General features: G+C 42.4%; 48 protein-coding genes (2 of these 48 cut by a window edge). 37 read left to right on the top strand and 11 right to left on the bottom strand.

The window, feature by feature from the left end:
• The 4 genes in view from NST85_RS26195 to pseC are tightly spaced (at most 27 nt apart) and all read left to right on the top strand, a layout consistent with a single transcriptional unit that may run on beyond the window.
• Positions 1-275, top strand: partial view of a DUF4910 domain-containing protein gene (locus NST85_RS26195; protein ID WP_211350218.1) — the end only. It extends 1,069 nt beyond the left edge of the window; 275 of the gene's 1,344 nt are visible here — the last part of the coding sequence; the start codon falls outside the window, past its left edge; it ends in the stop codon at positions 273-275.
• On the top strand, positions 272-1,069 hold the full coding sequence (locus NST85_RS26190) for a formyltransferase family protein (protein ID WP_127194058.1): 798 nt from the start codon (positions 272-274) through the stop codon (positions 1,067-1,069). The genes NST85_RS26195 and NST85_RS26190 overlap by 4 nt, the downstream gene beginning before the upstream one ends.
• Positions 1,070-1,083: 14 nt before the next feature.
• Complete coding sequence (locus NST85_RS26185) at positions 1,084-2,031, top strand: dTDP-glucose 4,6-dehydratase (protein WP_127194084.1); 948 nt, start codon at positions 1,084-1,086, stop codon at positions 2,029-2,031.
• Between the two features lie 27 nt (positions 2,032-2,058).
• A complete protein-coding gene (gene pseC / locus NST85_RS26180; RefSeq protein WP_127194059.1) occupies positions 2,059-3,252 on the top strand; it encodes a UDP-4-amino-4,6-dideoxy-N-acetyl-beta-L-altrosamine transaminase in 1,194 nt (397 codons plus the stop codon).
• 597 nt (positions 3,253-3,849) lie between these two features.
• Here pseC and NST85_RS26175 read toward each other — a convergent pair.
• On the bottom strand, positions 3,850-4,383 hold the full coding sequence (locus tag NST85_RS26175) for an RNA polymerase sigma factor (RefSeq protein ID WP_127194060.1): 534 nt from the start codon (positions 4,381-4,383) through the stop codon (positions 3,850-3,852).
• Between the two features lie 153 nt (positions 4,384-4,536).
• Here NST85_RS26175 and NST85_RS26170 point away from each other — a divergent pair, with 153 nt between their 5' ends.
• The 11 genes from NST85_RS26170 (at position 4,537) to NST85_RS26125 (ending at position 17,416) form a co-directional block, all read left to right on the top strand.
• Positions 4,537-6,252 carry an ABC transporter ATP-binding protein gene (locus NST85_RS26170; RefSeq protein WP_127194061.1) on the top strand — a complete coding sequence of 572 codons (1,716 nt, stop codon included), beginning with the start codon at positions 4,537-4,539 and terminating at the stop codon, positions 6,250-6,252.
• A 102-nt stretch (positions 6,253-6,354) separates the two neighbouring features.
• Positions 6,355-6,525 carry a CLI_3235 family bacteriocin precursor gene (locus NST85_RS29410; protein WP_127194062.1) on the top strand — a complete coding sequence of 57 codons (171 nt, stop codon included), beginning with the start codon at positions 6,355-6,357 and terminating at the stop codon, positions 6,523-6,525.
• A gap of 107 nt (positions 6,526-6,632) precedes the next feature.
• Positions 6,633-8,105 (top strand): Cys-rich peptide radical SAM maturase CcpM, encoded by a 1,473-nt coding sequence (ccpM, locus tag NST85_RS26165; RefSeq protein ID WP_211350225.1) that lies wholly within the window; start codon positions 6,633-6,635, stop codon positions 8,103-8,105.
• Complete coding sequence (locus tag NST85_RS26160; RefSeq protein ID WP_127194063.1) at positions 8,102-9,226, top strand: TIGR04066 family peptide maturation system protein; 1,125 nt, start codon at positions 8,102-8,104, stop codon at positions 9,224-9,226. Before ccpM ends, NST85_RS26160 begins: the two co-directional genes overlap by 4 nt.
• Before the next feature lie 14 nt (positions 9,227-9,240).
• Positions 9,241-9,513, top strand: coding sequence for a peptide maturation system acyl carrier-related protein (locus tag NST85_RS26155; protein ID WP_127194064.1), 273 nt, complete (start codon positions 9,241-9,243; stop codon positions 9,511-9,513).
• 3 nt (positions 9,514-9,516) lie between these two features.
• The gene (locus tag NST85_RS26150; RefSeq protein ID WP_341190817.1) at positions 9,517-11,163 is read left to right on the top strand and encodes a S8 family serine peptidase; all 1,647 of its coding nucleotides are present in this window, start codon (positions 9,517-9,519) and stop codon (positions 11,161-11,163) included.
• Positions 11,164-11,389: 226 nt separating this feature from the next.
• Positions 11,390-11,587, top strand: a complete 198-nt coding sequence (locus NST85_RS26145) for a cold shock domain-containing protein (RefSeq protein ID WP_127194066.1) — start codon at positions 11,390-11,392, stop codon at positions 11,585-11,587.
• 266 nt (positions 11,588-11,853) lie between these two features.
• Positions 11,854-12,414 (top strand): ribosome hibernation-promoting factor, HPF/YfiA family, encoded by a 561-nt coding sequence (gene hpf / locus NST85_RS26140; protein ID WP_127194067.1) that lies wholly within the window; start codon positions 11,854-11,856, stop codon positions 12,412-12,414.
• Positions 12,415-12,627: 213 nt separating this feature from the next.
• A complete protein-coding gene (secA, locus tag NST85_RS26135) occupies positions 12,628-15,135 on the top strand; it encodes a preprotein translocase subunit SecA (RefSeq protein ID WP_127194068.1) in 2,508 nt (835 codons plus the stop codon).
• Positions 15,136-15,181: 46 nt separating this feature from the next.
• Positions 15,182-16,295, top strand: a protein-coding gene (prfB, locus tag NST85_RS26130) for a peptide chain release factor 2 (RefSeq protein WP_127194069.1) whose coding sequence is annotated in 2 segments (ribosomal slippage) — positions 15,182-15,253 and positions 15,255-16,295 — 1,113 coding nt in all. Because the reading frame shifts where the segments join, the coding sequence is not laid out codon by codon here.
• Between the two features lie 236 nt (positions 16,296-16,531).
• Positions 16,532-17,416, top strand: a complete 885-nt coding sequence (locus NST85_RS26125) for a YitT family protein (RefSeq protein ID WP_127194070.1) — start codon at positions 16,532-16,534, stop codon at positions 17,414-17,416.
• Between the two features lie 93 nt (positions 17,417-17,509).
• Here the strand turns inward: NST85_RS26125 and NST85_RS26120 are convergent, their stop codons facing one another.
• Positions 17,510-18,991: a zinc ribbon domain-containing protein gene (locus tag NST85_RS26120; RefSeq protein ID WP_127194071.1), complete on the bottom strand. Its 1,482-nt coding sequence runs from the start codon at positions 18,989-18,991 to the stop codon at positions 17,510-17,512.
• A 17-nt stretch (positions 18,992-19,008) separates the two neighbouring features.
• Entirely contained in the window at positions 19,009-19,875 is an 867-nt protein-coding gene (locus tag NST85_RS26115; protein WP_127194072.1) for a zinc ribbon domain-containing protein, read from the bottom strand.
• Positions 19,876-20,102: 227 nt separating this feature from the next.
• On the opposite strand from NST85_RS26115, the gene argC reads away from it, so the two are divergent.
• From argC to argH, 7 genes are all read left to right on the top strand, one after another.
• The gene (gene argC / locus NST85_RS26110) at positions 20,103-21,158 is read left to right on the top strand and encodes an N-acetyl-gamma-glutamyl-phosphate reductase (RefSeq protein WP_127194073.1); all 1,056 of its coding nucleotides are present in this window, start codon (positions 20,103-20,105) and stop codon (positions 21,156-21,158) included.
• 17 nt (positions 21,159-21,175) lie between these two features.
• A complete protein-coding gene (gene argJ, locus NST85_RS26105; protein ID WP_127194074.1) occupies positions 21,176-22,411 on the top strand; it encodes a bifunctional glutamate N-acetyltransferase/amino-acid acetyltransferase ArgJ in 1,236 nt (411 codons plus the stop codon).
• A 39-nt stretch (positions 22,412-22,450) separates the two neighbouring features.
• Positions 22,451-23,290 (top strand): acetylglutamate kinase, encoded by an 840-nt coding sequence (argB, locus tag NST85_RS26100; RefSeq protein ID WP_127194086.1) that lies wholly within the window; start codon positions 22,451-22,453, stop codon positions 23,288-23,290.
• A gap of 76 nt (positions 23,291-23,366) precedes the next feature.
• A complete protein-coding gene (locus NST85_RS26095; protein WP_341190816.1) occupies positions 23,367-24,602 on the top strand; it encodes an acetylornithine transaminase in 1,236 nt (411 codons plus the stop codon).
• The gene (gene argF / locus NST85_RS26090; protein WP_307398674.1) at positions 24,599-25,558 is read left to right on the top strand and encodes an ornithine carbamoyltransferase; all 960 of its coding nucleotides are present in this window, start codon (positions 24,599-24,601) and stop codon (positions 25,556-25,558) included. The genes NST85_RS26095 and argF overlap by 4 nt, the downstream gene beginning before the upstream one ends.
• A 245-nt stretch (positions 25,559-25,803) precedes the next feature.
• Positions 25,804-27,039: an argininosuccinate synthase gene (locus NST85_RS26085; protein WP_341190815.1), complete on the top strand. Its 1,236-nt coding sequence runs from the start codon at positions 25,804-25,806 to the stop codon at positions 27,037-27,039.
• An 89-nt stretch (positions 27,040-27,128) separates the two neighbouring features.
• A complete protein-coding gene (argH, locus tag NST85_RS26080) occupies positions 27,129-28,544 on the top strand; it encodes an argininosuccinate lyase (protein ID WP_127194078.1) in 1,416 nt (471 codons plus the stop codon).
• 66 nt (positions 28,545-28,610) lie between these two features.
• Here argH and NST85_RS26075 read toward each other — a convergent pair whose 3' ends face one another.
• The 4 genes from NST85_RS26075 to NST85_RS26060 form a co-directional block, all read right to left on the bottom strand.
• On the bottom strand, positions 28,611-30,617 hold the full coding sequence (locus NST85_RS26075) for an ABC transporter permease (protein ID WP_341190814.1): 2,007 nt from the start codon (positions 30,615-30,617) through the stop codon (positions 28,611-28,613).
• Positions 30,614-31,372: an ABC transporter ATP-binding protein gene (locus NST85_RS26070; protein WP_341190813.1), complete on the bottom strand. Its 759-nt coding sequence runs from the start codon at positions 31,370-31,372 to the stop codon at positions 30,614-30,616. The genes NST85_RS26075 and NST85_RS26070 overlap by 4 nt, the downstream gene beginning before the upstream one ends.
• Positions 31,373-31,451: 79 nt before the next feature.
• Positions 31,452-32,438 (bottom strand): sensor histidine kinase, encoded by a 987-nt coding sequence (locus NST85_RS26065; RefSeq protein WP_341190812.1) that lies wholly within the window; start codon positions 32,436-32,438, stop codon positions 31,452-31,454.
• Positions 32,413-33,093: a response regulator transcription factor gene (locus tag NST85_RS26060; RefSeq protein WP_341190811.1), complete on the bottom strand. Its 681-nt coding sequence runs from the start codon at positions 33,091-33,093 to the stop codon at positions 32,413-32,415. Before NST85_RS26060 ends, NST85_RS26065 begins: the two co-directional genes overlap by 26 nt.
• Positions 33,094-33,667: 574 nt before the next feature.
• Between NST85_RS26060 and NST85_RS26055 the strand changes: the two genes are divergently transcribed.
• From NST85_RS26055 to NST85_RS26030, 6 genes are all read left to right on the top strand, one after another.
• On the top strand, positions 33,668-34,354 hold the full coding sequence (locus NST85_RS26055; RefSeq protein ID WP_341190810.1) for a DNA alkylation repair protein: 687 nt from the start codon (positions 33,668-33,670) through the stop codon (positions 34,352-34,354).
• A gap of 27 nt (positions 34,355-34,381) precedes the next feature.
• Positions 34,382-34,852 carry a RidA family protein gene (locus tag NST85_RS26050; RefSeq protein ID WP_341190809.1) on the top strand — a complete coding sequence of 157 codons (471 nt, stop codon included), beginning with the start codon at positions 34,382-34,384 and terminating at the stop codon, positions 34,850-34,852.
• A gap of 201 nt (positions 34,853-35,053) precedes the next feature.
• Positions 35,054-37,051 (top strand): methyl-accepting chemotaxis protein, encoded by a 1,998-nt coding sequence (locus NST85_RS26045; protein WP_341190808.1) that lies wholly within the window; start codon positions 35,054-35,056, stop codon positions 37,049-37,051.
• Positions 37,052-37,484: 433 nt separating this feature from the next.
• On the top strand, positions 37,485-38,120 hold the full coding sequence (locus tag NST85_RS26040) for a YhbD family protein (RefSeq protein ID WP_341190807.1): 636 nt from the start codon (positions 37,485-37,487) through the stop codon (positions 38,118-38,120).
• Between the two features lie 3 nt (positions 38,121-38,123).
• Positions 38,124-38,846 (top strand): polymer-forming cytoskeletal protein, encoded by a 723-nt coding sequence (locus tag NST85_RS26035; protein WP_127194154.1) that lies wholly within the window; start codon positions 38,124-38,126, stop codon positions 38,844-38,846.
• A 9-nt stretch (positions 38,847-38,855) separates the two neighbouring features.
• Positions 38,856-39,605: a hypothetical protein gene (locus NST85_RS26030; RefSeq protein WP_341190806.1), complete on the top strand. Its 750-nt coding sequence runs from the start codon at positions 38,856-38,858 to the stop codon at positions 39,603-39,605.
• A gap of 90 nt (positions 39,606-39,695) precedes the next feature.
• On the opposite strand, the gene NST85_RS26025 is transcribed toward NST85_RS26030, so the two are convergent.
• Together NST85_RS26025 and NST85_RS26020 are read right to left on the bottom strand one after the other, a co-directional pair.
• Positions 39,696-40,907, bottom strand: coding sequence for a CynX/NimT family MFS transporter (locus NST85_RS26025; protein ID WP_341190805.1), 1,212 nt, complete (start codon positions 40,905-40,907; stop codon positions 39,696-39,698).
• A gap of 169 nt (positions 40,908-41,076) precedes the next feature.
• Positions 41,077-42,513, bottom strand: coding sequence for a VanW family protein (locus tag NST85_RS26020; protein WP_341190804.1), 1,437 nt, complete (start codon positions 42,511-42,513; stop codon positions 41,077-41,079).
• A 213-nt stretch (positions 42,514-42,726) separates the two neighbouring features.
• On the opposite strand from NST85_RS26020, the gene ftsE reads away from it, so the two are divergent.
• The 6 genes from ftsE (at position 42,727) to NST85_RS25990 (ending at position 49,192) form a co-directional block, all read left to right on the top strand.
• Positions 42,727-43,413, top strand: coding sequence for a cell division ATP-binding protein FtsE (ftsE, locus tag NST85_RS26015; protein ID WP_127194159.1), 687 nt, complete (start codon positions 42,727-42,729; stop codon positions 43,411-43,413).
• Complete coding sequence (ftsX, locus tag NST85_RS26010) at positions 43,403-44,317, top strand: permease-like cell division protein FtsX (protein ID WP_127194160.1); 915 nt, start codon at positions 43,403-43,405, stop codon at positions 44,315-44,317. Before ftsE ends, ftsX begins: the two co-directional genes overlap by 11 nt.
• A 55-nt stretch (positions 44,318-44,372) precedes the next feature.
• Positions 44,373-45,614 (top strand): murein hydrolase activator EnvC family protein, encoded by a 1,242-nt coding sequence (locus NST85_RS26005; RefSeq protein ID WP_127194161.1) that lies wholly within the window; start codon positions 44,373-44,375, stop codon positions 45,612-45,614.
• Positions 45,615-45,793: 179 nt separating this feature from the next.
• Positions 45,794-47,260 carry a S41 family peptidase gene (locus NST85_RS26000; protein WP_341190803.1) on the top strand — a complete coding sequence of 489 codons (1,467 nt, stop codon included), beginning with the start codon at positions 45,794-45,796 and terminating at the stop codon, positions 47,258-47,260.
• A 126-nt stretch (positions 47,261-47,386) separates the two neighbouring features.
• Entirely contained in the window at positions 47,387-48,706 is a 1,320-nt protein-coding gene (locus NST85_RS25995; protein ID WP_341190802.1) for a PDZ domain-containing protein, read from the top strand.
• A 30-nt stretch (positions 48,707-48,736) separates the two neighbouring features.
• Positions 48,737-49,192, top strand: a complete 456-nt coding sequence (locus NST85_RS25990; protein WP_341190801.1) for a hypothetical protein — start codon at positions 48,737-48,739, stop codon at positions 49,190-49,192.
• Between the two features lie 60 nt (positions 49,193-49,252).
• Here NST85_RS25990 and NST85_RS25985 read toward each other — a convergent pair whose 3' ends face one another.
• Positions 49,253-50,071, bottom strand: a complete 819-nt coding sequence (locus NST85_RS25985) for a flagellar motor protein MotB (protein ID WP_341190800.1) — start codon at positions 50,069-50,071, stop codon at positions 49,253-49,255.
• A complete protein-coding gene (locus NST85_RS25980) occupies positions 50,068-50,850 on the bottom strand; it encodes a flagellar motor protein (RefSeq protein ID WP_341190799.1) in 783 nt (260 codons plus the stop codon). The genes NST85_RS25985 and NST85_RS25980 overlap by 4 nt, the downstream gene beginning before the upstream one ends.
• A 249-nt stretch (positions 50,851-51,099) precedes the next feature.
• On the opposite strand from NST85_RS25980, the gene uvrB reads away from it, so the two are divergent.
• From uvrB to NST85_RS25965, 3 genes are all read left to right on the top strand, one after another.
• Positions 51,100-53,094 (top strand): excinuclease ABC subunit UvrB, encoded by a 1,995-nt coding sequence (uvrB, locus tag NST85_RS25975; RefSeq protein ID WP_341190798.1) that lies wholly within the window; start codon positions 51,100-51,102, stop codon positions 53,092-53,094.
• A gap of 239 nt (positions 53,095-53,333) precedes the next feature.
• On the top strand, positions 53,334-56,192 hold the full coding sequence (gene uvrA, locus NST85_RS25970; RefSeq protein ID WP_341190797.1) for an excinuclease ABC subunit UvrA: 2,859 nt from the start codon (positions 53,334-53,336) through the stop codon (positions 56,190-56,192).
• Between the two features lie 265 nt (positions 56,193-56,457).
• Positions 56,458-57,671: the 5' portion of a spore germination protein gene (locus NST85_RS25965; protein WP_341190796.1), read on the top strand. 340 nt of this gene lie beyond the right edge of the window; the window shows 1,214 of its 1,554 coding nt (coding positions 1-1,214); the start codon lies at positions 56,458-56,460; its stop codon lies beyond the right edge, outside the window.

Here is a 57,671-nt window from a genome sequence, read left to right as displayed (position 1 = left end):
CTTATGGGGAAGTGAAGCTCGATAAGTATGGGCTCTATCCTGATATGAATGCTGCAGGAGTAACAAAGCAGTTATCTTCTAATAATTTGAATGATAATAGAATACAACTGTCACGTATACTAAATATTTTAAATTATTCGGATGGTGAACATACATTAAGAGAGATCGCCTCTAAATGCAATGCAAGTATCTTAGACCTTATTCCTATTGTCAAGTTGCTATTAGATAAAGAGTTAATTTCAGGTCCATATGATGAGAGGAGAGATATACTTTGAGGCTTTTGTTGATAACTGGGTCGCATCCCCGCCATTCTTACGTTGCGCAAATGTTGTATAACGCAGGGTTCCTTTCATCACTAATAGTGGAGAATCGGGAGGAATTCCTTCCTTCCCCTCCTGATAGTATTGTTGAAAGTGACAAGGAATTGTTTATTAGACATTTCAAGGAAAGAGAGCAGGCTGAACACCGTGCGTTCAAAGTTAATGAACTTAGTCATTGGAGTATTCCAATATTAAAAGTTGAAGCACCTGAGTTAAATAGCTCGAAGGTAAAAGATTGGGTCATTAATACTACTCCTGATGTTGTAATTAGTTATGGCGTTCATAAATTAGGTAACAACATTTTGAGTTTATTTCCTAAGTATTCTTGGAATATTCATGGTGGGTTATCTCCCTGGTATAGGGGCAATACGACATTATTCTGGCCCTTTTATTTTATGAAGCCGAACTGGTCAGGAATGACTATTCATCGTTTAACGGAAAAATTGGATGGGGGAAGCATTGTTCACCACTCAGTACCTGAACTTGATTATGGTGACGGCATTCATGATGTAGCTTGTAAGGCGGTAAAGCAGGTTTCTTTAGATTTAGTGGCAATTTTACAGAAAATTTCTTTAGGTGAGGAAATAGTAGAAACACTGCAAAAGAGTAGTGGTAAGCTATTTACATCTGCTGATTGGGAACCACATCATCTCAGGGTAATTTATGAATTATTCAACAATGACATCGTTGATCATTATTTAGATGGAAAACTGGGACATTCCCAGCCTCCATTAATAAGAGCGTTTTAAAAGGAGCATAAATGATGAGAATTTTACTCACCGGCGGAGCCGGTTTTATTGGCCGTTGGGTCGCCAAGAGATTACTAGACGAAGGTCATCAGTTGTGGATACTAGACGATTTGTCGAACGGTCGTGAAGCTAACGTAGAAGAGTTCCGGAACCATCAGGGTTTAAGGCAGTTTATTAAGGGTACTATTCTGGACGAGGCACTTATGATTAGTCTATTTGATGAGCATAAGTTTGAGATTTGCTACCATCTTGGTGCTTCAATTAATGTCCAAGATTCAATCGATGATCCTAAGACAACTTTCGACAATGATACAGTAGGCACATTTATTGTATTGGAGCAGTGCCGTAAGCATAACACAAAGGTTGTTTTCATGAGCACCTGTATGGTGTATGACCGTTGCAGCGATGAAGATGGTATAACGGAGTTACACCCTACAAAGCCGGCTTCTCCATACGCTGGAGCAAAGGTTGCTGCAGAGAACATGGTACTCTCTTATTATTATGCCTATGATTTACCGACAGTAGTTATCCGTCCATTTAATACATATGGACCCTTTCAAAAGACAGGTGGTGAAGGTGGCGTAGTAGCCATTTTCATTAATAATCACTTAAATGGTAAAGATCTTTGTATATATGGAGAGGGGACTCAGACCCGTGACCTTCTTTATGTTGAAGACTGCGCTAGATTTGTGGTTGCAGCAGGTTTTTCGAATACAGTTGATGGAGAGATTGTGAATGCGGGACTGGGTAAAGATATCTCTATCAATGAGTTAGCACTTCAAATTGCCGGCGATGCGTCGAGAATTAAGTATGTGGAGCACATCCATCCGCAGAGTGAAATACAAAAATTGCTCTGTAACTCTTCCAAAGCTAAGCATCTCCTTAAGTGGGAGCCAGAAGTTACTTTGGAAGAAGGAATTGCACGTACGACCGAGTGGATTAAATCTGGCGGTCTCGACTAATCGTCAATAACTAAGGAGGAGACAGTGATGAACGATATATCTGATCCATCGTCTTCCAACCCGGTTCGCTCTACACTATTGCCATATGGACAGCAGTGGATCGACGAGCAGGATATCGAAGCCGTTGTAAAAGTACTTAGGGGTGACTTCATTACTCAAGGTCCGGCTATCGAAGCATTTGAAACTAAGATTGCTAATTATGTTGGGGCTAAGTATGCAGTAGCATATACCAATGGAACGGCTTCGCTTCATGGAGCTTGTTTTGCAGCAGGCATCGGTCAAGGAGATGAAGTGATTACGACACCTATCACTTTCTTGGCCAGCAGTAACTGCGTTTTATACCAAGGGGGGACTCCAGTATTTGCGGATATTGACATAAACACATATAATATTGATCCTTTGGATATTGAGTCAAAAATTACGGAACGAACGAAAGCGATTATCGCAGTAGATTTTACAGGCCAGCCAGTGGAGATTGATCGAATTTCTATGCTTGCGCGTGACCGAAACCTTGTGCTTATCCAGGATGCAGCTCATTCACTCGGTGCCAGCTACGCAGGACGAAAAGTTGGCGCTTGGGCTGACATGACAATGTTCAGCTTTCATCCCGTTAAACATATAACCACTGGTGAAGGTGGTGTTATAACCACTGATAATGAGCATTATTATCGTAAGCTCTTGATGTTCCGTAGCCATGGAATGACAAGAAATCCGAAAGAACTCATTAGAAATGAAGGCCCGTGGTATTATGAAATGCAGGAACTGGGCTATAATTATAGAATGACAGATATGCAAGCCGCACTGGGTTTGAGTCAGATGGATAAGTTAGATGGTTTCGTAGCGAGAAGAAGAGAAATAGCTGCCCTTTATAATGAGTCGTTTTCTTCTTTACAGGGGTTGATTGTTCCTAAACAGCATTCTAATGCAGAATCATCTTGGCATTTGTATGTCCTTCGCTGGTTGCCTGAATACTTTGCAGAGAGTCGGGAGTCATTATTTTTAGCATTACGAAATGAAAACATTGGAGTTAACGTTCATTACATACCTGTATATCTCCAGCCCTTTTATAAGAAATTGGGGTATCAAACCGGCGTGTGTCCTAATGCTGAAACCTACTATGATACCGTAATCACTCTTCCGCTTTTTCCGAGAATGACAGAGTCAGATGTGGCGGATGTTATTACAGCTGTGAAAAAGGTATATGCTCGTTTTAAGAATTAATTTTTCTAGACCCTTGAGTTATCTGAGGATAAAAAGACTACTTTTTTCAAAAATAACAAAATAACCAAAGAAAAACAAGGCTCTAGAATTGAACTGTGACTCGTAAGATAGACACTTGAAAAAGTGACATCTTATGGGTCATTTATATGTTAATCAAATTAAATAGTAGGGTTTAAGAAGAGAGAGTGACACGATAAGGAAACTGACTTTTTAGAGCGAGAAATGGGACTGTTGAAGTCAGTTCTAAGACAATGGAAAAATATCACCTATGCACTAACATTTAAGTTAGCGGACATCCTTGATCCTGAGAGGTTATAGAATTGCTTTAATCGAATGTAATGTCACTCATGGAGGAAAAGGTTTGCAAGAGAACGACGTGGAAAAGAAGACACTAGCCAGTGCGAAAAGGATGACTATTAATGAATGATAAATGAATTCATTAATAGTCATCCTTTTGTGGTTTAAATAGGGAGAGTAATACTTTTGTTATAATCGTTAATCTATATAAGAGATTCGTATTTTGAAAATTGCAGAGTAGAGTGAACCAACTTGTACTGTCACTTGAAAGACTGACTTTGAAGATGTTAATTGTCCCAGTTAAATCGTCACGCGATTGGCGATTTCTTTAATATGCTTTTTTAATCTATAGATTCGAGTTGTAACTGCTGTTCTAGAGATGTCATAGATGGTGGATAGTTCATCGATAGATTTTTTATGTAAGTAATAATTACAGTAAAGCTCGTATTCCTGGGCATTAAGCTGCTTCAAGACTTCGACTTTCAATTGGTCAAAATCGATATTAATCTCTAATTCATTTTCAATTGAAGATATTGGATATTGTATTACTTCATTGGTAAGTAACTCATGTTTTTTTTTAGAGTAATAATATCGAAATGATCTATTTACTTTGTTCTTCGCTGTTTGAAATAACCAGCCTTTAATGTTTGGATGCTGAACTAGTTTTTCAATTTGCTGCTTTGCTTCTAAGAAGGTTTCTTGTGTGCTTTCTTCTGCGATATCCTGTAACCCTCGACTGTTATGTATAAGATAAATACAAAAATTGTAAACGCTTTCTAAATGTTCTTCGCAAACTTTATTTAAGAGGACTTCGTTTGGACTGGTTCCCTTCATTTAGATATACCTCCTATATATTAATTTATTTATCTATATACTACCAAACAGTAAGATATATGTTAGTGAATTATATTACATAAAGAAATATTGATGTGATAATAAGAGGAAAATGGAATTAGTATTACAAAGCAACGAAGGAGGGAGAAGTCAGTGAATGATAGAAAGACACTGAACAAAATAATAAATTTATTTATTCCATTTAAAAGAAAGATTTGTATTACTATGGTGCTATTATCTTTAGCTAGTCTAGTAAATTTATTTTTACCCTTAACAACTCGAAAAATTATTGATGAAGGATTTATCCAAAACAATATGCGAACTGTAATTTTTTTTTCATTAATATCTTTTGGATTAATTGTAGTAGGAAAGAGTATGGAGATTATGTGTGAGGAAATAAGAACTAATATTTATATTAAAATCAAGTTATCTTTGAATGAACATGCATTCCATCATCTATCAAGATTGAAAATTAAGTATTTTAAAGAGGCAAATACTACGGTGTTACTCAGTAATATTAAGTTAGATGTAGATAATATAACTAAAGTGGTAGATAGTAACTTTTTCTTCTTATTGACTCAGATTCTTAGTTTGTTAGGTGGGTTGGTAGGGTTGTTAATTATTGATTGGAGACTGACAATCTTAGTTATATGTTTCACTCCCGCAAAATATATATCAGCAAAATACTTTTCGAAAAAAAGAGAGAACCTTATCGAAAAATTTATTCAAAGTTCGAGTGATTACGCCAGTTGGTTTGGCGATACTATTGGAGGAATTAATGAAATCAGGTTATTTGGGCTCATAAAAAATAAGAAAGAAGAATTCACAAACAAGCAGCTTAGTATGATTGGTACGGAGAAAAGGATGGAAATGTTAAATGTATATAGTCTTGCTGTGGAGTCCATTTTGTTACAGTTATTGCTGGTGGGACTATATATTCTGGGAGCAAGTATGGTCTTCAATTATACTCTCACTGTGGGTAGCATATTTGCCTTCATCATGTATAGTTCTTATGTCACTAGTCCGATCGCATCCATATTGAATATTCGTTATTTTATGTCAAACGTACTTCCTTCGGCCAGACGCTATTTTAATTTTCTTGACTTAGAGGTAGAGGACTCCACCTCTAAGTTAGTTCCGAAAGCTTTAACTCAAATGATGAAAGGTAACATTGAGTACAGTAACGTGAACTTTTCTTATAGTGAAGAAATGGTACTGAAAAATATAAATTTCGTTATACATGCTAAAGAAAAGGTAGCAATCGTTGGGCATAATGGATCTGGAAAGTCTACACTTATTGAGCTGTTATTGAGATTTCATACTCCATCTAGTGGGACTATAAAGATGGACGGTGTTGATATTGAACAATATGATATCGATGAATATCGACAGCAAATATCCGTTGTAAGCCAGCATGTATATTTGTTTGATACCACCATTGAGAATAATATTAAGCTGTATTCAGAGCCAGAATACAATGAGATGCAGAAAGTATTAATTGATGCTCAATTGACTGAGTTTGCTCTTGGGGAATCAGAAGATAATGATGTAGGATGCAACGGTCTAAAAATGTCAGGTGGACAAAGACAAAAAATTGCGCTGGCTAGAGCTTTGATCCATGAAAAGGAACTATTTATATTTGACGAGGCTACTTCTAATTTGGATACGGAATCGGAAATTTACATTAACCATCTACTCAATAATAGGCTCAAAGATAAAACCGTTATCCTAGTTACCCATCAAATGGAGGTATTAAAGCATGTTGACCGAGTTATTGTGATACGAGATGGAGAATTGGAATATATAGGAGAGTATGATCAACTATTTACTAATAGTTCATATTTTAGAGATATGGTTTTGGTAAGATAATTTTACATAATTTATAGATAATGTGTGATCTAAACAAAAATATGGAATTAGAATAGTGTAAGAGATTATTTCATTCATCCATAAAGGAAAGGTGGTGAAAAAATGAAAAAATTGGGGAAAAAGCGGGCTATGACTTATGAGACTGTAGAAGCTTTTGCATGTATTTGTAATTGTTATTGTGGTGCTTGCTCTTGTAAACCTATCTTGGCTTCAAGTAATTCTTTCTCATTACAAAACAACAATAACACAAGCCGGACTTCATCTAGTTTTTAAAAATTGCTAATTCAACGTCTAAGGTTTTTATGTACTAAGGGTTGGAGTTTGTTTTAACTCTAGCCCTTAGCAATAATTTTGAATGAAATTAAGGGGGAAGGCCTACGATGATTCAAGAACATCCCTTTATCTTTTTATTTAGAACGCCGGGTTGTTATTATGTTTATGACGTCAATACTAATATAATAGTAATGATTGATAAAGAGACGTTTGAAGTATTGGAAGACGTATTAAACGATAAAATAGAGTCGGAAGAATATTTTAAAGAATATGATGGTATCGCTACTTTGATAAACAAAGGCTTTTTGTCTGCAAATAAAATTAAACAAATTGAGCATTCCGAAAGTAGAACTTTACTGTATACGCTGAATAACAAAGTATCAAAAATCACGCTTCAGGTCACTCAACAATGCAATTTAAGATGCAAGTATTGCGTATATTCCGGAAGTTATATGAATAGAGACCATTCCGCTCAAATTATGACTTTTGAGATGGCGTCAAAAGGAATAAATTTCTTGATAGATCATTCGATGGACTTATCTCAAATCAATATTGGATTTTACGGGGGGGAACCTTTATTAGAATTTCCACTCATTAAGGAGTGTATTGAATATGCGGAGACGAAGGCAGAAGGCAAACGGATTACTTTTAATATAACTACGAATGGAACCGTGCTTACGGATAAGATTATAGAATATTTAGAACTTCATAATGTCAGTCTTATGATTAGTCTTGATGGTCCCAGAGAAGTGCAGGATAAGAATAGAAGATTTGCCTCACGTGACGTGGGTACCTTTGACAAAATCATAAGCAATCTAGAAGCAGTTAAGTCTAAATATCCCGAATATTATAAAAAAATAAGCTTTAATGCGGTGATGGATCCCCAGAACGACTTCAATTGTTCAAGTGAATTCTTTTCCAGTGAAGAAGTACTTAAAGATTCCTTTATAAATGCATCGGCACTAAACACGGAGTACTCTGAGAATGAATTGGCTACCCCTGATAGTTTTATTGAAAAGTGGTCTTATGAGGTATTTAAGTTATTTTTATCTAAGTTGGGAAGATTGGATGAGAAGTGGGTATCAAAACTTGTTAATTCTCATTTTGACCGCATAAAAGTAAATATGCATGAGAAAAGAAAGCCAAGCAATTTTTTGCCGGAGACGGTGCATCATGGTGGGCCGTGCATTCCTGGAGCGCAAAGATTATTCATGAATGTTCATGGAAATTTTTACCCTTGTGAGAGAGTGAGTGAATTATCACAGGCCATGAATCTTGGAAATGTGGACGAGGGATTTGATATCGAAAATGCAAGAAAATTATTAAACATAGGCAACTTAACTGAAAATGAGTGTAAAAATTGCTGGAATTTCAGATTCTGTAATCTGTGTGCAGCTGCCTGCGACAATTTAAATGGATTATCCCGGGAGCATAAATTGACTCACTGTAGCGGAGTTACAAATTCAGTTGAGGATATGATGAAGGATTATTGTACTTTGTTGGAATTTGGATATACCTTCAGTGATGTGGAAAAGCCGACCTTGAGCTATCGAAACGCAGAAATGGAGGAGGTAAGATGAGTAAACAGGAAAAACTAATAATTTACCCATATGATATTCAGTCTACTCCTATAGTGAGACATCCAGTTTTTAACCACGGATACGACATACTTGGATTAATATCCCCAAATGGTTGGGGGTTGTGTGGAAAGGATGCAGGTATAGCTGATTATGGAGGGCAACTGGGAATTAATGTGAGTAATGATTTTAATCACTTACTTGATGGATGCGATACCGTCTTGTTTAGTGAGTCTCATCTAAAACTTGATTTTGATCAGATGATTAAGCCAAAAATAGACAAAGCTATTGAGAAACGAAAAAACATATTATGCACGATATTTATTCCTGATGAATTACTAAATTATTATATCGAAAAATGTAAATTATCAGATACTTATTTTAAATATTACAATAACTCGGGGAGAAAAATAATAAGTAAAGAGATAGATATAGAGTATATTCATCCTATAAATACCCCGGTCGCTTTTGTTATTGGTATGGGTGAGAGATGTCAAAAATTCGAAATTCAGCTTGCCTTAAGAGAGAGACTTCTAAAAATGGACTATAAGATCAGTCAGGTCGGATCGAGAGACTACTGCGAAATGTTTGGATTTCATTCCATTCCTAGTTTTATGTTTGCACATACGATTCCTGATTATCATAAGGTCGTTATGTTTAATCATTTTATTAAAGACATCGAGCTTAAAGAACAGCCTGATTTAATTTTAATCGGAATTCCCGGCGGCCTATTTCCGTTTAATGATGAATTTACTAATAAGTTTGGTATTATGGCATATGAAATATCAAGGGCAGTAAAGCCAGATGTCTCCATACTAAGTATTTTATATGAGGATTATAAAGTGGACTATTTTACGGAATTGAGCAAAGTCATTAAATATCGATTTGGTATCGAAGTAGATTGTTACAACTTGGCTAATGTAAAGTTTGACTGGGACATTTCAAGTCAGAATGGAATGATGACTTATAACATGATTGATGCAGAAGTGATCGATAGTGTAAAAAGTCAATTTGGATCATTGAGTTCTCCCATATTTAATATTTTTAACCATCAGGATACCGGTAAAGCGGCGGATTATCTCTTAGAAAAACTTATTGAATACGCAGATATTCAGACTATTTAAAGGAGGAGAGAGGTATGGTAGACCAAGAGATACAGGAACAGTTAAAACGGATATTCAAGGGAAGATTTGATTTAGAATTTAATTCAGATGCACTTTTAGATGAACATTTATTAGGAAGAAGAATAGGTTTAAATTCTAGGGACTTATTATATCTTTTTTTTGATATTGAAGAAACGTTTAAGATACATATATCTCAAGAATCTATTGTTACTAAGAAATTTACAACCTTTAATAATATATGTCAAATGATTATTGAGCAGAAGTCTTGTTATACTATCGGGATTTGAAACATGAGAAAGCCAACACGAGTGGCAATAATAGACGATGGAATCAACGAAACTATATTTAATGAAAAGTTTCTAGAGTATAATCTGGAAATAGACGCAGAGTTGCAAGTGGTATCTAGGAGGAACTACCACGATTTAGATTTTAATCATGCAACTATTTGCGCTTCTATTATTAGGAAGTATACGAAATGTGATCTAATGAGTAGTATTAAGATACTTAATGAGCGTGCAAAGAGCACGGTAAATCAGCTTGTTAGAGCTGTTGAATGGTGTATTGAGAAAGAAATGGACTTGGTGAATATAAGCCTTGGTTCGACTTTAAATCTTGATTACGAATTTTTGAGAAACGTAGTGAATCAAGCATATGACAGAGGGATGATAATTATCGCTGCCCAAAGCAACGAAGGAATTTTTACTTATCCTGCATCTTTAACAAATGTAATTGGAGTTAATTGTGATAAGGCAGGGATATATACAGAAAGAGAATTCGCATTTAACATCTATCCTCTTAATGGAATTGATATTACAGCGAATGCACGTCATAAACTTAAAGATTATCTTGGTCGTGAATTTATTACGCAAAATTCTAACAGTTTTGCGGCACCTGTAGTAACTTCTATAATCAATGATTTTCTAAAACAGAAACCTAAAATGACGATAGAGGAAATACGAGGCAAATTAAGGACTGCTTCCCTTAATACAGATCTAACTGAGTACTATCCCAATGTTTATCATTTTTTAGACTGGATTAAGGAAGCTATAATTTTTGTTATTAATGACCAAGGGAACCCGTATAATATTGAATACTATGATTTTAAAGTCAGGGAAATTATTTATATTGATAGTAATGATGTGCATGTGATCACCCACCTTATTTCGAGTTATCTGTCAGGGAGTATGCAGACGCTTAAAACTACGGATACTGTGGTTATTGTTAATCAAATCAGTAGTTATATGTCCGATGGGCAAGGGAATCTATACTTAAAAGAATTAAGTAAGTATGGGAAGGATATAGTGTATCTTGGTGAGAATATAGATAAGGATGTTTTACAACTGTTGGAGATAGATGGGATAAAAAATATAAAACTGTATCATCAAATCATAAATAAGAGTGATATATTAAATAGGGCCTCAAGAGATGTTCAAATTCCTTTTATATTTATATATGATTTTGATGGAGTGAAAATGAATTCCTTGCTTTTCCTTCTCTCCAAGAAATTTAGGGAGAATGGTTACTCACTAGTAACTGTCTCGGATTCCCCCCAAGAGATCCTTTCAGGGCATAAAATTGTTAATCCTTTTAAAGAGGGAGCCTTTTTTGAGTCTTCTTTAGCCTCATTATGTTCCGTACATGATCCGGATATTATGATTATTGGAGTTAAAAGGGCTCTGGCTTTCTCAAGAGATAAGTCTACAGTAGATCGTATGATGAATAATTTTCAATCTGATTTACACATGTTCATTATTAACGACGTGTCGGATCTCTATAATATAAACGACATAATATGTGAGCGTAGTGATAATGTCTTAGTGTTATCAAATATTAATGAAACTTCAAGCTTTGAATGTGGGGGTAATGTTATTAACTGCGTTGCTGAGGATGCTATTGATAAGCTATATTTCTTTACATTGAACTTTTTTCGAAGTTAAAATTTTTCAATAGGTATCTAAACTGTTTCATGTCCTAATTAAAAGGGTATTGATATTGAAATACATCATCCATCCATGAAGAAGAGTAACTTCGGCAAATTATTACAATTATTTTACAGTAAAACCTGTTTTATTAGTAATTGACATTAGTGAAGTTTGGGTGGTATATTCAAAAATGTGAGCTGGATTAACCACTCATATTTGAAAATGAAGGGAATGTTTGTATATGCAAGGTACAGTTAAATGGTTCAACGCAGAAAAGGGTTACGGTTTCCTCGAAACTGAAGATGGGGGAGACGTATTCGTACACTTCTCAGCAATTCAAACAGACGGATTCAAATCTTTGGACGAAGGACAAGCAGTTGAGTTCGAAGTTGTTGATGGTGCTCGTGGACCACAAGCAGCTAACGTAATCAAGTTATAATCATCCCGGCACAGCCGACCCACATATAAGGTACGATGGTTAACAATTAAGATTCGCTAGCGTTAGACCCTGGGGGAACCCAGGGTCTTTCTTTATGCCCGAAATCGTAAACAGCGATCGTAAATACAATCCGCCATTGCTTAACTAGGCCTAAAATACTGTTTTCTGTAAACACAGCTTATGTTCATTGATTCGCCATTACAGACTTTTTACATTGGGCTAACACCTATGTTATAATAGGGGTGCAAACAAAGGAGGAGTGCCCTATGAATTTTAGTATTCGAGGACAGCAAATTGAAGTGACTGATGCTTTGCGAGACTACGTTGACAAGAAGCTCAGTAGACTAGACAAGTACTTTGATGCACCCCCCACCTCAGATGGTACCGTCACATTGAGTGTCGTACGAGGTTTGCACGTGGTAGAGGTTACAATCCCTCTTACTGGCGTTGTACTCCGCGCTGAGGATCGAAGCGAAGATATGTATGCATCAATGGATGCCGTGGCGGACAAGCTTGAACGTCAAATCCGCAAGCATAAGACGAAGATTAACCGTAAGTTCCGTCAAGAAGGTAGTTTGAAGAAATTGTTCGTTGAGGGCGCATCCAGTACTTCAGTATTAGTGGATGAAGGCGACTTTGACACAGATGAGTTGGAAGTAGTTCGTACGAAGCGATTCTTCTTGAAACCGATGGATGTAGAAGAAGCGATTTTGCAAATGAACATGGTAGGCCATAATTTCTTCGTCTTCTCAAACATCGACACTCGGGAAGTAAATGTAGTTTATAAACGTGACGATGGCAAGTACGGTTTGATAGAGCAGGATTAGTACGTTACCAATCATGACGATTGTATGAATGCAGGTGCCAATTCTTGCAATTGAATTTTAAGGAAACGAGCCTTATCCGCTTGCGGATAGGGCTCTTTATTAATATAAGAAGGTTTTTACCACGGGACAGTGGTGATGGTGTCTGTTGCGACAACCCTTACAAACTGTTACAATTTAGGCAAATGATCTGTTTTGCCGTGAAAGGGGTTAATCATGCTAGGACTAGTTAAGAAAATATTTGGAGACATCAATGAACGTGATGTCAAACGTCTCATGAAGACGGTGGACTTTATCAATACATTAGAACCCAAATTTGAGGCTCTTTCTGACGAGCAATTACAAGCCAAGACTGCTGAGTTTCGCGAGCGGCTCGAGAAGGGGGAAACGCTAGACGAACTCCTTCCAGAAGCCTTTGCTACAGTTAGAGAAACCTCTAAGAGAACGCTGGGCATGCGTCATTTCGATGTGCAGCTTGTTGGTGGTATGGCGCTCCATGAAGGCCGTATCTCTGAAATGAAAACCGGTGAAGGGAAGACGTTGGTTGGAACCTTACCGGTTTATTTGAACGCACTAGCAGGCAAGGGCGTACACGTCGTTACTGTTAATGATTACTTGGCACAGCGTGATAGCGAGCAGATGGCACAAATCTATAACTTCCTAGGTATGACGGTTGGAGTCAATCTGAACGGTATGGAACACGATGAGAAACAGGCAGCATATGCATGTGATATCACATATGGTACAAATAACGAATTTGGCTTTGACTATCTTCGCGATAACATGGTGCTGTACAAGGAGCAGATGGTTCAACGTCCGCTCTATTTCTGCGTTATTGATGAAGTAGACTCCATTCTGATTGACGAAGCGCGTACACCGCTCATTATATCTGGACAAGCTCAAAAATCAACTGAGCTGTATTATGTAGCTGATCGATTTGTGAAGGGCCTTGTTCCGGAAGAAGACTATACGGTGGACATCAAAGTCAAAGCTGTATCTCTGACTGAAAAAGGGGTAGCTACAGCTGAACGTGCCTTTGGAATCGAAAACTTGTATGATCACAACAATATCACGCTAAACCACCATGTGGTTCAAGCTTTGAAGGCAAATGTCATCATGCGTCGTGACGTTGATTATGTAGTGACAGAAGATGAGGTTCTTATCGTAGATGAATTCACGGGTCGTCTTATGGCAGGTCGCCGTTACAGCGATGGGCTACATCAGGCGATTGAAGCGAAGGAAGGCATCGAAGTACAGAATGAGAGCATGACGCTTGCAACGATTACTTTCCAGAACTATTTCCGTATGTACCGCAAGCTAGCGGGAATGACGGGTACGGCAAAGACGGAGGAAGAAGAATTCAAGAAGATTTACGGTCTTGAAGTTCTTCAAGTACCGACGAATAAGCCGAATGTCCGTCAAGACATGCCGGATGTCGTGTATAAGAGTGTAGAAGGCAAGTTCAAAGCTGCTGTTGAAGAGATCGTGAAACGGCATAAGAATAATCAGCCTATATTGGTTGGTACAGTGTCAATCGAGAACTCGGAACGTGTCTCTGATATGCTGAAACGTAAAGGTGTCCAACATAAAGTGTTGAACGCTAAATACCATCAAGAGGAAGCTGAGATTATCTCACGTGCGGGTCAACCAGGATCGGTGACGATCGCAACGAATATGGCGGGCCGTGGTACGGATATCATCCTTGGTGAAGGTGTTTCCGAAGTTGGTGGACTTCACATTATCGGTACAGAACGTCATGAATCACGTCGGATTGATAATCAGCTTCGTGGCCGTGCTGGTCGCCAAGGTGACCCTGGATCCACGCAATTCTACTTGTCCCTTGGGGACGAATTGATGAAGCGGTTCGGGGCCGACAACGTGCTGAATATGATGGATCGGTTAGGTTTTGAAGAAGATCAACCGATTGAGAGCAAGATGATCTCGAAGGCTGTCGAATCTGCACAAAAACGTGTTGAAGGTAACAACTTCGACGTACGTAAAGTCGTACTTCAATATGATGATGTTATGAACCAACAACGCGAAATTATATATAAACAACGTCGTGAATTGCTAGAATCCGATAATATCAAGCAAATTATCATTGATATGATCAAGCCAGTTATCGAACGGATCGTTGAAGCTCATACAAGTTCTGATATTCCTGAAGAGTGGGAATTACAAGATGTGGTCGACTACATCAATAGTAAACTGTTGGATGAAGGAGCTATCTCTAAAGATGATCTTTGGGGCAAAGAGCCAAATGAAATGGTCGAGTTTATCTTCGATAAAGTAATGGTGAAATACGATGTTCGAGAAGAAGCACTTGGACCTGAAATGGTGCGCGAATTTGAGAAAGTAATTGCTCTACGTTCTGTAGACAGCAAATGGATGGATCACATTGATGCGATGGATCAACTTCGTCAAGGTATTCACCTTCGTTCTTATGGCGGAACGGACCCTCTTCGTGAGTATCAATTTGAAGGTTTCGAGATGTTTAACCAGATGGTTGCTACGATCCAAGAAGAAGTTGCAACATATATTATGAAGGCACAAGTAGAATCCAACCAAGAGCGTCAAGCCGTAGTCGACGAAGATAAGATTTCCACTAGTGGTGAGCCTGCTGAGAAGCGTCCGGTCCAACGTGGAGATCAAATTGGACGTAACGACCTCTGCCCATGTGGAAGTGGCAAGAAGTATAAGCATTGTCACGGACAAAACGCGTAATAACCTTAGTTTAACTTCATTTAATTTAGGAAGGTGACGAAGCAACATGATCGACCCAAGCGTCAAACAGGATATGCGCGAGATTACCAAGAAATTAACAAACCTTAGGGGGTCACTTTGACTTAGACCTCAAGCAGGAAATGATCGGGAACTATGAAGAGAAGATGAGTGCACCTGATTTTTGGGATGATAATGAAAAAGCACAGAGTCTGATCGCAGAAATGAATGATGTTAAATCCTTCGTGGATAAATATTTGGGTCTGCAACAGGAATACGATGACGCTGAGATGATGCTAGAACTCTCTGAGGAAGAAAGCGACGAGTCACTGGAAGCAGAAATTACTGCTTCCGTGGCTGCGTTAGTGAAGAAATTGGAAGAGTTTGAGCTTGAACTACTTCTTAGTGAGCCGTATGACAAACTCAATGCTATTCTTGAGTTACATCCAGGCGCTGGCGGTACCGAGTCGCAAGATTGGGGTCAAATGCTGCTACGGATGTATACAAGATGGGCTGAGAAGCATGGCTTCAAAGTAGAAACTCTAGATTATCTGTCGGGCGATGAGGCAGGGATCAAGAGTGTCACACTTCTGATCAAAGGTTACAATGCTTACGGTTATCTGAAAGCGGAGAAAGGTGTACATCGCTTGGTACGGATTTCACCGTTTGACTCTTCTGGACGTAGACATACTTCCTTCGTATCATGTGATGTCGTTCCGGAAATTACGGATGAAGTGACTGTGGAAATAAGGACTGAAGATCTTAAGATCGATACGTACCGGGCCACAGGAGCTGGTGGACAGCACATCAATACAACAGATTCCGCTGTACGGATCACGCATTTACCTTCGGGAGTTGTGGTAACGTGTCAGAATGAACGTTCGCAGATCAAGAACCGGGAACAAGCGATGACGATGCTCCGTTCTAAACTGTATGAACGTAAGTTGGAAGAACAACGCAAGGAACTAGATGAGATCCGCGGTGAGCAGTCTGATATCGCGTGGGGTAGTCAAATCCGGTCGTACGTCTTTCATCCCTACAGTATGGTTAAAGACCATCGCACATCGGTGGAGAGCGGTAACGTAGGTGCTGTGATGGATGGGGATCTGGATCCATTTATCGATGGTTACTTACGGAGTCAGATTCGTCTTGAATCACAATAAGTAATGAATAGTCCCACCACGCCTCTTAACAATGCGCACCACGGTGGGCTTTTTTTCAGATTTTCTAGAGCAGTTCATGATGACGTTCGGGTGCTAATTCGGATGAGTTCCGTGAGTTCCGAAAAGCTTTTGACAGAATCGGAAATCAGCAACTTGTATTTTTTAGGACCGAAAGGTATTGATCATGCAAGAGTAGTACATAACAGATGATATGGAATCAGTAAGGAGGAGGCGCAGTGCCGCCAAAGTCACGTAAACGTAGATTAAGTAAATATATACCTGTGACAGGTCCAGGTCGCCATGTCATCGATACCATGATGATTTTGGTGGGATCGTTTATTACGGCCATTGCTTTTAATTTATTTCTTGTCCCGAATCATATTGCTTCAGGAGGAGTATCTGGATTATCGATTATCGTCGAGTCTCTTTTTGGGATTGAGCCAGCATACACACAGTGGGCATTAAATATCCCATTGTTCTTTGCAGGATTCTTGGTGCTAGGTCGTAATTATGCGATCCGTTCACTGCTCGGGACCATTGTATTGCCGTTGTTTGTTTTCTTGACTAAAGATTGGTCTGTCCCGACGACAGATATGCTGCTAGCTTCTCTATATGGCGGGATAGGTGTTGGATTGGGTCTTGGTATTGTGTTCCGGGGCCGGGGGTCTACAGGGGGATTATCAACCTTGGCTCAGATCGTTCAGCGATACACGGGGCTGAGTTTATCTGTATGTGTAGTTATTATGGATGGAACAGTAATCGCCCTAGCCGGATTCATTCTATCCCCTGAGAAGGCGCTATACGCGCTGATCGGTCTCTACATTACAGGGAAGTTTATCGATATGATTGAACTAGGGCTAAACTATACGAAGGTCGCATATATCATCGCCAACAAGACGGATGAGATTGCGGATGCAGTATTATCTCAGTTAGATCGTGGTCTTACGAAACTGAGCGCGCAAGGTGGTTATACTGGCGATAACCGGATGGTTCTGATGGTGGTCGTAGGGCAAAGCGAAGTGACCCAACTCAAAACGATCGTGCAAACGCTGGAGCCAACGGCGTTCGTCATTATTACGAATGCACATGAAGTGCTTGGTGAAGGTTTCAAAAGACAGTAACAGGAATAAAAAATCCCCTTCAAGAAAATCTCGCCTAATGCGGGGTTCTTGAAGGGTTTTTTTGGTTTGACTTAAGAGAGATCTCTATTTTTACTATATCACCGCTTCAGAGGTGCCAACATTAATAAACTCTTTGGTGTTATCATCATTAAACCAGTAGTTATCGTAATAGGAATCAACTACCCATTCACCATTAATATAGAGCAACTGATAGATTACGGAACCTACGAGCTCCTGGGGTGCTTCGGGAGTGGATCCTTCATAGTAAAAAGATTGTTCGGAATAGTTTTGAACACTGATATCTGCCGCAAAGTTGCCATCGCCAACACTATAGAGTTTAATGCTATCCAGATCAAATACCATCTTAGTCAACTTCAAGTCATACTGAAAATCTTGATCAATGTATTGCTTAACCTCACTGGACAATGCTTCACGTAATTCATCAGACGTGTGACTTGCTTTGGTGGAGTCCAATGTATTAAAAGATTCCACCCATCCTTTTAGAAATTTCTGCGTTGCAGACATGATCGATTCCCGAAATATATCATCTACTGGATCTATATCAGCAGTGATATATTGATCGGTAACCGAATATTCCTCGCTTTGGATAATACCCCAAGGGAAATTCTTTGCTACATACACCTTATGTGTACCATCCATGGCAATGGGCCCGATCTCCCGTTTCTCTCCCGTAAGTGCTCCGATATCCTTGCCATCGATATAGATAGCTGCGTCATCATAATTGGATTCGACTATAAAGTATCTGCCTGCTAGTGATAAATCGAGATCACTATAGTTGTTTCCATCTGTTAAGTTGACCGTTTGTTCATTTTGCAGTGAAGTATATTCACCTACATATTCCGATTTGAAAGTATATAAGCCGGGTAGTAAGGGTCCGACTTCTGCTGTGAAATGAGAACTGTTTGCCAGGGCGGCCTCTTTATCATTCACGTAAATTTTTGCACCTTCATAATTGGTACTCACTTCAGTATAGTAGGTGGACACTTCCAGAACGTATTTGTCGTACAACATGAACTGCTTACCGTCTATACGCAGATTGATAAATTTATCAGCAGAAGATTTCTCAGTTTCATTCGCTGTCATCTGAACCGCATCGCGGTCTAATTGCTTCTTGAGCTCAGTAACTAACCTTTCTGTAACGGAAGGATCAGAATCCATATAACGAATGAGCGGGGCCAGATTAGTGGCACTAAGGGTTACTTTGTCACTTTCGACTTGTAGTAGGGAGGCTAAAGCTGCAGTATCTTTTTCATGAAGTGCAGTTTCTAATTTCGAGACCAGCCTGTTTGGATCTGTGACATATTTACCAGTTTCAAATAATCCAATCAATACAATGATTACTGCTACCACACTAGTGCAGACCCATTTATGATGCTTTACCCATGGCCAAATGGAGGCAGATCCTTGTTTCCAATTCAGATGGGTTTGCTTAACCTGAACAGCCGGCAGGGGAGATTCCTCATTTGCTGGGGCAGGATCAAGTGGCGTGCCGCACTCCGAACAATATACATAATGGTCTTCTAGCTTCTCTCCACATTCAGTACAGTAACTCATATCAACGCCCCTTAGTATTAATAGAACATATTAAATCCACCAAATAAATTGTCCAGGATGGCCTCCATGCTAAGTGAGACTATTTTAAACAGAGTGTAGGCATAAATAAGATTGGCTATAACGGCTCCGTATAATGGGTCCAGACCGCTAGTACTTTCTTTGCCAGCATTGAGGATTACGGCAGAAATTGAAGTGAAGATAACACTGATGCCGATCAATAGTAGTAAAACAGGTAGCTTAGTGCCTAGTCCTAGTAGAGTACAGATCATACATAAGAAAAGAGCGGCAACTGCAGGTACAAGCATCGTGCCCAATTTGGCTGTTACCGTTAAGTAATCACTAGCAACACGTCCGAGGCGGATAACGAAAAGTGCAAGTAAGCTCGCTAATAGCAGGGAAATCCAGATTAAGAACAGAGGCTTAATAACGGTGCTACCAAAAGAAATAGAGAAACCATAAGCTTGTTTTGCTCCAACGTAGAATATGAACGGAAGCAGAAATGAAGTGAAGAACATGGTGATTATGCCATTGGTGAAATGAGTACTATTTACACTTTGTGTGGTTTGAAATGGGTGGAGTAAAGCTTTGAGGAAATAGCTCCCATATTGTTTGCTTACATGAATACTTTTTTTCGCTGCATCGCTTTGTCTAACTTTGTCCCATCCGTTTGCGACGTTGGGTAACGCCGGAATATGTAGTTGATCCGTAGAGGTTGCCGTAGTTGAGGCGGATGTAAAGGTTGCCGTGTTCCCGGGGCTATCGCTACTAGTAGCTGTTTCCGAATAGGTCGGACTCTCGGCGGTGGGTGTTGCATGTAAAGGTGTACCGCAAGCGACGCAAAATTTGCCCTTCTCATTTACCTGATTGCATTGTGGACAGTTCATATGTAACCTCCTGGAAAAATATTGTATGTATTTCGCTGCACAATATGATCATAGTTCTTAAGTCTTAAGAAGGTCAATGAAAAATATGGTAGATTAACGAGGTGGACAACTCTATTAGTTATTGTATTTTTATTAGTATAATCGTATAATAATACATACTTATTATTCGGAATGCATATTTAAACAGAGAAGCACATGGGAGAGAAAGAGAAAGCGAGGTAAGGCTAGTGAGTGGAGACAAGGTAAAGGTTGCGATTGTAGGTTCTACAGGGTACGGGGGAGTAGAGCTGATTCGGTTTTTATTGGGGCATCCGGAAGTGGAGATTGTATCGGTCATCTCGGCTTCAAGTGCAGGTTCGCCAATCAGCGATGGGTTTCCGCATTTGACGGATATTGTGGTGCAACCTTTGGATGGCGTGGATGCAGAGCAAATTGCAGCTAAAGCGGATGTTGTGTTCACTGCTACACCTTCCGGGGTTAGTGCTAAGCTGGTACCCGATCTGCTTCAGGCGGGTCTGAAGGTAATCGATTTATCGGGCGACTTTCGGCTAAAAGATGGAGCGGTGTATGAAGAATGGTACAAACACGAGGCCCCGGAAGATAACTTACTAAAGCAAGCTGTGTATGGATTGTGTGAAATAAATGGCGATGAAGTAACGCGTTCCTCAGGGTTGATTTCTAACCCCGGTTGTTATCCTACCGCAACGTTGTTGGGATTGATTCCCGCACTCAGTGCAGGCTGGATTGATCCTCAGAGTATCATTATTGATGCTAAATCAGGAGTGTCAGGTGCGGGTAGAGGTACGAGTCTTATGACCCATTATGGTGAGATAAATGAAAACTTAAAGGTCTACAAAATAAACAAGCATCAGCATATTCCTGAGATCGAGCAAAGCTTATCGGCTGTAGCAGGTGAACAGGTAACGGTAACTTTTACGACTCATTTGGTTCCGATGACGCGTGGGATTATGAGTACGATGTACGCTAGTCTAAAGGGTGAATATACAGAAGCTGATCTAGTTGAGCTATATCAACAATATTATGAAGGAAGAAAGTTTGTTCGGGTACGGGAAGCGGGTAAGTGGCCGGCTACCAAGGAAGTATTGGGGTCTAACTATTGCGATATTGGTTTTGCAGTGGATCCTCGAACGAAGAGGGTTACGATTGTATCTGTGATCGATAACGTCGTCAAAGGGGCCGCAGGCCAGGCGATTCAGAATTTGAATATCATGATGGGTTGGGATGAAACCACAGGATTGAATCTCAGTCCCGTATATCCATAGTAACGGAGGAAAATGGCATGGAGGTCGTTAGTTTGTTCAAAGTTATCTCAGATGGTGGGGTTACATCTCCTAAAGGTTTTCAAGCAGGGGGATTACACTGTGGATTGAAAAAAACATCGCGCAATGATCTAGGCGCGATTGTATGCGAGGTACCCGCAGTAGCGGCTGCTGTATACACGACAAGCGTGTTTCAAGCGGCGCCCCTTAAGGTGACACGGGAGAGTATCGCGGCAGGAGAACGCCGGCTGCGAGCGATCGTCGTGAACAGTGGCAACGCCAATGCTTGCACGGGCCAACAGGGAGAGGCTGACGCCTATGAGATGCGCGCATCCGCAGCAGCTGCGCTTGGTCTGGCTGAGACGGAAGTAGCCGTCGCATCTACGGGTGTAATCGGTGAGTTGCTACCGATGGATCGTGTGAGTAGCGGGATTGCGGCTCTACCGTCCTCCCTGTCAGGGGATAACGAGGGATCGGAGCAGTTCTGCCAGGCTATTCTAACGACTGACCTTGTAAAGAAGGAAGTTGTAGTATCGCTGGAAGTTGACGGTCGTGAAGTAAGGATTGCTGGAGCCGCTAAAGGTTCTGGTATGATCCACCCCAATATGGCGACCATGTTAGCCTTCGTTACGACGGATGCAGTGATTGAGCCGCAATCACTCCAAGGACTACTTGGAGCGACGACAGACCTGACATTCAATATGATTACTGTGGATGGAGATACAAGTACCAACGACATGCTGTTGACGATGGCGAGTGGTCTTGCAGGTAATACAGAGTTATCACAGAGCCACCCTGATTGGGATGCTTTCGCCGCTGCGTTTCAGTACGTGTGCCAGACTCTAGCTAAGGCTATCGCTCGTGATGGCGAAGGTGCGTCACGGCTTGTTGAAGTGACGGTTGAGGGTGCAGTTACTGACGAGTCCGCCCGGGCTATTGCCAAGACCATCGTCGGATCTAGTCTAGTTAAGACTGCCGTATTCGGTGCTGATGCCAACTGGGGTCGCATCATTGCAGCCGTTGGCCGCGCAGGTGAGCCTGTTAACCCTGATACTGTGGACATCAAGCTGGGCGATATCATCGTACTAACCGGTTCCCGTCCTATTCCGTTTGATGAGGAAGAAGCATTGGTTTACTTAAAAGGTGACACGATTGCAATTAAAGTAGATTTACACAATGGCCCAGGCCATGCAACAGCTTGGGGCTGCGATCTGACCTATGACTACGTACGAATCAATGCGGCGTACCGCACTTAATATATTTTTTCATTTTACTTGAGAGGAGTTTTTAAAGTGATGAAGGCAGCGTTGGATGGGAGCGGAGTCGCTACAGAGAAATCTCTGCTAAACCAAACATTTGTTATGAAATGCGGAGGAAGCACGCTGGAAGAATTACCGGACTCTTTTTATGATGATCTCGTTAAGTTACATGAGAGTGGTGTACAGCCTGTTATTGTACATGGCGGTGGTCCAGCGATATCCGAGAATTTGAGCAAGCTTGGGATTGAGACCAACTTTGTGAATGGCCTTCGCTATACATCCGAGGAAGTGCTGGATGTTGTAGAAATGGTCCTTGCAGGTAGCATTAACAAAAAAATCGTGCGTCGCATTGGACAGTCCGGTGGTAAGGCACTGGGTTTGTCTGGTGTAGATGGTTACTTGATTGTAGCTAAACCCGTTTCTGCCAACGCGGAAGTTGGTCTGGTCGGAGATGTGGCAGGGATTAATGCCGGACTGATTGAAGGTGTGCTAAATCTCGGTTATATGCCTATTATTGCACCTGTTGGTATAGGTGCTAATGGGCAGCGTTATAACATCAATGCGGATACTGCTGCTGGTGCGGTTGCCTCGGAACTTGGAGTGCAGCGTATGATCGTAGTGACTGATGTACCAGGCATTCTGCAAAATGTGAATGGTGAGAAGCGTGTGCTACCTGTTGTCTCTGTACAGCAGATTGAAGATATGATTCAAAGTGGCGAAATTTATGGTGGTATGATTCCTAAAGTCCGCGCTGCTATTGCTTGCATAAACGGCAAAGTGAAGGAAGTTGTCATTGTAGATGGAAGTGAGCCTGGAGTACTCGGCAAAGTGCTTTCTGGCGAAATAATAGGAACAAAAATAACCCGAATGCAGTAGCCTGTACCTTTGCAATTACGATATAGTTAATAGAACGGTCTTTTATTTCTTATAAATCGATAGGAGTTGAATAGCGATGGCACAAAGTGATCTCAAGAATACGGTGGAGACCCCGGTTGAAGGAAAAGTAAGCGCGCTGTTTCCCACATATTCACGTTATCCTCTTAATCTAGTGAAGGGGCATGGCAGCTGGCTTTGGGACGATCAGGGCAACCGCTATCTCGACTTTATGAGCGGACTCGCCGTGACGAACCTAGGGCATGCACCGGAGAAGGTTAGAGAAAAAGTTAAAGCTCAGCTTGATGAGTTATGGCATGTGTCGAACCTGTTTCATATCCCGCAGCAAGAAAAGGCTGCTAAGCTATTGACCGAGATCAGTTGTGCCGACGTTGTCTTCTTCTGCAATAGTGGTGCTGAAGCGAATGAAGCAGCTATTAAGCTGGCTCGTCGTTATCATCAGAAGGTGAAAGGTAATGGCCGGTTTGAGGTTATTACATTCGAGCAATCTTTCCATGGCCGTACATTGGCGACACTGACAGCAACCGGACAACAGAAGGTGAAGGATGGATTCCTTCCACTACCTGCAGGTTTTACGACCGTTCCACTGCATGATATGGATGCGCTGAAGGCGGCCATCGGACCGGATACAGCTGCAATTATGATAGAGATGGTTCAAGCAGAAGGTGGCGTGTATCCTGTCGAAGTGAGTTTTGTCCAAGAACTAGCAGCTCTTTGTAAGGAGCAGGAATTGCTACTGATCGTGGATGAAGTACAGACTGGAATGGGGCGTACAGGAAAGTGGTTTGCTCATGAACATTACGGGATTGAACCTGATATTTTCACATCGGCAAAAGGACTTGCTAGTGGTTTACCAGCAGGAGCAATGCTAGCCAAGGAGTACCTGCGTGAAGGATTCGCACCGGGAAGTCATGCTTCTACTTTTGGCGGAAATCCAGTGGTTACGGCTTCAATCATTGCAACTTTGGAAACAATGTTTGAGGAACGGATTCCAGAACGTGCGGAAAAGATGGGGCGTTATTTGAGTGATAAACTCCACGAGGCATTTGATAACGAACCATTTGTGAAAGCCATTCGTGGAATGGGACTCATCATTGGTATTGAATGCGAGGAAGCCGTAGCTGAAATCGTAACCCAAGGACAGAAGAGCAAATTGCTCTTTGTCACAGCAGGACCCAACGTGATCCGTCTCCTACCGAATCTGAAGGTGAACCGTGATGAAATTGACCAAGCTGTGGATACGTTAGTAGCTTTGATTGCCGCACATACGGCCAAGGAGGAGAATGAACTATGAGTCTATCCGAAGTGAAGAAGAGTATTAATCTTAGCGGTCGTGATTTTATTGAGATGAGCGATTATTCAACTGAGGAGATCGAGTATTTGATCGACTTAGCTATTGAGATTAAACATAAACAGAAATCGGGAGAAGAATATCAGCCGTTAAAGGGCAAGACCGTGGGACTGATTTTTGAGAAATCGTCTACGCGGACGCGGGTCTCCTTTGAAGTTGGGACATACCAACTGGGTGGTCATGCACTTTTCCTTAGCAAGAATGACATTCAACTTGGTCGTGGTGAAAGCATTGCCGATACAGCAGGCGTCATGTCGCGGTACTTGGATGGGATTATGATTCGTACCTTTGGTCATGACAAGGTCGTAGATTTAGCGCGTTATGCGACGATTCCTGTTATTAACGGTCTTAGTGATTTGGCGCATCCATGCCAAGTGCTAGCTGACTTCCAAACAATTTATGAGCATAAAGGTACCTTAAAAGGATTGAAGCTCGCTTATATAGGCGATGGTAACAATATGGCGCATTCCTTGATGATTGGTGGAGCTAAGCTAGGCGTACACGTATCCATCGCTTGTCCTGAAGGATATGAGCCTGACGCGCAAATCGTAGCCGATTCTCAGGAAATGGCGAAGGCGACCGGAGCGAAGATTGAAGTGGTTCGCGATCCGAAGGTCGCAGTTCAAGATGCGGATGTTATTTATACCGATGTTTGGGCGAGCATGGGCTTCGAGGAAGAACAAAAGGCGCGTGAGCTAGCATTCGCGGATTACCAAGTAAATGAGGAACTCGCCAAACATGCGAAATCCGACTATTTATTCATGCACTGCCTACCAGCCCATCGCGGCGAGGAAGTTAGTGAAGGCGTAATTGACAATAGCACTCATTCTATCATCTTCGATCAAGCAGAGAACCGACTACATGCGCAGAAAGCGTTAATGGCGGCCCTGCTGGGATAAGTGTATACTTTTAAATAGAATTTGGATTATTGTGAAGTGATACTTGCGTAGATAATGAAATGATTCTGAAGAAGCTACAAGCTTTCCATGGGAAAGCTACCTCGGAAGCATAAGCTGCGGTCGCCTTTGTCCCCAAATTTCAACTTTGGTACAATAAAACCAAGAAATTTGGAGACAACAGCGATCGTAAGAACATTTCGTTATCGAAGCCTATAATCTCAGTAGATGAAAATGGAGGATCTATCATGGCAAAAGAAAAAATCGTATTAGCTTATTCCGGGGGACTAGATACTTCCGTTATACTTAAATGGTTGAAAGAAACTTATGATGCGGAGATCATCGCATTTACAGCGGATATTGGTCAGAAGGAAGAATTGGACGGCTTGGAAGCTAAGGCACTTGCTACCGGCGCCTCCAAAGTATATATTGACGATCTTCGCGATGAATTTGCGCAGGATTTCATCAATCCTATGTTCCAATCAGGTGCCCTATATGAAGGACAGTATCTACTTGGAACAAGTATCGCGCGTCCATTGATCGCAAAACGTATGGTGGATATCGCCCGTGCAGAAGGCGCTACGGCGATTGCTCACGGCGCAACGGGAAAAGGGAATGACCAAGTGCGTTTTGAACTAGCGGCAGCAGCCCTTGCACCAGAAATTTCAGTAATTGCTCCTTGGCGCTTAAGTGAATTCCGTGATCGTTTCCCAGGTCGGGCTGAAATGATTGCATATGCCGAAGAGAATGGCATTCCAGTTACCGCTTCAGCAGCTAAGTCCTATTCGATGGATCGTAATCTACTACACATCAGTTATGAAAGTGGCGTACTGGAAGATCCTTATTTCGATGCTTCTGCTCCTGAGAGCAAAGAGATGTATCTACTAAGCGTGTCCCCAGAGGATGCACCGGATGAAGCAGAATATCTGGAGCTAGAGTTCAAGCAAGGTAACTGCGTCGCACTAAATGGAGAAGCTTTAAGTCCACTTGGTGTGATGGAGAAGCTAAATGAGCTTGGTGGCAAACACGGGATCGGCCGTGTGGATATGGTTGAGAACCGCTTCGTAGGGATGAAGAGTCGTGGTGTATATGAGACACCGGGGGGAACCATTCTTTTCAACGCTCATCGTAAAATGGAATCTTTGACGATGGATCGTGAAGTAATGAATCTACGTGATAGTCTTATTACACGTTATAGCACACTCGTATATAATGGTTTCTGGTTTGCTCCAGAACGTTTGGCGCTGCAAGCGTTGGTAACTGAAAGTCAGAAGAACGTTACAGGAACGGTACGTGTCAAATTATATAAAGGGAATGTAATTGCTGCTGGTGTGAAGAGTCCAGTCAGTCTTTACAATCCAGATATTGCGACGATGGAAGCAGATCCTACGCAGTCATATGACCAAGGAGATGCAACAGGATTTATCCGTCTAAACGCATTACGTCTTAAAGTAAGTTCCGGTGTTGAGCAGAACAACAAATAATCGGACTGCGACCGCTTCCCTTACATTGCGAGTTCATTCTCGCAGAAGGGGGGCGGTCTGTAGTTTAAATGAGATAAGGAGTGGATCAAGTGAGCAAACTGTGGGGAGGACGCTTTACCAAGCAGACCAACCGTTTAGTTGAAGAATATACCGCGTCCATTGGTTTTGATAAGGCATTAGCGCAAGAAGATGTGCAAGGAAGCTTGGCACATGTGTCGATGCTAGGAAAATGCGGCATACTTCCTGAAGACGATGTAGATAAGATTAAAGAAGGGCTCCATACGATTCTGCAAAAGATCGCACGTGGTGACCTGGAATACTCAGTTTCGGATGAAGATATCCATATGAACATCGAGAAGCAATTGATTGATGAAGTGGGCTCTGTAGGGGGGAAACTTCATACTGGGCGTAGCCGTAATGATCAGGTGGCTACAGACATGCATCTGTATCTGCGCAAACGGGTTGTCGAGTTTGCTGGTCTACTACATGATTTACAGGAAGCGTTGATTGGACAAGCTAAGGCTAACTTGAATACGATTTTGCCTGGATATACTCATCTCCAACGGGCACAACCGATTCTTTTTGCACATCACCTAATGGCATATGTATCCATGTTCCAAAGAGATATTGAGCGTCTGCAAGACAGCTACAAGCGCATTAATGTGCTTCCACTTGGTGCTGGTGCACTCGCGGGTACGACATTCCCGATCGATCGGCATTTTGTAGCGGAGCAATTGAACTTTGATAGTGTCTACGAGAATAGCTTGGACGCAGTTAGTGATCGCGATTTCATTATCGAGTTTCTAGCGGACGCTTCGATTCTCATGATGCATCTCTCCCGTCTTAGCGAGGAGTTAGTGCTCTGGAGTAGCACGGAATTCCGCTTTATCGAATTGGACGATGCATTCTGTACAGGCAGCAGTATAATGCCACAGAAGAAAAACCCAGATGTGCCTGAGTTAGTTCGCGGCAAGACAGGCCGTGTCTACGGTAACCTGATGGGACTTCTGACCGTACTGAAGTCACTGCCACTAGCCTATAACAAAGATATGCAGGAAGACAAAGAAGGTATGTTTGATACAGTAGCTACGCTGCAAGGCGCATTGCGATTGTTCGCTCCAATGATCGCTACGATGACGGTAAACGGGGATCGTATGCGTGAAGCGGTGAACAAGGACTTCTCTAACGCTACAGATATTGCCGATTTCTTAGCCAACAAAGGTATGCCGTTCCGCCAGGCGCATGAGGTCATTGGCAAGACGGTACTGTATTGCATTCAAAATAATAAATATCTTCTTGATCTTACTTTGGATGAATTCAAGACATTCTCTTCCCTGTTTGATGACACCATCTACACAGTGCTTCAACCTGAAACGGTTGTAAATGCGCGTAACGTATATGGCGGTACAGCCTCCAGCCAAGTGGCTGCGGCGATTACTCGGGCAGAAGAAAGACTGCAAGCAACAGGAGCATGGGTTACAGAGTACTTAGAGAAAAGTAAATAGATATCAATAGAAACAGCCTCTATCCTTTGGGATGGAGGCTGTTCTGTATTACGATACGATGAATCCCTACAGGGACTTACCTAGTTCAGAGAAGTATTTCCTTCTGCTAACAAAGTAGAATATGATTTGCAAAACTAAGAAAATGAGGGCAACTATACTGGCCTTTCCGACAACGTCCAGCACATTAGGCCGATTGCTGAACAGGACATAGAAATAGTATAACCCCAGACCTAAACCAAAGAGAGTAGGGAAGAAGAAAGTAATCGCCAGTTCTTTAGAGATAATATTCTTTAACTCTTTTGAAGTGACACCCATTCTTTGGAGTGAGTACAAACTCTCCTTCTGATCCTCAATATCTGATAATACTTTATGGAATAAAACCACGCCTGAAGCAATCGCAAACAACGCCCCGAGGAAGAGGACGATGAAGAAAATGGTGCCGTTGGATTCAAGCTTACGCTTGAATTCTCCTTCTTTGTAAATCGGCTTTAGGTCGTCCATTTCGAATCCATTTCGTTCACGTAAGGCATTCACTAAAGATTGATAGCCTTGTTCATTGATATCGCCTTTTATCAAGTGAAATTTCTTGATCTGTTCTTGTCTAATTTCGGCTTTCCATTGATCGTACACCTGATCGTCTACAACAAGGGCAGTACCGTAATAACCACCCGCTAAATCACTGAAATTTATGAATGGCAGATTGATAATTGTAATATGTTGACTTGGATATTCTACATAGGGATATTGGGCCAAGGCTTGAACCAAGCCTTCTTTGCTCATGCTTTCCTGAAACTGGGCATCTAGTTTTTCGGTATTCATGACTGAGATAAATGTTGTGGGTATTTCATGCTTCATGTTCTCCGCGTGCAACCTAGACTCCAGCGCTTGATCAGCTTTAAGTTCATATTGTGTTCCCATATGCTGATTAAAAAGGCTTTCACTGATGATGCATGTTCGATCATCCCAGAGCACCATGGCTCCCTTATTATCTCGGAATTGTGGTAGTTCTATAAATTCCAATGTGCTATTTTGCTCTATCGTATTACCTTGTTCCTTCAGAATTTGTTCCACTTCACCAGCATTCATCATATTCAATTGGTTCGTTTCCACGAACATAATATCAAATGGATTCTCCATGTCATTATTATCACGGCTTGTGGCGTACATCGAGTAGAACATCCCGATAAAGAAAATAGCTCCGGCAATTAGGATCGAAACGATATACAGGGTACTCTTATAAGCTAGAAATCGATGCGATAAATTGGACAGCACGATTAGATTGTTGTTGTACGTTTTTTTGAATAGTTTCATGACGGATTTGATTACCACAATCAAGGTCCCAAAAATAATATAAGGGCAAATCAACGTTAAGACCAAGAATAGGATAAACATATAGGATTGGTTCTGGAAAACTTGCTTCAGTAATACTTTAGGTAGTAAATACGCGGATACGACAAAGACGACCATGGCAATCATGCCGAGCATGAGGTTGCTTTTCCCGACTCCCTTTTTTCTAGAAGAATTCAGTACATCTATAATGGAGGTTTTGCGGATATAGAGGATGTTAAAGATGAAATTGCATATAAAAATAAGCAAAAATATACCGCTACTTAATAAGAGGCTATTAACACTAAATTCAAACCGGATCGGATTTATAATCAACATTTGATTAAGACCCATATAAAATAGTTTCGAGAAAACGCCACCGGAGACCAGCCCTGTAACTAACGAAATGATCAGGATTCCTGCTTGTTCAAGAAATAATAATCTCGTTAAGTCTTTTGTCGTCATTCCCAGTGTAATATACATCCCGAATTCTTTCCCTCTGTATTTCATGAAAGAGATATTACTGTAGGTGATGAAGACAATTGAAAATAACACGACACCCATTAGAGCGGATTTGATAACTTCATATAGAGTGGTCGTTCCTACTTGTCTGTATACATCTGAATTAAATAGCAAACTCCCGAACATGAACAGAATAGCCACGATCAGTGTATTTACAAAATAAAGCGACATATATTTTCGCACGTTGTAAATAAAGTTCTTCCGTACGATAGAGGAGAAGGTCATGATCTCTCCCCTCCGATCACACTTTGTACCTCCAATATTTTATCGAAAAATGCTTTGTGGTCCCCTGGAGATCTCATTTCCATTTCGATGTTACCGTCTTTAAAGAAAATAATTCTTTTGCAAAAGGATGCAGCAAAGGGGTCGTGAGTCACCATAAGGATCGTACTATTTAATTGTGTATTTAAAGTAGTGAGAGTGGTCATTACATTGTGGGCAGACTTGGAATCCAAGTTTCCAGTTGGCTCATCTGCATATATGACGGCGGGATCATTGGCGATCGCCCGTGCGGCTGACACTCTTTGTTTCTGACCACCAGAGATATGGTAGGGATATTTATCTTTCAGATCATAGATTCCCAAAAAGTTCATAAGTGGTGTTATCTTGTTATCAATTTCCTGCGGACTGAGCTTGTCCAATATAAGGGGTAAGGCAATGTTCTCTTGTAGGGTCAAACTGTCCAATAGATTAAAGTCTTGAAAAATATAACCAATTCTCTCTCTGCGAAAAAGTGCCATCTGATCCTTCGATAATTTCGTGATCTCTTTGCCGTCAATGGTAACCTCACCTGATGTCGCCTTATCTACACCGGATAAAATATTCAGGAGGGTTGTTTTACCACTACCGCTTGGGCCCATGATACCGACAAAATCCCCTTGTTCTATTGCCAGGTTGATTCCATTAACCGCTGTGACTTCTTTGGCACCTTTATAGGAGTTATATACTTTAACTAATTGATTGATGGTGATGATGTCCACTTCGTTTCCTCCTCTTCAGCTTATATGAGAAGTATAAAAGGGAATATCATTTGCTCGAATGGATTTCCCTTACGTAACCTTACACTTTTGTAAGGAAAGCAAGGGTTACTTCGGTCCCGATTTCCTTTTGTGAACTCACGCTAATGTCATGTCCCAATTTGTTGGAAATGTATTTCACCATATAAAGGCCGATTCCTGTGGCTGAACTATCATTTCTTCCATTCTTTCCGGTGAAAAAGGGATCAAAAATTCGCGGCAGATCTTCGGGATCAATACCGACTCCGTTATCTTGAATGACCAACGATATTGCACCAAGATCCATTACGCTCTTAATGGTAATATGCTGTTTTTTTGCACTATATTTAATGGCATTCGACAGTATTTGCTCTAGCATATAACTGCACCATTTGGAATCGGTATAAACCGCTAGCTGCTCGTCGATATAAACCTTTGGGTAGATTTCTTGGTATATAAAGTCGCGCTTCTTATCGTTGATGACTTGGGTAACAAGCTGATGTAAATTAGTCTTTTCCGGCAAATAGTCCCGGGAGAAGTCATCGAGCCTGAGCACGTTTAGACACTCCTCAAGATTTTGTCTTAATTTTTGGTTCTCTGCTTTAATGTCTTCTATGGCATCGTTAGAGCCTTTGTCTGCAGCCAGACCAATGATGGAGATCGACACTTTCATGTTATGTATCCACTGGGAGAACAAAGAGTTTCGCTCTTTAAACGAGTTGTTCATTTGATAGATTTTATGATTATATTGATCATGTATTTCATTGATTGTGCCAAAGATCTGCAGATCGTTATGGTCTAAGACATTCACATCCATCTGTGGGCTTGTTATGGATTCCTCCAACTTCGTAGTGAATTTATACAAACGAACACCAGCAAATGTGAGATAGACAAGTAAAATAAAAAGGCTTACGGTTAGTGGGTACCAGAGTTCCTGTACTCCGTGTAACAGATAAGATATTAAGATCAGGACAAATGTGTTGATGAAATAGATCATAAGGAACCCTTTGTTTAAATGAAGCAGTTTAGCAACCCACTGGATCAAAGACATAGCCAACTCCCCGTTTTGTCGTAATGATATCTTCTAGCCCAAAATCACTCAGTTTCTTTTTCACCCTAGTTATGTTGACGGTTAAAGTATTATCATCCACAAACACATGGTCATCCCATAGCGCTTCGAGCAGTTCCTCACGGGTTACAATCTCACCTGCATTTTTCATGAAAATCTTTAGGAGACGGTATTCATTTTTGCTTAATTCCATGGTCTTATGTCCGTATTGGAGTTTCATACTTTCATTATGTAGGGTTAGTCCACCTAGGGTATAATCATTTTCTTCATCCCGGGCATAAGATCTTCTCAATACGGCATTGATCTTAGCTACTAAAATACCCACACTAAAAGGCTTGGTCACATAATCATCTGCACCAAACTCCATGCCGCGGATTTGTTCTCCTTCATCGCTATGCGCTGAAAGAATAATGATGGGGGTATTGTGCTTTTTCCGTAAAAGCTTTAGATAATAAAATCCATCGAATGACGGTAAATTGATATCCAAAAGAATGAGTTGAGGTTTGGCCTCCTCTACCTGTTCGATAACATGATCGAAATCGGTAATCGTCTCCACGGCAAAGTCGTAGGCTTGCAAGTATTCTTTGATATACTTTTGCAATTTGACGTCGTCTTCAATAACTAGTATTTTGTCCATGGTAATTTGCTTTGCTCCTATTTAAGATTGATATTGCTAAGCTGCTTAGTGATAAAAATTCTATCTTCCTAAAGTTTACCATGGGGAGGGGGTTGATAACTGTGAGAAATGCAAAAAAGCCAACCTCGGCTGGGTTGGCCATTTGCTGTGTGTGTGAAGAAATAAGAAGGGGAATACGCCCTGAGGACTATAGCATGCGATTTAGATCAGTGGTGAGCATTCTTGGGTCCCGCTAAAAACTCGGTGCGAAAAATAGTTGTCATTTTGACCTTACCTCCTAAAAGTTGTATTAGCATAACAAGAGTACAGCTTTATCATAAATCGTGTAAATTAGAGCCGAACCGTAGATTTGTAAATGGGATGTTAAATTCTACGTAACGGGTAGATCATTTAGTCATGAAGCGAGCGTTCTGCCCCTGCTCTGAATAGGACTTACTCCTATTGTTGTTCAGTTGTATAATCATAGAAGAAGCTTCATACCCACACATGACCCAGCCCCGAGACTAAGATGATCCTAGGCTGGGTTTGTTGTTGTTTTGCAGAACTCATTCCGAAAATAAGGAGGCAAGCCGTAGTGAATAATCTCCCTACAAAAGTCGAAATGAATTTCATTCAAGAGGTGCAAAACCGCCTAGGCAATGCTTCTAAGCAATCGGGCTTAACAACCGGGAGAGTAAGGTCTATTTCTTCTAGTCTATTTAGTACCCTGGAGGATCGGAGTCTAAACACCGTCCTGAACTATTGTGAACAATTGCTTGCCGAAAGAAAGTGGGAACTTGGCGTAATCGCTTATGATTGGGCGTATAAGGTGAGAAAGTTGTATAGGGAAGATACATTTTATATTTTTGAGCGTTGGCTTAAGGAGTATGTTTCAGGATGGGGCGATTGTGATGATTTTTGCACGCATGCATTTGGCGAACTACTCGGTCAGTACCCTCATCTTCTTCCTAAAGTGATGGACTGGACTCATTATTCTGACTTCTGGGTAAGACGAGCTTCGGCAGTAATTCTCATTTATCCAATTAAAAAAGGAATGCTTCAGGGGATGGATCCATACATCATATCGGATAAGTTAATGGATGATTCGCATGATCTGGTGCAAAAAGGTTATGGATGGATGCTCAAAATCCTCTCTATGGCTAAGCCAGAGGAAGTGTTCCATTATTTACTCAAGAATAAATCACAGATGCCAAGGGTGGCTTTCCGGTATGCGCTTGAAAAGCTTACTCCAGCTCAAAGAGCCGTGTTAATGGAGAAGTAGATCATATGATGAGATGGGGGAAAGAAAGTGAATAAATCTGAGAATGCTGAAAGCAGACTGAATGCGTTGGGGCTGGAACTACCTACGGCTAGTGGTCCTGCCGCTAAGTATGCCAACTACGTAATCGTAGGAGGACTGATGTATGTATCCGGTAAGGGGCCATTCGGAAATCCCAAGGGGAAACTAGGGGCAGAGTTTACAACCGAACAAGGATATCAATATGCTAGAGAAGCAGGGATTCAAGTGCTGGCCGTCTTGAGGGAAGCGCTTGGGTCACTAGATAAGGTGAAGCGAGTGGTGAAAGTCCAAGGGTTTGTTAACGCCACGGCGGACTTTGATGAACATCATAAAGTATTAAATGGATTCTCGGATCTGATGTTGGAGGTATTTGCTGACCAGGGCTTACATGCACGTTCCGTATTTGGCGCTGTCTCTGTACGAGATAATCTACCCATCATAGTAGATTCCATCTTCCAAGTGGAGGACGGACAACAATAATCGATATAGCAATGGTATGGAGGGAGAAGCCCAGCAGAGGGCTTCTTCTTTTTCGTATTTTTTCAATCGCGTAGCGGTCATTTATTTATTTTCAGAAATTCGTAAAAAATAACTCGAATTATGTCGAAGATAGATATATACATCACAGACAATATAGAAATGCGATAGGCAATGTACCACAAATATAAGGGGGCAACATGAATGAAGTCATTATTTACCAGGATCAGATTAAGATTTGAGATTATATCACTACGCAGTCGGCTACTTATTATGTTTTCTTTGTTACTGATTATACCTAATCTGCTGATTACTACATTCAATTATAGCAGTGCTAAAGGACAGCTAGAGTCGAAGATGGAAGAGAGTAGTAAACTAAGTGTCAACATACTGAACCAATCGTTGAACCAAATCGTAATCGCCGAGGTTCGGAATGTGGAGCAGTTGGTGATGGAGATAAACGCCAAGCAGATCGATACTAATTCACCTGAGTTGAGGAAGTTGATGGATCTTTTTATGGAGAAGCACCCTGAACTTGAATTAATTACCGTTGGTAACAACAAGGGCGCTTGGATGAAAGCTCCCGATCCAGGGAAACAGGATTATGACCCGAGAGAGAGAGAGTGGTATATCGAAGCGCTGGAAAATCCGAATAAGACGATCATCCCTGATCCGTTCAAGTCGGCCACAACGGGAAACTACAATCTGTTCATAGCAAGAGCACTGTCGGATGGGCAGGGGGCAATTACTGTCTCGTTGAACATGGCCCAAATTAATGAAATGATAAATAAAATAAAAATAGGGGAAAACGGATATATCTATGTGATTGATCAGAATGATAAACTCATCTCACATCCCACGCTTGCGGTGGGGGATAGTGTAACCGGAGATCAACTACGAGTTATACACAGTAAAGATACAGGGTACGTAGATTATAATAGCCCAATAACTGGGAACCCACAGCGTGGGCATTTTACAACGAATGATCTTACGGGTTTTAAATTAGTAGCTGTGCTAGAATTGAATGAATTTAGCACAGCATCCCTACCTATTTTATGGAATTCCTTAGTTGTTCTGGGCGTTTCCCTGCTTATCGCGGGTATCCTATTGTTTATAACTATACGGGCAGTTACTAAGCCGATAGAGCAACTGAACAAATCAGCGAAACGGGTAGCTGAGGGTAATTTGAATGAGGAAGTGACCACTACTAGAAGAGATGAAATTGGGCAGTTGGCAGATAGTTATAATGAGATGGTAACATCCATCCGTCATATGGTTCAGGATATGTCAGAAACATCGAGTCAATTGGCCGCTTCTAGTGAGGAATTGACGGCTGGAACGGAGCAAAATGCTAAGGCAGTTGAATATATAGTAGAGCTTGTACAGGAGTCCTCATCCGATGCAGAGAATCAGGCGATGGCATCTGCGGAGAGTGCTAAGACGATGGTAGAAATGTCGTTAGGCATTCGTAAAATTGCAGAAGCTTCGGGCAGCATTGTTGAGTCTTCAGCCCAAACCGTAGAGGATGTAAGATACGGTAGTGAGAAGGTAAGCTTGGTTAGTGTGCAGATGGAAGAAATCCATCGCTCCACCCGTGAATCTGCGGAATTGATACACCAAATGAACGAGCTCAGCACTCAAGTCGCAGCCATGAGCAACTCGATTTCCGATATTGCAGTACAGACAAACTTATTGGCGCTGAATGCGTCGATTGAAGCCGCAAGGGCTGGTGAACACGGACGAGGATTCTCCGTTGTTGCCGGTGAGGTTGGTAAGCTAGCTGAGCAATCAAAGGGTACGGCAGAGATGATCCGGCAGAACATAGGACAGATGGTAAGCTTGACTGAAAGAGTCTATGTGGTGATGAGTAGTGAAGTGACGGCGAGCGTGGAGCGAGGTGTTGTTGTAACATCGGAAGCGCATAGCGCTTTCCAACAAATAGAGCAATCGACGAAGCTTATCACGGAACAGATTCATGATGTCTCCGCTATTACCGAACAGATGTCAGCAAGCTCAGATCAGATTGCAGCGTCCGTTCAGCAGATGGCGGATACATCATCTAAGAGCCTTGATGCATTTCAAAGTGTCACTGCTGCAACAGAGGAGCAACTTGCATCTATGGAGGAAATTTCTTCGGCATCCGAAGGTTTGGCGCGAATGGCCGCAGATATGCAAGTTAAGATAGAACATTTCAAGCTGTAATTCTGGCTCAATACCAAAATTAGTGCTTGAAAAATGTAATACGTAGATCGATGATCGCTACGCGGACGGATTATCCTTACGATCGCTGTTGCCTCCGAATTTATTTGATTATATCGCTATAGCGGTAAAAATTCGGAGGCAAAGCGTATGCTTTCGAAGTAGCTTTCCTTTGGAAAGCTTTTAGGCGAACGCTCCGCTTCTTCAGGACAATTCCGTCCTCTCTGCTATGATCTGCACATATTTCTCTTATTAGCAAGCACTGATTACGGTTTACATCCATAATTCCACCTCATTCCTTACACATATTTCTCGCAGAAACGGCATCGCTATCCCAACAAGGACAGCGATGCCGTTTCTATTTATGTTCATCGCAATCACATTATTTACAGCGTAACAATGTTATGTTACACTGCTTTTTAAGAGGAGGATGAACATGAGTGAGGAATTAATTTCTAAGAAGGAACTGCTGGATATGACAGGAATATCCTATGGACAGTTATACCGGTGGAAGCGGAAGAACTTAATTCCGGAGGATTGGTTTATCCGTAAGTCTTCTTATACGGGTCAGGAAACCTTTTTTCCAAGACATAAGATTATGCCGCGTATCGATAAAATACTCAACATGAAGGATGGCCTATCGCTAGATGAACTTGCGGATGTATTTTCTCCCAGTTTGGGAGAGATTTATCTCAGCGCAGGAGAGATACTTGATCGCAACATTGTTTCATCTAGCGCTTTGAATTTATATATACAAGTGACCGGACACAGTGAACGCTTTGCATTTGATAAAGTTCTAACTCTATATATGCTCGACAAGCTGTTACAGAGTGGAGATATATCGCTGGACGAAGGCCAGTTGCTTGTAGGCACGCTAGAAGAGCATTTCCCTTCTTTTGCCGGGAAGGACGGCCAACTTATGCTGATTCGGAAGATGGGAGTGGCTGCGTTTATCCTGTTGACCCCGGGTAGCACGATTTGTTTCGATCAGGGAGTAAAGTTAGTAACGACACTGTTCATGGCGCAATGCACGGAAGAGCTTAAATTGAAAATAGGCGGAAGTGAGGGATAGAGGATGGAACAAGCGGCAAAAGATTTAAAAATTAATGGTATAGGGAAAGTATCAGGTGGCACCTATGGAAAAATTACTACAGACGGGATTGCGACAGTGAACGGGGAGGTCCTTTGCTCGTCCTTGACAGCTAACGGAACACTGAAGTTGAAAGATTCCATTCAAGCGGGGCAATTTCGGCTGAATGGTAATGGATCAACGGCGGCTACGATCGGTGGAGGAAAGTTCCGTGTAGACGGGATGTTTAAAGTCGATGGGAATGTACAATTCGAAGAGATAAATATCAATGGCATGCTGAAAGCCGAAGGAAGTGCGGTAGGGGAACGTGCAGACATCGACGGAGGATTAAATCTGGGAGGTAGCGCTGAGTACGAATATCTGAAAGTCCATGGTCAGATCCAAGTCGACGGGATGATCAATGCGGGTGAAATGGAAATTTTAATGGCAGGACCCTGCCGTGCCAAAGAAATCGGTGGAGGACGCATTCAAGTTCGCAAAAAAACAGGCTCAAGATTCTTCTTGGCACTGCTATCCCCATCTTTAGCTACCCGCTTGACTGCCGAAGTTATTGAAGGCGATGAAATCGTGTTAGAGGATACAACGGCAAAGGTTGTTCGTGGTAATTCGGTACGGATTGGTTCAGGTTGCGAAATCGGACGCGTTGAATATAAACACCACTATGAAGCGGATTCCAAAGCCTCAGTAGGGATAGCTGAACAAGTATAAATGAGGACGGTGAGAAATAAAATGGCTGATTATGCTAAGAACTTGAAACACTCTGACTTGAAGATTGTTGGTGATAGTGGATCTAATGGCGGAGTCTTTAATAAGGTTAATATTGTTGGTAATGCGGAAATTAACGGTGATATCGATTGCCAGACTTTTAAATGTACCGGAACGGCTGAGATTGGCGGTAGCCTCACCAGCAATGTCTTTAAAACTACTGGAGATGTGATAACGAAGGGATCCTTACGGGGTGGTGAGGTAAACCTGACAGGGAATCTAAATATTCGAGGAAGTTTAACGGTTACAAAAGCCCAACTCAACGGGGAAATTCAGATCGAGGAAGGCATTGCCGGGGATGAAATAGGGATATATGGAAATTGTACGGTCAAAGGTGATTGTCAGGTGGAGCATTTTCGATTGAAGGGTGCCGCTCAAGTCGATGGGATGTTAAATGCAGAGCGAGTAGAAATGAAATTATTAGGCTTAAGCCGTGCCAAGGAGATCGTTGGAGGTCATATTCGGATCCAGCCGCATTCTTCGTGGCGATGGATGTCCTTGTTAAAAAATTCTGGAGCTCCAGAGCTTAAGGTTGAAGTTATCGAAGGTGATGTGATATGGCTTGAGCACACGGTAGCAGATGTGGTGCGCGGCGGGGATGTAACAATTGGACCGGGCTGCCGAATTGGTCTTGTCGAGTATCGGGGAACTTTTCAACAAGATAAGCAATCCGATATCGCTGAGAGTCGGAACGTGGGTTGAGTTGGTAGAGCGATTTCCATGCAATAGTATAGGAACATTCAAAGCCCCCTTACCAGAAACGATAAGGGGGCTTTGAGTGTTCGAAAGTGATCACTCGGGATGGATATAACCTTTCCGTCCAGCTAGAAACCCGAAAGCAATAGCAAAAAGGGAAATGAAGACCATCGTGGCAAGCGGGGTGTCCCAATTTCCGCTTCTGTCGTGAAGGAAGCCGAATAGTGTCGGGCCAATCGAGGCCAATAGATATCCGATAGACTGGGCCATACCTGATAACTCAGCCGCTTGTTCAGCAGTCCGAGTGCGAAGTGAAAAGAATAAAATGACAAGACTAAAGGTTGTACCGCAGCCAAGCCCAATCAACATAATGAACAGTGGTGCGAATGAAGGGAGGCCTAACCAAATTCCGCCGAATCCAATTAGAAACAGTGCAGCTGAAGAGGCTGCAAGCAATTTCTGGCTTCGCATCCGCGACGCGATCAGCGGCATAATGAATGACCCTGCCATGCTCATAATTTGCATAAGGGACAGCATCCAGCCTGCCTTTCCCGGACTCATACCTTGTTCATGAAGGATTTCTGGGAGCCAGGTGATACCTACATAGAACATGACGGATTGAAGCCCCATAAATATAGTAACCTTCCAGGCAACGGAAGAGCGCCATACAGATCCAGATTTGCGGGATGGTACGGATCCATTTGAACTTATCTTTGCGGGCTTGCGGCGAAGTTGTGGTAGCCATATCAATGTGGTCACTATGGAAAGAATGACCCAACTACTCAGTGATCCTCGCCAACCCAAGAAACTGTTGGAGAGCGGAATGCTGATTCCTGAAGCAATTGCCGCCCACATATTCATCGATGAAGTATATAAACTTGTCATCAGGCCGACTTTATGTGGGAATTCGCGTTTGATTAATCCAGGAATAAGCACGTTACATACGGCAATTGCACTACCGATCAGCGCTGTGCCAGCGAATAATGCTAGGGTATTCGGAAAATAACGAATGGCAATTCCGGCTGTTAATGCAACCATACAATATATTAGCGTCCATTCTATACCGAACCGCCGTGATAGCTTAGGAGCAACCAGAGCGAATATAGCAAATGCGATTAGTGGTAAAGTAGTCAGCATCCCGGTCATGGTGTGGGAAAGTCCGGTGTCAGCTTGGATCTGACCTATAAGAGATCCGACGCCCGTAATAGGGGCCCGCAAGGTGGCGGAGGTCAGAAGAATAGCAAGAACCAGTAGCGTGATGGAAGTGCCACGTGGGGAGCTAAGAGAGTGAGCTGTATCTTTATTCATGATGTTTGAAATCCTCCTATGATCTTCAACCGCTTCTAGCAAATTATTCTGAGGTTGAGAAGCCTCCTACCTTAATGTCAGGAGTGAACACTAACCTTATCATATGAAAACTTTTACAATCAATACATTTATGTCATTGTCTGTTCTCTGTCGTCTGGATGTCACAGATCTATCTAAATGTGGGTCCTTCCACACCGTCCTCCACAATGCTTTTTGGATTTGTTTCGGCAGAAGGATTCTCTCTATATGAACCTTCATCGTGCATCGCTATGACCGTGGGTTGCGATGGATAGGTATCTTTGGAGAGTTTACGAGTCTCTACAACTTGCCCATCTATTTTTTTGATTCGGTACGTTTCGACAATAAACCCCTCTTTACCTTGGACGAGGACTTCCCAGCCCCCAACAGGTAGCGTCTTATTCACTACATATTTATTTTTCATCGGAAGAACTTTAGACGTTCGGGATTGAATCTCATAAGTCACATTCTGCGGGATATCTCCGAATAGCTTGACCGTCAGCACATGGTTCTGGGTTTGGGCTCGGATCAGTATGTGATGTTCTGATGTATTTTTGAAACGAAAATTAATGTAGCCCTTCGCAAAGGTGGCGTCCTGCCCCTTGGGTACATAACTGACCGGCAGGGAGTGGTTGCGGCGCTCGACAATAGTTAATCCCGCGCGGAGAGCGGCATTATAGAGGGTGCTAGACACTTGGCATATTCCGCCACCCACTCCAGGCACGAGCTTCCCACCAAAGATGACGGGGGCCTCACGGAAGCCGTACGTTTGCTCAGCGGACTCAATCACTGTGGCGTAGTCAAATATGCCACCAGGTGGTAACGTCATCCCATCTATCGTCTGTGCTGCCGCATCCACATTGTACAAGCGACCTTCACCGCTACTTTGGAGGCCGGTTGAGAATTCTGCAATCTTACGCCGAATCCCTTCATCCTGAAGCGTCTCTATCGTTACTGTGGGTTGAACGACATGTAGGGGGATGGTGATCACGGTAGGATCTTGAGACTTGTTGTCCCCATCGGGGATGGATGTAGGCAAAGCTGATAGTATGGTAGACGGAAAGGACTCCCAGTGAATGCGCTGTGCTGTCCGTCCAGGTAAATAGCTAATACGATCATCCTTAGCAATAGTTCGCACTGCATTCACAAGTGCACCGAACTGTGCCTCCTCCCATTCGGAGTTAAAGACTGCCTTCAGAGGTTTGGCGTCGTATGAAGCATGGAGTTTCCATACTTTAGGGAAGTTTTTTCGTGCTAAGACACGATTCCACAAGCTTCCCTCAGAAAGTTTTGACAGAGACGCTCTGAAATCCCCTGCATTATAAGATACCCCGCTTTCCCCCCAAGTGAGGTTAACCTCAATATTCTCGATTACAAATACAATGGGATGCGTTTCCATCACCTTAAATTCATTTGCTAATTTTTGGAGTGCGGTATCCTTTTTTAATCCACCGACTTTCATGCCAGCAACGGTAGTTCCTTTGGGAACAGTATTTTGCCCCACGTATAGCTGAGCTACTATCAGCAAAAGGATACACAGCAATAAGACAGATACAACCGAAATAATAATAGGATGGATTTTTCGCATGTTGTACTCCTTTCCAATTTGGAAAAGCTCATGTACAACCATGTATATGTTCAAGTTCTGAAAACTTTCGAGTACTCAAAAGGTAACATATTTGTTACAATAAATAACGGACTGGTGAATATTTACTCATCTTTTAAAGGAATTGGCGGGAAAGTGTCGAATTTAGATGCAGATGACTTAGCGCTGGGAATTAAGATTTAGGACGTGATAAATTTGATAGAAATGCAGGATATTTGGAAGACATATCCCAATGGCACCCATGCCCTAAAAGGGATATCAGTCAAAATCGATCGTAATGAATTTGTATATCTAGTCGGTCCCTCAGGAGCAGGGAAATCGACTTTTATGAAGCTAATATATCGGGAAGAAGTACCAACCAAAGGACAAATTTCAGTCAATGGTTTTAATATCGGTAAGCTCAAACCTCGCAAAATTCCATATGTTCGCCGCAATATCGGCGTGATTTTTCAAGATTTCAGGTTGCTACCTAAACTGACTGCCTATGAGAATGTTGCCTTCGCATTGGAAGTTATTGAAGCACCGAAGAAGGTGGTCAAGAAGCGTGTACTTGAGGTGCTAGACTTGGTCGGACTTAAGAATAAAGCTGGGCGTGACCCCTCACAGTTATCAGGGGGGGAACAGCAACGGGTTGCGATTGCTAGAGCGATCGTCAATAACCCTTCTGTTATTATCGCGGACGAGCCTACAGGGAACTTAGATCCGGAGACCTCATGGGGTATTATGCAACTTCTAGATGATATTAATTTCCGGGGTACCACCATTGTAATGGCAACACATAACAAAGAGATCGTTAACAAGATGCGCAAGCGTGTAATCGCTATCGAGCATGGTAACATTGTGCGAGATCAGTTGAGAGGGGAATATGGGTATGAATTTTAACACCCCCATTCGACATCTTAGCGAAGGCGCGAAGAATGTATTTCGTAACGGTTGGATGTCCGTGGCTTCGATTACATCGATTATAGTCTCATTATTTATCCTGGGTGTGTTTACTTTATTAGTTTTGAACGTGAACTCGTTTGCGGATGATGTCGATAATCAGGTAGAGATTAATGTTTATATGGGGACAAAGGTAGATCAGGCTACATTAGATAAAATAAAAGCCGAGATCGGATCGATGGATGAGGTCAGCCGTATCACTGTGATATCGAAGTCTGAAGGTCTCAAAGACTTCAAGGAGAAATTGGGCGAAGAGGGCAAGGATTTACTAGAGGGCTATACCGAAGAGACTAATCCAATCCCAGACACGCTTAAGATAGAGGTTGTTGAGCCAACTACGGCTCCTTATCTAGCAACTAAAATTGAGGAATTAAATAAGAAATATCCGGATAATCCGATTTATAAAGTTAGATATGGACAAGGTACGGTTGAGAAACTTTTCAAAGTCACACGAGCGGTACGCAATATTGGTTTCGCCTTCGTTGCGGGTTTGGGGTTGATGGCGATGTTCCTTATCTCTAACACAATTCGAGTTACCATTCTGGCCCGTAGGCGTGAAATTGGCATTATGAAGTTGGTAGGAGCCACGAATATGTTTATCAGGTGGCCATTTTTCGTAGAGGGTGCGCTAATCGGTCTGATAGGTTCAGTTATTACCGTAGTTGTTCTATTTCTTGGATATAACCAATTGGTAGAAGCTATTCAGGGCGATATTTCGATGGCTTTTCGGCTAGTACCAATTAAAGATATTAGTCTAAAGTTAGGTGGACTATTAATTGGATTTGGTCTTGTTATCGGAATTTGGGGAAGCACCATGTCAATTCGTAAATTTTTGAAAGTGTAATTAGATGTAGTAGTTCGAAGAGATAGATTAAACAAAAAGGACGGGGAAAGCAAAGTTGAAAAAATGGATATCCATGATTGCCGTTGTCACTTTAGCCGTTATGATCTTCCAACCTACAGAAGGTTATGCCAAGAGCAAGACGATCAGTCAGATCGACAAAGAATTGAAACAGCTGCAAGAGCAGGCTAAGCAGGCCAAAGAGCAACAGGAGAAGGCGGCCGATCAGAAGAAGGAAGCTCAGCATTACGTTAATAAGAATACTAATTATTTGAAGTTAGTTATGCAGGAAATTGATACGGTAAGTAATGAACTTGTTCAGATTTCTATGAAGATTGACGCAACAGAAGAAAATTTGCGGGCTACTGGAGCCTTGCTGGATGAGACAGAGGTGCGAATTCAGGAACGCTCAGATTGGCTCGATTCACGAGTACGTTTGATGTATACGGATGGAACGGTTTCGTATTTAGATGTTCTTTTGTCATCAACGAGCTTTACAGATTTCCTTGAACGCGCTGACTCATTACAAGCGATCGCTAACCAGGATCAAATGCTGTTGGAAGAACATAAGAAAGATAAGGAACTTTTCGAACAGCAAAAGCTTGACTTAGAACAGGATTATGCGACGGTTAAGAATCTATATGCAGAAGCGGAGTCTCGTAAGAGTACTTTAGAAGAAAAAGAGAACGAGAAGCAACAATTAATTGCTAAGTATAGCCATGAAATTGAAGAATCCGATGATATCAGCGAAGAGCAGGAAGCTTTGTTAGTCGAATTCGCAACCAAGCGTTCAGCCTTAGAGAAAGAGAAAAATAAGATCAAAGCTGCTCAAGTATATACGTATAAGAAGAGTACTAAATCGAGCAGTAGCTCCGGTGTTTCGAGTTCAGGAACTTTTAAAGGGAATGGCGGATCCATGGGACTTGCTGTTACAGGTGCGCGGTTGTCGTCAGGTTATGGTACGCGGGTGCATCCAATAACAGGTAAGGTGAAGACGCACACAGGTATTGACCTGGCGGCTGCACAAGGGACAGATATTCACGCAGCTGCAGGTGGTGTCGTTATCGTTGCTGAATGGTGGAGTGGTTATGGCAATACCGTCATTATCGATCATGGTGATAATGTATGGACGCTATATGGTCATATTCGGAACAATGGTATCGTGGTTGAAAAAGGTCAGCAAGTGAAAAAGGGCCAAAAAATCGCTGAAGTCGGTAGTACAGGTAATTCGACAGGACCCCACTGTCACTTTGAAGTCCGTATAAATGGTAATCCTGTAGACCCGATGCCTTATTTGTAATAGAATAGTTGCAAGTCTAATGAAACGGATAACGTCTCTACATGGGACGGGCTATCCGTTTTTCCTTCTTTCTCTCGCAGGAATGGATGGACTAGATAAATATTCCGTACAAGCTAAACATATACTATGATGGTTATTAAGGTAGCTTCCAAGTTGATCAATCCAGAGGCGGTGATTTTTTGTTTAAAAAACGTACAGTAGCTCTCATTGTTCTGTTAGCCATGCTGCTCAGTAGCGTGCTCACATTGACCCTAACAGACCAACTGAGTTTTGCAGGATCGGGCCCACTTCGCAGCGGTGTATTTGCCGATATAGGTAGCGGGAGCTCTAAGAGTGATATTCAGAAGATCGAAAAGGCAATTCAATTGATTAAGAAAAATTATTTAGAAGATGTTGATCAGAGTAAACTGGTTGATGGCGCTATTGATGGAATGATGAATGCGCTTGGTGATCCTTTCTCTTCTTATATGGGACCGGATACAGCACAACAATTTTCGGAACAAATCGAAGGCTCATTTACCGGAATCGGTGCTGAGGTATCGATGGAGAATGGCAGTGTGGTAGTGGTATCTCCTATTAAAGGTTCGCCGGCGGAAAAGGCGGGTATCCAGCCTAAGGATATCTTGTTATCCGTGAATGGGATATCTTTTGAGGGACTTAGTCTTAACGAAGCGGTCTCCAAGATTCGTGGTCCGAAAGGAACCGAAGCTAAGGTGAAGGTGAAACGTGCGGATACTTCCGCCGAACTAGAATATACCATTGTACGTGATGATATCGCGCTCGAAACAGTCTACGCGCGGATGGAAGAGGGCAACGTTGGTGTTATAGAGATTACCGAATTCTCGTTGAATACGGCGGAACGGTTTAAGAAGGAATTGGCTGATTTAGAGGCCAAAGGGATGAAGGGGCTTGTCATCGACGTCCGTAATAATCCAGGTGGTGTGCTCTCCATTGTAATTGATATGGCGCAACAATTCGTGCCGAAGGGCAAAGGTATTGTTCAGGTTGAAGATAGAAACAAGCAACGTAGTCAGACATTGTCGAAGGGGTCGGGCAAGGGGTATCCCATCGTAGTAGTGACCAATAAAGGTAGTGCAAGTGCATCTGAGATTTTGGCAGGAGCATTACAAGAGTCAGCGGGTGCTAAGTTGATTGGTGAAGCGACTTATGGTAAGGGAACGGTTCAAACAAGTTTTAGTGAGGAAATGGGCGATGGTAGTTTGTTGAAAGTTACAATTGCCAAATGGCTCACACCAAATGGTGAGTGGATTCATAAAAAGGGTATCCAGCCAGACATCAAGGTATCTCAACCTTCCTATTTCACGGTAGCACCGATTAATAAGGAAACAACTTTCAAGTATGATATGTTGGGTGATGATATCAAGAGTGCGCAAGTAATGCTCAGTAGTTTGGGCTTTGCACCTGGCCGTGAGGATGGATATTTTGACAAGGGAACGGAAAATGCGCTTAAGAAATTCCAAACTAGTGTGAACATGAAGGCAACCGGCGTCCTTGAAGTTGAAACGATAAAAGCGCTGGAAAGCAGCTTGATTGAGAAAATTCGTGATGTGAAGAATGACAAGCAAATGAATACGGCGATCGAAGAGATCCGGAAGGAAATCGCTTCGCCGGTGTCGAATAAATAAAGGAGGCTGATTCTAGCCTTCTTTTTTTCTATATTCATACGGTGTGAATCTGAGTAAAATATTAATATTGGTTCCTGACACATGATTTCGGTCGTGAGAATTTCAAGATGGGGAGTGAAGGTCCTTTTGAGTATTCTTTTAGAAGGGTTATGGAATTTAGCGGAGGCAGTAGGGCAGCTTTTCTTGCAGCCGTTTTATTATATTTCAATTATTCTGATTATGCTGATGTATCGAAGGCAGTTTCTCCTAGAGCGGAAGTTATTCCATGTACGTCTGCAAAGCTGGTTAGGTCAAACATGGCGTACGGTTATTGGTGGCTTGCTGGCAGGGATAGGGGTATCAGTCGTATTTGCATTCGTGGGCATGACGCTTACTATGGAAGGTATCATTTGTATTTGGGCCGTAACCTTAGTGTTACTTCTCATTCGTGTTCGATATTTATGTTTGGCTTATTCCGTTGGTTTACTTGGGGTCGCTCAATTTATCCTGAACTTATTTCCTTCATTCGAGGGTGCACAGTGGATTGGAGAGATCGTTCGAATTGTTCGCGAATTGAACATGCCAGCATTATTATGTCTGGTTGCAATAGTACATTTAGCTGAAGGACTACTCATCAGATGGCAGGGGGCTAAGTCTGCCGGACCGCTATTTTTTGAAGGTAAGCGGGGAAGAATGGTGGGCGGTTATCAGATGCAGAATCTCTGGGCTATTCCCTTGTTCTTGTTCATACCGGCACAAACTGCTGGGGATATCCTGCCATGGTCACCACTCTTTGGCGGCGATGTTTGGCAAGGTGGATTCAGCATCCTCGCGTTGCCAATTATGATCGGCTTCTCGGAAATGACAACGGGGTTGTTACCCGAGGTAAAATCTCGGATAACTTCGGGTCGCATTCTCGGGTATGGTTTGATTATACTTATATTGGCCATATTATCTGCTTGGTGGAGTCCACTGATATTCCTAACTGCACTACTTGCCATTATACTTCATGAGGGACTTACATGGCTGAGCCGTATAGAGGAACAACAGCATAGTCCACTGTTTGTTAATCCGAAGGGTGGGCTGAAGGTGCTCGCTGTTCTGCCAGGGAGTCCTGCTGAAGAACTCGGCATCATAATAGGTGAAACGATTATCAAAGTAAACGGGGTTCCGGTTCCATCGCAGGAAGAGCTACATGCAGCGTTGCGGATTAATCCAGCATTCTGCAAGCTAGAGGTGCTGAATCTTGCTGGCGAGAGTAAATACCTCCAGCGTGCCATTTATGCCGGTGAGCATCATCTGCTCGGCGCAATTTTGGCACCGGATGAGAAGACGATATCTGCCGTGAAGTTGCGGCCGTTATCACTACTACAACTGCTAAATCCTAAACGTGGTGTTAGTGGCAGTAGTGGAGGATATCGTGCTTCTACTAGTACGAAATCTCAAGAGCAAATTGTAGAACAATAATAGAGAGCATACATGAGGGAGCTGAGGAGCATGAGTACTGAAATCAGATTATCACAGCATACGGCTATCTTAATAGAGCATGCCAAACGAGCCGGAATGTCGGAGCAAAGCCTCCTTCATGCGGTCCAATCGAATGACATATCCGCTTTTGAACAAGTGAAAGAGGAGCATTACAATTACACGGACCTCTTTACTTACTCAGTAGAGCACGGAGAGAAACTAGCTGAGGCTATTACTGGGGGATACCGAATCACGTTTAATACGAGAAACGGACTTAAAATTTGGCTAGAAAAATTTTTGGGACAAGATAGTGAACGTGATTTTCAAGTCGGGGAAGGGATTATTGAGGGATTGTTAGTTAATGAACAACAAGCCGGGGTGATCCATCAGCGTTTGGCCGCAAACTGGATTGTCGCAGAGTCCAAAGAAGTGATGAATGGCAAGGAGCTTACCTTAAAGCTACGTGCTCCGGAAGTTATTATATAGCTCAAGATATATAACAAAGCTGCATCTCCCAGTTGGGAATGCAGCTTTGTTTGTTATGCGCTACTGCTGAAGCTGTCTTAGTACCGTGATTTCTACACGCCGGTTTTTCTGTCTGCCATCAGCGGTGTCGTTGTCCCCAGTCGGTCGGGTATCGGCGTATCCTGCATACTGGAATCCAGCAGGATCGAGGTCCTCTTGATCAATGAAGTAGCGGAGAACAGAAAGTGCTCTTGCACCGGATAGCTCCCAATTGTCTTTGAACTTGGAGGCTTCGCCAACGGGAACACTATCTGTGTGTCCCTCAATACTAACGATGGTATCTAGCGTGCGGAATAGACTAGCAAGCTTTGCCAAGGTCTTAGCGGAGTCTTCCTTCAAGTCAGCCCTACCGACATCGAATAGAAAACGATCGCTTAATGTGATGGAGATACCCTTTGGAAGATCAGACACATGAATTTGATCTTCTAGTTTATTGTCCTTAATATATTGTTGGATCATATTCATTAAATTAAGGAGATCTTCTTCCTGTTCCCGGAAGGCTAACTCTCGCTCGGTCATCGGGGCGGGTGTATCAGCTTTTACTTCGCTACTCTTATCGCCTTCATCGTCCTTCCCGGATGTTGCGGGTGGATTCACTTGAGTATATGGATCAGCGGTCCCTAGAATACCGTTGCCCTTCTCTAGCAAAGAATCTCCACTCTTGAAGGTGAGCTGAAGTGATTGTGTAATCGTCTCATATTTCTCGATATCCAGCCGGCTCATGGCAAACATAATAACGAAGAAGATGAGCAACAACGTTATAAGGTCGGCATAGGTTATCATCCAGCGGTCCCTTGTATCAGGTTTGTTCTGTCTGCGCTGCCGGTTCCGCGATCTCATGCCTCGTTCTCCTCAGTTACTGGGAGTTTTCTAGAGTTATCTATGATAAAGGATTCCATTTTTCGGCGAATTAATATCGGATGATCCCCATTCTGGATCGAAAGGACACCTTCTATCATCATCTCCATTCGATTTATTTCATCTTCACCACGTGCTTTTATTTTGGAGGCAATCGGAAGGAAAATAAGATTGGCACTAGCAACCCCATACAATGTCGCCGTAAAAGCCAGTGCAATGGAGGGCCCAAGCCCCGTGGGCTCAGTCAAACTACCTAGGACGTGGATAAGACCCATAACCGTGCCGATGATTCCCATCGTCGGGGCATATCCTCCGGCTGATTCAAATATTTTAGCGTAGTTCTCATATTTATTCTCAACTGCGAAAACTTCATACTCCATAATTTGTTTCACCATGTCCTGATCGGTTCCATCCACGACAAGTTGAATGCCATCGCGGAGAAATGCATCTTGATGAAGTTCTGACTTTTTCTCCAGGGACAGTACGCCTTCCCGTCGTGCAATGTTGGACATACTAAGAATGTCTTCAATTAAACCGTTAGAATTCTTGTCGTTGGATGTAAAAGCTAACACCAAGGCTTGAGGAATCTTCTTTAGTCTGGACATTGGGAAGCTGATCATGACTGCGGCGATTGTTCCGCCGAATACGATTAAGGCAGCCGTTATCTGCATAAGTCCACCTACTTCGCCGCCATCCCAAAGAAATCCGCCTATGAGTGCGACCAAACCAATAATTAAGCCGAGTATTGTCGATATGTCCATAATTATGTACAACTCCTATTCTTTACTTACCATTTGCATCCATGGAATGAAAACAGTATAATTGATGGGAACACTCATTCTCGTTTTACAGTTTCAGGAATGAATGTCGTTTGTGGCAAGTAATTAACTACTTGGAATCAGGTTAATATAGATGAGAGAACTACTTAGTATATATGTAAGGTAGTAGTCTTCTTTTTTCAAAGTAACTCTCTAGTATTTCATTTTAGACGATAAGGGTGATGTTGGACAATGAGCGAAATTGTCTATAGTGATAATAAATTTGAACTAGTCTCAGATTTCACACCTCAAGGTGATCAGCCGACAGCGATAGAACAGTTGGTGGAAGGCGTGAAGGCAGGAAAGAGGAATCAAACCTTACTAGGTGCTACAGGCACCGGGAAGACGTTCACGATTGCTCATACCATTGCCAAGCTTGGCAGACCTACCCTCGTTATTGCTCATAACAAGACACTGGCCGCGCAACTTGCGAGCGAGTTCAAAGACTTCTTTCCTAATAATTCGGTTGATTATTTTGTCAGTTACTACGACTACTATCAACCGGAAGCCTATATCCCTTCTTCTGACACGTACATCGAGAAAGATTCCAGCATTAATGAAGAAATAGATAAACTGCGACACTCCGCGACAAGTTCTCTGTTCGAGCGACGGGATGTCATCATTGTAGCGAGTGTATCGTGTATTTACGGCCTAGGTTCTCCTAATGAATACGGTAATATGGTCTTGTCCCTGAGAGTAGGTATGGAGAAGCCGCGGAATCAGATTTTGGCCCGTCTTGTCGAAATTCAATATCAGCGTAACGATCTAAACTTTGTACGGGGTACATTCCGTGTACGTGGCGATGTATTGGAAATTTTCCCGGCTTCCAAGGGGGAACAAGCAATCAGAGTGGAATTTTTCGGCGACGAGATTGAACGAATAACCGAGATTGATGTATTGACTGGTGAATTGGTTGGGGAACGTGAACATGTAGCTATTTTCCCAGCATCTCACTTTGTAACGCAGGAAGAGACGATGCGGATGGCATTGGTCAATATTGAGCGAGAATTAGAAGAACAGTTAGAAGTATTTCGGTCCAAAGGTAAGTTGCTTGAAGCCCAGCGTTTAGAGCAACGTACACGTTATGATATTGAAATGATGAAGGAAGTTGGCTTCTGCTCAGGGATTGAGAATTATTCCGGACCTTTAACATTCCGTGAACGGGGTGCAACACCTTATACCTTGATGGATTACTTCCCTGATGATTTCTTGATTGTCATCGATGAGTCGCATGTAACGTTACCGCAAATTCGGGCGATGTATAACGGTGACCAAGCGCGGAAGACCATGCTTGTAGAGCATGGCTTCCGTCTGCCATCCGCACTTGATAATCGTCCGCTTAGGTTCGAAGAATTTGAGGAGAAGGCAGATCAGTTGATTTTTGTGTCGGCTACGCCTGGTCCTTATGAAATCGAGCATTGTGATACGATGGTCGAGCAGATCATTCGGCCTACAGGATTGCTGGATCCGATCATTGAGGTCCGTCCGACAAAGGGACAAATCGACGATTTAATCGGAGAAATTCGCGATAGGATTGAGAAGGACGAGCGGGTTCTGGTTACAACGTTGACGAAGAAAATGTCCGAAGATCTCACTGATTATCTGAAGGAGATCGGCATTAAGGTACGCTACCTTCACTCAGATATCAAAACGTTGGAACGGATGAGTATTTTACGTGATCTACGACTTGGAACCTTTCATGTTCTTATCGGGATCAATCTACTGCGAGAGGGTCTGGATCTACCTGAGGTATCACTTGTGGCGATTCTGGATGCGGATAAGGAAGGATTTCTCCGTTCAGAACGTTCACTGATCCAGACGATCGGTCGGGCGGCTCGAAATTCAGATGGACGTGTACTCCTCTATGGCGATAAGATAACCGATTCCATGGCTAAAGCCATGAATGAAACGGAACGCCGTCGTAACACGCAAATGGCTTATAACGAACGCCATGGGATTACGCCGCAAACGATCCGCAAGAAGATACGTGATGTTATTGAGGCTACTAAGGTTGCCGAAAGCAAGAGCGATTATCTGACAGGTGCGGCTAAAGGCAAAATGTCGAAGCGGGATCGCGAGACTGTCATCAAACGTATGGAAGCCGATATGAAAGAAGCAGCCAAGAACTTGCAATTTGAGCGCGCCGCCGAACTGCGTGACGCGATCATGGAGCTCAAGGCAGAATGATATATACGACTAATTTTATAATAAGAGAGATATATAAATTGAAATAAAGAAAGTGAAAATGTGGAGAGAACGAAATGATTCTGAAGAAGCGAAGCGTTCACCTTTGTCCCCGAATTTCACCCTTGTATAAAGTTCAATGAAGAAATTCGGGGACAACAGTGATCGTAAGAACATTTCGATATCGCAACCTATCACAATCGATAGTTCAATTTATATAGTTTCAAGGAGATGAAACCGAAGTGGCCATTGAGAATATCGTCATAAAGGGCGCAAGAGCGCATAATTTGAAGAATATTGATATCACCATTCCCCGCGATCGATTTGTTGTGCTAACAGGGCTTAGTGGCTCAGGTAAATCGTCACTTGCCTTTGATACGATTTATGCTGAGGGGCAACGGCGCTATGTGGAATCACTCTCCGCATATGCTCGCCAGTTTCTAGGACAAATGGAGAAGCCGGACGTAGATTCTATTGAGGGATTATCCCCGGCAATTTCCATTGACCAGAAGACGACAAGCCGTAATCCACGATCTACGGTTGGGACCGTGACGGAAATCTATGATTACTTACGGTTGTTGTTTGCGCGAGTGGGACATCCTCACTGTCCAGAACATGGTGTCGAAATTACCTCTCAGACGGTTGAACAGATGGCAGATCGTATTATGCAATATCCTGAGAAAACCAGACTGCAAATATTAGCTCCTGTTATATCGGGGAAAAAGGGTGAGCATAAAAGCCTTTTTAACGAGATCTCTAAACAGGGTTTCGTTCGTGTTCGTGTAAATGGGGAGCAACGTGATCTTTCGGAGAATATTGAACTAGAGAAGAATAAGAAACATTCGATTGAAGTTATTGTTGACCGCATTGTAGTGAAAGAGGATGTTCGGAGTAGGCTTTCCGATTCCATCGAAACAGCTCTGAAGATGTCAGGTGGTCAATTACTTGTCGACATTATAGGTCAAGAAGAGCTGCGCTTCAGTTCTAACTTTGCTTGTCCGATTTGCGGCTTTAGCATGGATGAATTGTCCCCACGGATGTTCTCCTTTAATAGCCCGTTTGGAGCCTGCCAGGAATGCGATGGATTAGGGGCGAAGATGGTTATTGACCCTGACCTGTTAATCCCGAATCCAGATAAGAGTATTGAGCAAGGAGCATTTGAAGCTTGGGCAGGTAGCACCTCCAATTACTATCCACAATTTTTGAGATCGGTTTGTGAGCATTTTGATATACCGCAGGATGTTCCGGTATCTGAGCTTACCAAAGAGCAGATGGACAAGTTGCTGCATGGTACAGGAACCACTAAGGTACGCTTTCGTTATCAGAATGATTTTGGAATGAGCAAAGATGCCTACGTTACCTTTGAAGGAATTATTCCTAACCTAGAACGGCGTTATCGTGAGACGAGTTCGGATGGTATACGGGAATTTATTGAGGGGTTTATGGGCTCTAAACCTTGTAGTAGCTGCAAAGGAAATCGCTTGAAGAAAGAAGTTCTAGCTGTCACGATTAACGACGAGAACATAGCGTATGTGACTTCTCTGTCCATTGGGGAAGCGAAGGATTTCTTTAATGGTCTACGATTGAGCGACAAAGAGATGACAATCGCCAATATGATTCTTAAGGAGATAAACAGCCGATTAGGCTTTCTTGTTAATGTTGGACTTGATTATTTGACGCTAAGTCGGGCTGCAGGCTCGTTGTCTGGAGGGGAAGCTCAACGGATTCGTCTAGCGACGCAAATAGGTTCGAGCTTGATGGGCGTCTTATATATCTTGGATGAGCCAAGTATCGGTCTGCACCAGCGGGATAACGATCGATTGATTGAAACGTTGGGGCATATGCGTGACATTGGTAACACTCTAATTGTTGTTGAGCATGATGAGGATACGATGTTAGCTGCAGATTATATCATTGATATCGGTCCGGGGGCAGGTATACATGGTGGGTATGTAGTCGCACAGGGCACGCCACAAGAAGTCATGGATGATCCGAACTCGTTAACTGGACAATATTTAAGCGGGAAGAAGTTTATTCCGGTTAGCAATGATCGGCGTAAACCTGATGAGCGCTGGTTGGAGGTCAAAGGAGCCAAGGAGAACAATCTTAAGAACATCAACGTCAAGTTCCCTATTGGTGTCTTTACGGCCGTGACTGGTGTATCTGGTTCGGGTAAATCGACATTAGTGAATGAAATTTTATATAAAACATTAGCACGTGACCTTAACCGAGCTAAGGTTCGTCCAGGACAATATAGGGAGATCAAAGGTTTGGAACATATCGAGAAGGTCGTTGATATTGATCAGTCGCCGATCGGTCGTACACCACGCTCTAACCCAGCAACGTATACTGGAGTATTTGATGATATCCGTGATCTATTCTCCAATACAAATGAGGCAAAGGTGCGTGGTTATAAGAAAGGGCGGTTCAGTTTTAACATTAAGGGAGGCCGTTGTGAGGCTTGCCGTGGCGATGGTATTCTCAAGATTGAGATGCACTTCCTACCGGATGTCTACGTACCATGTGAAATTTGTAAAGGTAAACGATACAACAGAGAAACGTTAGAGGTTAAATATAAGAATAAGAGTATTGCCGATGTACTAGAGATGACTGTAGAAGCAGCGACTGAGTTCTTCCAGAACATTCCTAAGATTCACCGCAAACTTGAAACGCTATTGGATGTGGGGCTTGGTTATATTAATCTCGGACAGCCAGCTACGACGTTATCTGGCGGGGAAGCACAGCGTGTGAAACTAGCTTCCGAGTTGTATCGTCGCAGTACGGGCAAGACGATTTATATTCTAGATGAGCCGACAACAGGGCTACATGTCGATGATATCGACAGACTACTCAAAGTATTACATCGTCTGGTGGATTCCGGTGAAACGGTACTGGTTATCGAGCATAATTTGGATGTCATTAAGACAGCGGATTATCTTATTGATTTGGGTCCGGAAGGCGGAAACCGAGGCGGAACGATCCTTGCAACGGGGACGCCAGAGGACATTGTGAAGGTGGCAGAGTCGTACACTGGGCAATACTTGGCGCCGGTTCTGGAGCGGGATACGAAACGTACCGAAGAAATGAAGGTACTCGGTTAGAGAAACGGAAGACTAGAAGGTCAAAGTGACTAGAGGTTAATTGGCCAAGAACAGAAGAAACACAGTTAAATTAAACATGAACGTCTGATGTTGCGAGCAAGCAGCATTGGGCGTTTTTTTTTGTGTAGGTGAAAATAATGTAGCGGATAATTTAATCTAAACAGGGCAACAGAGTTAGTCTTCCTTCAAAGTATAATTTTGGCGAATAGGAGAAAGAGAGACGGGGGATACTCTCATCAAAAGCTATTAGGTAGGAGTGACCACAGTGAAAAACCAGGAGACTGAAAGCGGTGGAACCAGTCCGGCCAACGAGACCTCATTATCTACTTATTCTCTTAGTAGTTCTTTGGACGAAATGTTAGCCCTGTTTCGGCAAATATTCAGCAATGATGGCACACTTAGAATAAGAATAATTGAGAATGCACAGTGTAGCAGTATTCGCTGTGGCCTAATTTATATTGACGGAATGATTGATAGGAACCAGATTAGTGAGGGTGTTATAAAACCTATAACTAGCTATCAGTTTGATGAATCGGAACGAAGTGGTACAGCTGAGCTGATGGATAAAATCAGAAAGCAAGTTTTGAATGTTAGTGATGTAGCTGACTCTACGGATCTGGAAGAAATAATCGCTGCGATTATATCGGGGAAAACCGTATTTCTACTGGACGGCTATTCCGGCGCACTTAACATTAGTGCACAAGGCTGGGAGATTAGGGCTATAACCGATCCGATGACGGAAAAAGCGAACAGGGGATCTCGTGAAGGGTTTACCGAATCAATGCAAGTTAACCTGACGCTTATAAGGCGGAGAATACATGATTCTGACTTGAAGTTTATATTCCTTGAGGTAGGAACTCGCAGTAAAACACAAACCTGCCTCTGCTATATGGAAAGCTTGGCCTCGCCAGATATTCTTAAGGAACTGCAAGGTCGGCTGAAGCGGGTTGAAATTGATCATATTCTGGATACGGGTTATATTTCGGAATTAATTCGGGATGAGCCCTACTCCCCCTTCGAAACGATTGGAAGCACAGAGCGCCCTGATACGGTGGTTGGTAAGCTCATGGAGGGTAGAATTGCGCTACTTATCGAGGGGAGTCCTTTTGCCCTAACTCTCCCTTATGTGTTTGTGGAGAATTTTCAAACCAGCGAAGACTATTACATGAACTATTATTTTGCCTCTTTTAACCGGTTGTTAAGGATCTTTGGGGCATTCTTGTCCTTTAGTATCCCAGCTGTATATGTTGCATTGGTTACTTACAGTCAGGAAATGGTACCCACACAGCTCCTGCTCAGCATTGCGAAGGCGAGGATGGACGTACCATTTCCAACAATAGTAGAAGCGCTGCTGATGTTGACCGTATTCGAGATCCTGCGGGAGGCGGGTTCCAGAATACCAAGCAACGTAGGACAGGCTGTCAGTATTGTGGGTGCTTTAGTTCTAGGACAGGCGGCCGTGGATGCTCGAATCGTCAG

The organism is Paenibacillus sp. FSL K6-2524, assembly GCF_038005525.1.
Taxonomy (GTDB): domain Bacteria; phylum Bacillota; class Bacilli; order Paenibacillales; family Paenibacillaceae; genus Fontibacillus; species Fontibacillus anaericanus.
Note: the sequence above shows the minus strand (reverse complement) of the source record. Positions and strands in the feature narration are given on the sequence as shown.

What these genes read in the sequence shown, in the direction of transcription:
- NST85_RS26185 (WP_127194084.1), top strand. Translation starts at nt 1,084, where the DNA reads ATGAGAATTTTACTCACCGGCGGAGCCGGTTTTATTGGCCGTTGGGTC.
- pseC (WP_127194059.1), top strand. Translation starts at nt 2,059, where the DNA reads ATGAACGATATATCTGATCCATCGTCTTCCAACCCGGTTCGCTCTACA.
- NST85_RS26175 (WP_127194060.1), bottom strand. Translation starts at nt 4,383, where the DNA reads ATGAAGGGAACCAGTCCAAACGAAGTCCTCTTAAATAAAGTTTGCGAA.
- NST85_RS29410 (WP_127194062.1), top strand. Translation starts at nt 6,355, where the DNA reads ATGAAAAAATTGGGGAAAAAGCGGGCTATGACTTATGAGACTGTAGAA.
- ccpM (WP_211350225.1), top strand. Translation starts at nt 6,633, where the DNA reads ATGATTCAAGAACATCCCTTTATCTTTTTATTTAGAACGCCGGGTTGT.
- NST85_RS26160 (WP_127194063.1), top strand. Translation starts at nt 8,102, where the DNA reads ATGAGTAAACAGGAAAAACTAATAATTTACCCATATGATATTCAGTCT.
- NST85_RS26155 (WP_127194064.1), top strand. Translation starts at nt 9,241, where the DNA reads ATGGTAGACCAAGAGATACAGGAACAGTTAAAACGGATATTCAAGGGA.
- NST85_RS26150 (WP_341190817.1), top strand. Translation starts at nt 9,517, where the DNA reads ATGAGAAAGCCAACACGAGTGGCAATAATAGACGATGGAATCAACGAA.
- NST85_RS26145 (WP_127194066.1), top strand. Translation starts at nt 11,390, where the DNA reads ATGCAAGGTACAGTTAAATGGTTCAACGCAGAAAAGGGTTACGGTTTC.
- hpf (WP_127194067.1), top strand. Translation starts at nt 11,854, where the DNA reads ATGAATTTTAGTATTCGAGGACAGCAAATTGAAGTGACTGATGCTTTG.
- secA (WP_127194068.1), top strand. Translation starts at nt 12,628, where the DNA reads ATGCTAGGACTAGTTAAGAAAATATTTGGAGACATCAATGAACGTGAT.
- NST85_RS26120 (WP_127194071.1), bottom strand. Translation starts at nt 18,991, where the DNA reads ATGAGTTACTGTACTGAATGTGGAGAGAAGCTAGAAGACCATTATGTA.
- NST85_RS26115 (WP_127194072.1), bottom strand. Translation starts at nt 19,875, where the DNA reads ATGAACTGTCCACAATGCAATCAGGTAAATGAGAAGGGCAAATTTTGC.
- argJ (WP_127194074.1), top strand. Translation starts at nt 21,176, where the DNA reads ATGGAGGTCGTTAGTTTGTTCAAAGTTATCTCAGATGGTGGGGTTACA.
- argB (WP_127194086.1), top strand. Translation starts at nt 22,451, where the DNA reads ATGAAGGCAGCGTTGGATGGGAGCGGAGTCGCTACAGAGAAATCTCTG.
- NST85_RS26095 (WP_341190816.1), top strand. Translation starts at nt 23,367, where the DNA reads ATGGCACAAAGTGATCTCAAGAATACGGTGGAGACCCCGGTTGAAGGA.
- argF (WP_307398674.1), top strand. Translation starts at nt 24,599, where the DNA reads ATGAGTCTATCCGAAGTGAAGAAGAGTATTAATCTTAGCGGTCGTGAT.
- NST85_RS26085 (WP_341190815.1), top strand. Translation starts at nt 25,804, where the DNA reads ATGGCAAAAGAAAAAATCGTATTAGCTTATTCCGGGGGACTAGATACT.
- NST85_RS26075 (WP_341190814.1), bottom strand. Translation starts at nt 30,617, where the DNA reads ATGACCTTCTCCTCTATCGTACGGAAGAACTTTATTTACAACGTGCGA.
- NST85_RS26065 (WP_341190812.1), bottom strand. Translation starts at nt 32,438, where the DNA reads ATGTCTTTGATCCAGTGGGTTGCTAAACTGCTTCATTTAAACAAAGGG.
- NST85_RS26060 (WP_341190811.1), bottom strand. Translation starts at nt 33,093, where the DNA reads ATGGACAAAATACTAGTTATTGAAGACGACGTCAAATTGCAAAAGTAT.
- NST85_RS26045 (WP_341190808.1), top strand. Translation starts at nt 35,054, where the DNA reads ATGAAGTCATTATTTACCAGGATCAGATTAAGATTTGAGATTATATCA.
- NST85_RS26040 (WP_341190807.1), top strand. Translation starts at nt 37,485, where the DNA reads ATGAGTGAGGAATTAATTTCTAAGAAGGAACTGCTGGATATGACAGGA.
- NST85_RS26035 (WP_127194154.1), top strand. Translation starts at nt 38,124, where the DNA reads ATGGAACAAGCGGCAAAAGATTTAAAAATTAATGGTATAGGGAAAGTA.
- NST85_RS26025 (WP_341190805.1), bottom strand. Translation starts at nt 40,907, where the DNA reads ATGAATAAAGATACAGCTCACTCTCTTAGCTCCCCACGTGGCACTTCC.
- NST85_RS26020 (WP_341190804.1), bottom strand. Translation starts at nt 42,513, where the DNA reads ATGCGAAAAATCCATCCTATTATTATTTCGGTTGTATCTGTCTTATTG.
- ftsX (WP_127194160.1), top strand. Translation starts at nt 43,403, where the DNA reads ATGAATTTTAACACCCCCATTCGACATCTTAGCGAAGGCGCGAAGAAT.
- NST85_RS25990 (WP_341190801.1), top strand. Translation starts at nt 48,737, where the DNA reads ATGAGTACTGAAATCAGATTATCACAGCATACGGCTATCTTAATAGAG.
- NST85_RS25985 (WP_341190800.1), bottom strand. Translation starts at nt 50,071, where the DNA reads ATGAGATCGCGGAACCGGCAGCGCAGACAGAACAAACCTGATACAAGG.
- NST85_RS25980 (WP_341190799.1), bottom strand. Translation starts at nt 50,850, where the DNA reads ATGGACATATCGACAATACTCGGCTTAATTATTGGTTTGGTCGCACTC.
- uvrB (WP_341190798.1), top strand. Translation starts at nt 51,100, where the DNA reads ATGAGCGAAATTGTCTATAGTGATAATAAATTTGAACTAGTCTCAGAT.